Here is a 56,892-nt window from a genome sequence, read left to right as displayed (position 1 = left end):
GCAATACATTTTCGACAATTCCGATATGGTCGCGCTGATTCACGAACGTCGCTACAGCGACAAGGTGTCGGCCGTGCGGCCGAACACGCCGAAGTTGAAGACGGTCATCGCCGTGAACGACGGTACCGAAGCCGAGGTGCCGTTGCCCGCCGATTCGGTGGAATACGAAGCGGCACTGGCGGCTTCGCGCGGCGAGCGCGACTTCGGCGACCGCTCCAACGACGACATCTTCATGATCTACACCGGCGGCACCACCGGCATGCCCAAGGGCGTGATGTGGCGGCACGAGGACTGGTGGCGGGTGCTCGGCGGCGGCATCAACTTCGTCACCGGTGAGGCGATCGAGGACGAGTGGCAGCAGGCCAAGGCCGGCGCCGCCGGTGGGCAGATGGTCCGCTACCCGATCCCGCCGATGATCCACGGCGGTTCGCAGTCGGCGACCTTTCACGGCCTGTTCGACGGCGGCAAGACGATCATGTTGCCGGAGTTCAGCGCTCACACCGTGTGGCAGGCGATCGACCGCCACGGCGTGAATCTGATCTTCATCACCGGTGACGCCATGGCGCGGCCGATGCTCGACGCGCTCAAGGAAGGTCATCCGGAAACCGGTGAGCCGTACCAGCACGCGAATCTGTGGGCGATGGCCAGCAGTGCGGCGCTGTTCTCGCCGGCGCTGAAGGACGAGTTCATCGAGTTGCTGCCGAATACGGTCATCACCGATTCCATCGGCTCCTCGGAAACCGGTTTCGGCGGCCTGTCGGTGGCGGCCAAGGGTGCGACCCACACCGGTGGTCCCCGGGTCAAGATCGACGCCTCCACCGCCGTCATCGACGAGGAGGGCAACCCCGTCGCGCCCGGCTCCGGTCAGGTGGGCGTGCTGGCCCGCACCGGCAACATCCCGCTCGGTTACTACAACGACCCGGTGAAGACCGCCGCGACGTTCAAGGAGTTCAACGGCGTTCGCTACTCGATCCCCGGCGACTTCGCCCGGGTCGAGGAGGACGGCACCGTGACGATGCTGGGCCGGGGGTCGGTCAGCATCAACAGCGGCGGCGAGAAGATCTACCCGGAAGAGGTCGAGGGTGCGCTCAAATGCCATCCGGAGATCTTCGACGCGCTGGTGATCGGTGTGCCGGACGAGCGCTGGGGACAGCGGGTGGCCGCGGTCGTGCAGTGTCGCGGTGGTAACCGTCCGACGCTCGAGGAGCTGCGCCCGGTGCTGACCAAGGAGATCTCCTCCTACAAGCTGCCGCGCAGCCTGTGGTTCGTGGAAGAGATCAAGCGCTCGCCGGCCGGAAAGCCCGACTATCGGTGGGCCAACGACCATGCCCGCTCGCGTCCGGCCGACGAGGAATCCCAGGCGTCCTCGAAATAGCCGCCCCGAAATAGATAGCTCGCCGAAGTAAATAACTGGCAATCGATATCGCCGCGCCCGCCACCAGAGTGGAGGCGCGGCGATGTCGTATCGCCGGAAGGCGGCGACCGTCGTCCGCCGAAGATCCGTCGAGCGCCATTGCGGAGCCGCGGCCTGCTGAGCACGGCGTCCGTGTCGATGCCCCTACTTTCGGGGTGTTTTCTGTCGGTGCCCTGTGCCACAGTGATCCGCATGAGCGAACAAGCTTCCGCCGGCACCGTCGACGACGTGCTGCAGCAATTCGAGAGTTACCGGCGGGAGCTGTGTGCTTACGCCTATCGGATGTTGGGTTCCTCGTTCGAGGCAGAGGACGCGGTTCAGGAGACTTTCACTCGGGCCTGGAAGGCCTACGACTCGTTCGAGGGTCGGTCCAGCCTGCGATCGTGGTTGTACAAGATCACCACCAACATCTGCCTGGATATGCTCGACGGCCCCCAGCGCCGGGCGCGGCCGATGGACCTGTCCGGGCCGTCGAGTCCGGACAGCCCGCTGCCGCCGCCGCAGCCGGATTACGTGTGGGTGGAGCCGATTCCGAACGCACTGGCCTTCGGCGCCGACCCGGCCGAACATGCCAGCACCAAGGATTCGCTGCGGCTGGCGTTCGTGGCCGCCTGTCAGCATCTGCCGGCCACCCAGCGGGCGATCCTCATCATGCGGGAGGTGCTGCGGTTCTCGGCCAACGAGACGGCCGAGATGTTGACGATGTCGCCGGCATCGGTCAACAGCGCGCTGCAGCGGGCACGCGCGACCATGTCCAAGGTGCAGCCCTCGGAGTCGAGCGGCTACGACGAATCCGATGACACTCAGCGCAAACTCGTCGACGGTTTCGTGCGCGCCTTCGAGGCCTACGACATGGATGCGCTCACCTCGCTGCTGAAACAGGATGTGGCGCTGTCGATGCCGCCCATCGAGCTGTGGGTCTCCGGTCCGGAGAACGTCGCTCAGTTCATGCTGTCGCCGGGCCCCTCCGCCTGCCGGGGTTCGCGGTTGATCCCGCTGGCCGGCGCCAACGGACTGCCGGCCTTCGGCCAGTACAAACCCACCGACGAGCCCGGGGTCTTCTCGCCCTGGTCGATCACGGTGCTGGAATTCGACGGTCCCGCGATCAGCGGATTGAACTTCTTCCTCGACACCGACCGGCTGTTCCCGCTGTTCGGATTGCCGCCGGAGTTGCGCGACTGACCCATCCCGGATCGTGAAGGGCCCGCCGGTCGAATGACCGACGGGCCTTCTTCTTTCGCGGTCGCAGAGATTTCCGTCTTCGAGACGTCATACCCCCTATGGGTATGGCGTGAATCACAGCGCTGGTCTCTGTCGCCCTAATACCCCTGGGGGGTATACAGAACCAGTCGGAAATTCAACGGGCGCAGCGGATGCGTCCGCAACCGAGGAGTGAGGATTTCTATGTCCACTCGGGTATCCGCGCCGCCGTCGCGGCGCTGGTTCGCATTGGCATTGATCGCGCTGGCGCAGTTCATGGTCATCATGGACACCTCGATCATCGGGGTGGCGCTGCCGAAAATGCAGGAGTCCCTGGGCTTTTCGCAGGAGGGGCTGTCCTGGGTCTTCAACGCCTACGTCATCGTCTTCGGCGGCCTGCTGCTGCTCGGCGGACGCCTGTCCGACATCTGGGGTGCTCGCCGCATCTTCCAGACGGGCTGGGTGGTGCTCGGCGCCGGGTCACTGGTCGCCGGGCTCGCCGGATCGCCCGCGGTCGAGCTGATCGGCCGGGGTGTGCAGGGTGCGGGCGCCGCACTGATCGCCCCCTCGGCGCTGACACTGCTGATGATGGTGTTCGGGTCGAATCCCAAGGAACTGACCACCGCATTCGCCTTCTACGGCGCCGCCGCCCCGGCGGGCGGTACCGCCGGCGTATTCCTCGGCGGGCTCGTCACCGAGTACGCCTCGTGGCCGTGGGTCTTCTACATCAACATCCCGATCGCCGCACTGGCCGTCGTCGCGGCCGCCGTGCTGGTTCCCGGCGGGGCGGCCGCATCCGGCGGTTCGGTCGACGTGCTCGGTTCCCTGACCGCGACGCTGGGCCTGGGCACGGCCGTCTTCGCGGTCGTCCGTGCCCCCGAGGCCGGGTGGGGTTCCGGATCGACGTGGGGCATCCTGGCGCTCGCGGTCGTCCTGTTGGCGGCCTTCCTGGTTATGCAGGCCCGTCGCCGGGAACCGCTGATGCCGCTGTCGATCTTCCGTGCGCCGAATCTCGGTGCGGCCAACCTGGCTCAGGTCATGCTGGGCGCGGCCTGGGTGCCGATGTGGTTCTTCCTGAACCTGTATCTGCAGCAGGTGCTCGGCTACTCGGCGTTCCCGTCGGGTGCGGCGCTGCTGCCGATGACCGCCCTGATCATGGTCGGCATGATCGCGGTGTCACCGAAGTTGTTCGCGCGCTTCGGCGCTCGCATCATGATCGTCACCGGACTGCTGGTCCTGGGAGCCGGGCTGGTCTGGCTGACCTTCCTCCGGGCCGACGGCAACTTCTGGATCGACGTGCTGCCCGGATCGCTGCTGGCCGCGTTCGGGATGTCGCTCGCCTTCGTCCCGTCGCTGCAGACCGCCATCTCCGCGGCGCGGCCGGAGCAGGGCGGCCTGGCGTCCGGACTGGTGAACACCGGCTATCAGATCGGATCGGCGCTGGGGCTGGCGGTGGTCACCGCGATCGCCTCGGCCGCCGGAGCCGATCGCGTCGACGACGCCGAGGCGCTCACCGACGGGTTCTCGGCTGCCTTCGGTGCCGCGGCGGGAATCGCGGTGCTGGCGGCGGCGCTCGCCTGGGCGGCATTCCGGTCGCCGGCTCGGCGCGAGCGAGTACGCGCCGAGGTATGACCGCGCTTCGGTCGCTGTGGCCCCCGGCCCAGGGTCGGGGCCCTCCGCGGGCGCGAAACACGAAAACGTCTGCGCGCCTTCGGGGCTAGTCGATCGCCTTGGCGGTCAGCCAGATCGTGATGACAACTCCGGCCGCCACCGCCATGCCGATGTGGCCGGGGGAGCGTGCGTAGTCGTAGCTCGAGAGCGCCGCGACGGCCGCCATGACGAACATCAGCGAACGTTTCACCCTGTCCCCCCGCCTCTCGGGAGTCAAGCATACGAGAGACGGAAGTGGTTGCGCCACAGCAGAATACCCGCACTGCGCGACGTGGCCATTGCGAGGTGTTCGCCGGTCGCCGAGGCGAACGCGTGGCGCGCGGATAGCTCGGTTGCCCCACGCCGCTCGGGCCCGGCGCAGCGGCGGGTCGTGCGATGGTGATCCGAAAGCTGCTGGGGCGGAGGCAATTCGGGTGGTACGGTGCGACGATCAGGTGATCAATCGGTGACGGTGTGGCAGGCCTCGATGAGTGCCCGCAACTCGGCACGCGGCGGATCGGGCCGCACCGCGAGATAGCTCGGCATCCTCGGCTCCGGGTTGCGCAGCGGACGCCAGACCACGCCCGGGAACGACAGATTCGCCGCCTGGGCCGCGTAGTACACAGTCCAGCTCGGCGCGCCGAAGCCGATGGCGGCCAGCGTGTCCTGTTCGGTGGTGAACTCCGGTCCGAAGACCGGTGCGAAGCCGGCCGCCCGGCACGAGTCGACGACCAGGTCGTACAGGGTGGGATTGCGCGTGTGGCGGACCAGCCGCAGCGGCACCTGCGCGAGGCGCGCGAGATCGATCTCGCGCAACACCGCGAGGTCGTGCCGAGCGGGGATCGCGGCCACCAGCCGGTCCGACCACAACGGCAGCAGTTCGAGGCCGGGTTCCTCACGCGGACCACGCACGATCGCCGCGTCCAGTTCCCCCGAGCGCACCCGCTTCATCCGAATCTCGGTGTCCGCGTCGACCAGTTCGAGGTGGGCGTGTGGGGCGCGGCGTGCGAAGGCCACGAGAATGTGCTCCAGGCGGGTGCCGAGGCCGGTGCTGGTGCCCAGCCGGATCGTGCCGGTACGTTCGACGCGCAGGTCGTCGATGGCGGCACGGGCCTGCGCCACGGCGGCGAGTACCTGTTCGGCGTGCGGAAGCAGTCGCCGCCCGCCTTCGGTGAGGCGCACCGTGCGGGTGGTCCGCTCGAACAGTGCGACACCCAATTCCCGCTCCAGCCGGGTGATCTGCTGACTGACGGCCGACTGCACGATGTGCAGCCGCTCGGCCGCGCGTCCGAAGTGCAGTTCCTCGGCCACGGTCAGGAAGTACTGCAATTGGCGGAGCTCCACGGCGCGAGATTAATCAGTTTCGGTGAACAGTGCCAGCGCGGTTCCCTCATTTTTCGGCGTGACCGAACGCGGTTCGCTGATCCCAGCACATCGGAACCGCACCGGGAAGTGATGACCATGCCGTATCTCACCGTCGACGACGTCCAGCTGTACTACGAGGATCAGGGCACCGGGCAGTCGCTGCTGTTCCTGCACGGCTGGGGCACCAGCGGGCGGGTCTGGGGCGCTCAGCAGGCGGCGCTGGTCACCGAGTTCCGGGTGGTCACCGTCGATTGGCGCGGCTGCGGGCGTTCGGACCGGCCGGCCGCCGGCAACAACCTCGCCGGTGTGCTCGCCGACCTGGTGGAGCTCATCCGGCAGCTCGGATTGCATCGCCCCATCGTGATCGGATCTTCCGTGGGCGCGACCTTCGCGACCGAACTGGCGCTGGCCCGCCCGGATCTGCTCGGCGGCGTGGTCGCGGTCGACGGCCCGGCCTACTGGCCCGGGCAGGGGATGCCGCTGGCCGAGATCATCGGCGAAATGCGGGATCACCGGGCCGAATTCGTCGCGCGGTGGGTGCCGAACTGGTATGCCCCGGGAACCTCGCCGGCGCTGGTGGACTGGACCGTGCGGCAGATCCTCGACTCGGGTGTGTACATCGACGAACTGTTCCACCTCTTCGCGACCTACGACCCTCGGCCGCGGTTGCCGCAGCTGCGCACGCCGATCCACTACCTGCACGGCGAGCTGGACGCCGAAATCCCGGTGGCGGTGGCGCGGGCCTGCGCGGCGCTCACACCGGGCGCGGGGCTCGGCGTGATCGCCGGCGCGGGCCATATGCCGCAGCAGGAGCGGGCCGCCGAGTTCACGGCCGCACTGCGCGCGGCGATCGCGAACCTCACCGTCCGAATCGCCGCCTGAACACCGAACCGACTGTGAGACAAGGATATTCGATGACATTCGCAACCGCCCGAATCCGCGGGGGAACCGCCGAGGTCGCCTACGAGATGACCGGAACAGGTCCGGCGGTCATGCTGGTCCACGGCACGGCCGCGGCCCGCGACCAGTGGGTACCGCTGACCGCGGAAATCGCCGATCGCTATACCGTTGTGGCACTGGACTGTTCCGGCTCCGGCGACACCGTCGACCACGGCGGCCCGCTCACCGTCGCCGATCTGGCCGCCGAGGTGCGCGCCGTCGCCGACCACGCCGGACTGGGCCGGTTCCACCTCGTCGGGCATTCGCTGGGCGCGGTGGTGGCCGCGCACGTCGCGGCGACCGCACCCGACCGCGTTCGCTCGCTGCTGATGCATGCGGGCTGGGTGCGCACCGACGCGCGGATGGACGCCGAATTCCGCTATTGGATCGAGGTGCTGCGCGCCGATGCCGCTTACGGCACCAGCCTGTTCGCGCACATGCTGCCGCTGATGGCATTCGGTCCGCGCTATTGGGAGCGGACGAGCGCGCAGGAGAACGCGGCCCTGATCGAACAGTTGGCGAAGGTGATCGCGCGCGGCGCCGCCCGGCAGACCGAGGTGGACCGCACGGTGGATCTCACCGATCTGCTCGGCAGCATCGCCGCGCCGACGCTGATCCTCGCGAGTGCGCACGACCGTGTCGTTCCGATGGCGCAGCAACAGCAACTGCTCGCCGCGATACCCGACGCCCGCTACGCCGAGATCGATGCCGGCCACGGGGCTCCGGGCGAGGATCCGGCCGGTTTCCACGCCAAGATCATCAGCTTCCTGGACGCGCAGACAGCATGAACGCCCGGGTGAGCGGCCGGCCGGCCGCTCACCCGGCGCGGGTCAGTTGCCGCCGGGATAATCCATCCAGAAGGCCTCCCAGTGGTGACCGTCGGGATCGACGAAGGCGCGGCTGAACATGCCCACCGCCTCCTCCTGGGCGCGTTTGTCCTCGCTGATCTCCTCCGTGGCGCCCGCGCCCACCGCGGCGGCGATCAGCGACTCGACCTCCGCCCTGCTGCCCAGTGACAGCGCGTAGATCGAACCGGTGGCCGCCCGGGTGTCGGCGATCGGGCGATGGGTGAAGGTGTCGAAGTACTGCCGGACCAGCAGCATCAGACAGATGTTGTCGTCGACCACCACGCAGGCGGCGTTCTCGTCGGTGAAGTCCGGATTCACCTTCCAGCCCAGCGTCTCGTAGAACGATGTGGACCGCTCCAGATCCTCGACTGGGAGATTGATGAAGATCATCTTGCTGGGCATGCTCGGTCCTCTCGCGGCATCGGTACGTGTCGTCAATTGGGACGCCGTGGGCGCGCCAAACTCATCGGGCGAGTCGCCGGACCGATCCTGACCTGCTCCGATGCTGCACCGAGTGCGAAAATCCCTCGCGGTCGAGTGCTCCGCGCGATACCGTCCGGCCATGTCGAGTGCCGTCTATCTCATCACCGGTATCCAAGCGGCCGGAAAATCGACGGTCGCGCAGGCTCTCGCCGAACGTCTGCCCCGTTCCGCCCATGTCCACGGTGACGTGTTCCGTCGTTTCGTGGTCGGTGGCCGCGCCGAGATGTCCGGCGAACCGAGCGAAGAAGCCCTGCGGCAGTTGCGGTTACGGCACCGTCTGGCGGCCGCGACGGCCGACGAGTACGCCGACGCGGGATTCACGGCGGTCGTCCAGGACGTCGTCCTGGGCGAATCGCTGCCGTGGATGGTCGAGCAGATCCGCACCGACCCGGTGTACGTGGTCGTGCTGGCGCCGCGTCCGGCCGCGGTGGCTCGGCGTGAGGCCGGTCGAGACAAGAAGGCCTACGGGGTCTTCACCGTCGACCAGCTCGACACCGTCCTGCACGCGGAAACGCCCCGCATCGGATTATGGCTCGACACAACGGATCTCACCGTCGAGGAGACGGTCGGAGAAATACTCGCCCGGGCCGAACCGGTGGAGCGGCGGTTCGGCCCGGGCGAGCGCCTGCGTCAGTGGGCCTCGGCCAGGAGGGTGCCCAGAGCGCGCAGGTGATCGGTGGCGCCGCCGAGCGCGAACTCGTTGTGCTTGGCGGCGGTGAAATAGCACTGGACGATATGGTCGCGGTCGATGCCGACGCCACCGTGCACGTGCACGGCGGTGTGGGCGATGCGGTGACCGGCCTCGGCGGCCCAGAATTTGGCGGTGTGGATCTCCGCCTCCGCCGGCAGACCCTCGTCGACCCGCCACGCGGCCTGGGTGACCGCCAGCCGCAGCCCCTGCAGGTCGATGTAGCCGTCGGCCAGCCGCTGCGCGACCGCCTGGAAGCTGCCGATCTTGCGATTGAACTGCTCACGCTCGCGGCCGTACTCGGCGACGAGTTCGACCGCGCGCTCCAGGGTTCCGAGTTGCTGTGCCGCCAGGCCGAGCCAGCCGTGGTTCAGCAGCCACGCGAGGATTTCGGCGCCGTCGTCCACCGTGCCGACCAATTCGGCGGGGGTGGAGTCGAATTCGACCTCGGCCTGCGGGCTGCGGTCGACCACCTGCTGCGGCGTGACGCGCGCGTCCGCCGGATCGACCAGGAATACCGCGGCCTTGCCGGAAACCGTGGCGGGCACCAGGATGCGCGCCGCCTGCGCCGCGAAGGGGACGACCGTCTTGGCGCCGACCAGCTTCCAGCCGCCGTCCTCGGTCGCGGTCGTGGTCGGCTTCGCCGGCTCCCAGTTGCGTTCCTCCGACAGTGCCACGGTCAGAATCGTCTCGCCCGCACCGGCTTTCGCCGCCAGCTCACGCTGCGCCCGGTCACCCCAGCGGGCCAGCGCGCCGGCGCCGAGGACGACCGACCATAGATAGGGCACGGGGGCGGCGGATTTGCCGATCTCCCGCAGAATCGCGGTCTGTTCCAGCGCGCCGAGTCCGCTGCCGCCCACCGATTCCGGTAGCGCGGCCGCCAGCACGCCGGTCTCGGCCAGCGACCGCCAGAGTTGGTCGTCGAAGCGGACCTCGGCCTTGTCCAGTTCCCGCAGCCGGTCGGCGGTGACGAGTTTGGCGCAGACGTCGCCGGTCAGCCGCGCGAGATCCTGCTGGCCCTCGGTAAGTGTGAAATCCATCGTTGTTCCTAGTTTTCGACGTTTCCGACCGGTCCGCGGCTCAGCGGGCGGCAGCGGGCTGTTTGAGGGCGGTCATCGCGATGATGTCGCGCTGCACCTCGTTGGTGCCGCCGCCGAAGGTCAGGATCAGGCAGGCGCGATGCATCCGCTCGAGCCGTCCGCGCAGCTGCGCGCCGGGGGAGTCCTGCCGCAGGTATGCCTGCGGTCCGAGGATCTCCATCAGCAGTCGGTAGGCCTCGGTGGCCAATTCGGTGCCGAGCACCTTGCAGGTGGAGGCATCCCACGGCCGGGGCGCGGCGTCGCCGCCCGCATCGGCGCCCGAGGCGATCTCCCAGTTCAGCAGTTTGAGGAATTCCACCTGGGCGTGGACCCGCGCCAGATTCAGCCGCACCCACTCGCTGTCGATCACGCGCGCGCCGCTGGAATCCTTGGTGTCGCGCGCCCATTCGGTGGTCTGCGCGACCGCCAGCGCCAGCGGCGCCGCCGAGGTCAGCGCCACCCGCTCGTGGTTGAGCTGATTGGTGACCAGCGCCCAGCCGCCGTTCTCGGGGCCGACCATCGCCGAATGCGGCACCCGCACGTCCTGGTAGTAGGTGGCGCTGGTGTCGGGCCCGGCCATCGTGTGCACGGGCGTCCAGGAGAAGCCCTCGGCCGAGGTCGGCACGATGAACATGCTGATGCCCTTGTGCTTCTTGGCGGTCGGGTCGGTGCGGGCGGCCAGCCAGATGTAGTCGGCGTACTGGATGAGGCTGGTCCACATCTTCTGGCCGTTGATCACCCAGTCGTCACCGTCGCGGACGGCGGTGGTGCGCAGCGACGCCAGGTCGGTGCCCGCGCCCGGCTCGGAATAACCGATGGAGAAGTGCAATTCGCCCGCCGAGATCTTGGGCAGGAAGAACCTCTTCTGCTCCTCGGTGCCGTAGTGCATGATCGTGGGCGCCACCGAGTTGATGGTCAGGAACGGCACCGGCGCACCCGCGACGGCCGCCTCGTCGGTGAAGATCAGCTGATCCATCGTCGAGCGATCCTGGCCGCCGTACTCCTTGGGCCAGCCGAGGGTGAGCCAGCCGTCGTGGCCCATCTGCTGAACGACCTCGCGGTAGACGTTGCCGTGCCCGTACTCACCGGTCTGCGACGACAAGGCCTCGCGGCGCTCCGGCGTGATCAGCTTGGCGAAATATTCGCGGAGCTCGGCGCGCAGCTGCTCCTGTTGCTCGGTATAAGCAATCCGCATGGCGGTTACCTCGTACTCGGTGATGTGATGGCGGATGTGACGACATCGCCCCTGTGACGATCGGTCCGGCGGCGGTCCGCGCTGGGCCGATCCGCCCTGACGTCGATCATTGCATATCTACTGAAACATGTTCCAGTATGGAAACCGAATCCGGCCGCTTCGGCCGCAGCGGCCCGGCCGGGCTTGTAGGCTCGGCACTACCTGGTGGTGAAGGAGTTATCAATGAAGGTCAGTGTGGATTTCGACCAGTGCGAGGCCAACGGAATCTGCGTCGGAATCGCCCCCGACGTCTTCGAACTCGACGATGAGGACCAGCTGCACATCCGCACCGCCGACGTGCCCGAGGATCGGCTCTCCGACGTCGAGACCGCCGTCGCGCAATGCCCGAAGGCCGCCCTGCGGTTGCAGTGAAATGGATGCTTGCCGATAACTGGAACACGTTCTAGAGTCACGGCGTGAGTGAATCGTCGAATCAGTCGGGGACGGATCTGTCCGGCAAGGTAGCGATCGTGACCGGAGCCGGCGCGGGCCTCGGGCGGGCCGAAGCGCTGGCGCTGGCCGGGGCCGGTGCCTCGGTGGTGGTCAACGATCTGGCCGAAAGCGATGCGGTGGCCGCCACCCTCGCCGATATTCGCGCGCTGGGCGCGAAAGCGGAATTCGTGGGTGGCAGTGTGGCCGAGCGCGCCACCGCCGACGCCCTGATTCGTACCGCGGACGAGACCTTCGGCGGTGTGGACATCGTCGTCAACAATGCGGGGATCGTCCGCGACCGCATGCTTTTCAATCTCTCCGACGAGGACTGGGACGCGGTCCTCGCGGTCCATCTGCGCGGCCATTTCCTGTTGTCGCGGAATGCCGCGGCCTACTGGCGCGGTAAATCGAAGGAATCCGGTGCTCCAATTTACGGGCGCCTGATCAACACTTCCTCGGAAGCCGGTTTGCTGGGTCCGGAAGGGCAGCCGAATTACGCGGCCGCGAAAGCCGGAATCACCGCACTGACGCTGTCCGCCTCGCGTGGTTTGTCGCGATACGGCGTGCGCGCCAACGCCATCTGCCCGCGGGCCCGGACCGCCATGACGGAATCGGTCTTCTCCGCCGCTCCCGAAGGCGATGTGGACCCGCTGTCGCCGGACCACGTCGCACGGCTCGTCGCCTACCTGGCCTCTCCGGGCGCCGACGCGATCAACGGTCAGGTGTTCGTCGTGTACGGCCCGATGGTCGCGCTGATGGCCGCGCCCGAAGTCGAGGCGCGCTTCGACGCCGCCGGCGCGGAATGGAGTGCCGACGCGCTGGCCGACACACTCGGCACCTACTTCGCCGAGCGCCCCGCCGGGCGTACGTTTTCTGCGAGTTCGCTGCACGATCTCGGCTGATTATCAGGTGCAGGTCGTCCGTCCAACTCCGGTTGATCGGCGGTCTCGCACTTGGTAGACATGGGGGTCGATGGTTGTGTGGTGCCTCACAAAGGCGTTCTGTACACCGTATGAACCTGTTCTAGCTTCGGAGCTGAAGCTCGGATGAAAAGAGCAGGTCAAAAATGTCAAATTCTCTTCCGATTCGATGTGAACGTGTTCTAATCTTCGGAGCGGAAGAGGTGTGGAGGCTCGCTGGCGCAGCGTTGCGCGTACGGGTCGGCAAGGAGGAATCGCGGAATGAACGAGGTTCTTGCCGTGCCGTTGCGTGCGGTCGGCGGGTTCTTCGAACTCGTGGCCGCTGTGGCGCGGGCCTTGATACGTCCGCCATTTCAGCGACGGGAATTCGTCGACCAGTCGTGGTTCGTCGCACGGGTGTCGATCATCCCGACCATCCTGGTCGCGATCCCGTTCACAGTTCTGGTGAGCTTTACGCTGAATATTCTGTTGCGCGAAATCGGCGCGGCCGATCTCTCCGGCGCGGGCGCCGCATTCGGAACCGTCACCCAGGTCGGTCCGATCGTGACGGTACTGATCGTCGCCGGCGCCGGCGCCACCGCGATCTGCGCGGACCTGGGTGCCCGCACGATCCGGGAAGAAATCGACGCCATGAAGGTGCTCGGCATCGACCCGATCCATCGCCTGGTGGTCCCTCGCGTACTCGCCTCGATGTTCGTCGCGGCGCTGCTCAACGGCCTGGTCTCGACGATCGGTATCGCCGGCGGCTTCCTGTTCTCGGTTCTTCTGCAGGGAGTCAACCCCGGCGCCTTCGTCAACGGGCTCACCCTGCTCACCCATACGCCGGAGTTGGTGATCTCCGAGGTCAAGGCCGCGCTGTTCGGTCTGATCGCCGGACTGATGGCCTGCTATCTCGGCCTCAACGTCAAGGGCGGTCCCAAGAGTGTGGGTGACGCGGTCAACCAGACGGTGGTTTTCTCCTTCATGGCTCTGTTCGTGGTGAACGTCGTGGTCACCGCCGTCGGTATCAAGTTCACGGTGCGGTGATCCGATGGCGTTCGTAATCCAGTCCCGCTTCCCCCGTACTGTTCGACGTGTGCGGCGGGTGTCGAGTTCGATGGACGGAATCGGGCATCACGCCCAGTTCTACGCGAAGTCGCTGGCTTCGGTACCGAAGGCGTTCTCGCACTACCGCACCGAAACCATTCGCCTGATCGCCGAAATCAGCATGGGCACAGGCGCTTTGGCGGTGATCGGCGGCACGGTGGTGATCGTCGGCTTCCTCACCCTGTTCACCGGCGGCACCATCGCGGTGCAGGGCTACAGCTCGCTGGGCAATATCGGTGTCGAGGCGCTGACCGGATTCTTCGCCGCATTCCTCAACGTGCGGATCGCGGCACCGGTGATCTCGGGCATCGGGTTGGCGGCGACCATCGGCGCCGGCGCGACGGCCCAGCTGGGCGCCATGCGGGTGGCCGAGGAGATCGACGCCCTGGAATCCATGGCGATCCGGCCGATGCCCTTCCTGGTCGGCACCCGCGTGCTGGCGGGCATGATCGCGATCGTTCCGCTCTACGCGCTGGCGGTCATCGCGTCGTTCGTCGCGAGCCGCTTCGCCACGGTCGTCATCTACGGCCAGTCGGCCGGTGTGTACGACCATTACTTCTCCACATTCCTGATTCCCAGTGACATCCTGTGGTCGTTCGTGCAGGCGATCCTCATGGCCTTGGCGGTCATGATGATTCACACCTACTACGGCTACAACGCGACCGGTGGACCGGTCGGTGTCGGAATCGCGGTCGGAAACGCGGTGCGCGCCTCGCTGGTGGCAGTGGTGTCGGTGACCCTGCTGATGTCGCTGGCGATCTACGGCACCTCCGGCAACTTCCATCTCTCCGGGTAGGCGGTATGGCGGCAAATAAACTCGTCGAAAAGGAAGGCGCCGGCAAGTTTTTCGGCGCCGGATGGGGTGTCAAGCTTTCGGGGGTGGCGCTGATTCTGTTTCTGGCCGCGATCGTCGCCGTCGCTCTGACGATGTTCGTGGGCGGATTCACCACCTCGAAACCGGTCTATCTCGACGCCCCGCGCGCGGGCCTGGTGATGGACAAGGACGCGAAGGTCAAGATCCGCGGTGTGCAGATCGGCCACGTCTCCGATATCGCGTACACCGGCGACCAGGCTCGGCTGACCCTCGCGATGGACCCCGATCAACTGAAAATGGTGCCGGCGAACTCGACCGTCGATATTCGGTCGACCACGGTCTTCGGCGCCAAATACGTGAACTTCGTCGAACCGGAGGTCCCCTCCGCGCAGCATCTGCAGGCCGGCGCCACGTTGACCGCGCAGTCGGTGACCGTGGAATTCAACACGCTGTTCCAGCATTTGACCGAGGTACTCGGCAAGATCGCGCCGGAGAAACTGAACGCGACGCTGACCGCGCTCGGCACCGCATTGCAGGGCCGCGGCGACAAACTCGGTCAACTGCTGGTCGACAGTGACGAATATCTGCGCGATATCAATCCGAGTCTGCCGGATCTGCAACGCGATCTGCAGACATCGGTGGGAGTCACCAACCTGTACGCCGACACCGCGCCGAACCTGTTGCGCACGACCGACAACGCGGCCGTGACGAGTAAGACCCTCGTCGGCCACAAGGACAGCCTCGACGCGGTGCTGGTGAATCTGATCGGCCTGGCCGACACCACGGGCGCGGTGCTGAAGGAGAACGAGAACGGCCTGTCGACGGCACTGGATCTGCTGCGGCCGACGGCCGAACTGCTCAACGAATACAACCCCGCGCTGTTCTGCCTGGTCGAAGGTGTCGCGGGCGCGATTCCGCGCGCCAACGAGATCTTCGGCGGAACCGGACCGTGGGTGACGTTGAACGCCAGCTTCATGCCGGGCGGCACGCCCTACTCCTATCCGAAGGATCTGCCGAAGGTGAATGCGACCGGTGGCCCGCACTGCGAGGGCATCCTCGACCGCAAACCCGGTAGCCACTCGAACTTCCTGGTCACCGACACCAGCGAGGGACGGGTGTACACACCGGAACTGTCCACCCATCTGAACGGGCCCCGGGTCTTCCAGTTGCTGTTCGCGGGTCTGCCGGGGGTGGATAATCCGTGAGCCTCAAACCACACGCCACCAGCGTCAAACTCGGGATCTTCACGCTCGTGATGGTGCTGGTGCTGGCCCTGCTGGTCGTCATCTTCTCGCAGATGCGCTTCGCCCGGGAGAACGGCTACCACGCGGTGTTCAGCAGTTCCTCGGGCATGCTGCCCGGGTCCAAGGTGCGCATCGCGGGTGTGCCGGTCGGCTCGGTGAAGAGTGTCAAGGTCGGCAAGGACCATCTGGCCCATGTCGATTTCGACGTCGACCGGCAGTACAAGCTCTATGCCAGCACCCACGCCGCCGTGCGCTACGAGAATCTGGTGGGTGACCGGTATCTGGAGCTGATGGACGCCCCGGGCACCGCGCAGGTGCTGCACTCCGGCGGCACCATCGGCCTGGACAAGACCAAGCCGGCGCTGGACCTGGACATGCTGCTGGGTGGTTTCAAACCGCTGCTGCGCGGACTGGACCCGCAGCAGGTCAACTCCCTGACCGAGGCGCTGCTGCAGGTCTTCCAGGGACAGGGCGGCACCCTGGTCGCCCTGCTGAACAGTTCCGGCTCGTTCGCCAAGACCCTGGCCGACCGCGATGCCCTCATCGGCAGCGTGATCGAGAACCTGAAGACGGTGCTGGCGACCATCGACGATCACAACAAGGATTTCGACACCACGCTGACCGAATTGCAGCGGCTGGTGAGTGGCCTGGCCGCGGACCGGGATCCGATCGGCGCGGCGCTGCCGCGACTGGCCGGCGCCACCGGCGATCTCACCGATCTGCTGAAGCAGGCACGCCCGGACCTCAAGGCGACCTTCGATCAGCTGGGCCGGGTCTCGGACAATCTCGACCAGAAGTCCGACGATGTCGAGTGGGTGCTGCAGAACCTGCCCACGACCTACAAGGAGCTGGTGCGCCTCGGTGCGTACGGCTCGTTCCTGAACATGTACGTGTGCGGAACGAATTTCCTCGTGGACGGCCCGGACGGTAAGCCGATGCATGTGAATCTGCCCGGTCTGCAGACGACCGGAAGGTGTTCGACGAAGTGAACCAGACCTCCCCGCTCATCAAACACGGCGTCGTCGGCGTCGTGCTGGCGGTCGCGATCGCGTTGTCCGCCTTGCAGTTCGACCGGCTTCCGTTCATTCGCAGCGGCGCCGAATTCACCGCGTACTTCGCCGATGCCGGCGGTCTGGTGACCGGTGACCAGGTGCAGGTCGCCGGTGTCCGTTCCGGGCAGGTCGAGGACGTCAGCCTCGACGGTCCCAAGGTGAAGGTGCGGTTCAGCCTCGACGAATCCATCGTCCTGGGGAAGAAGACGACCGCCGCGATCAAGACCAACACCGTGCTCGGGCGCAAATCCCTGGAGGTCGATCCGCAGGGGTCCGGCGCGCTGCGCAGCGATCAGCCGATTCCGTTGGACCGCACCACTTCTCCGTATTCGCTCAACGACGCCCTGGGCGATCTGAGCAATACCGTGAAGGGGCTGGACACCGATCAGGTCAACAAGACTCTCGACGCCCTGTCGGACGCCTTCGCCGACACACCGGCGCCGCTGCGCTCGGCACTGGACGGCATCACACAACTCTCGCGCAGCCTGAACACGCGCGACAAGGCCCTGACCGAACTGCTCTCGCACGCGCAGAACGTCACCAAGGTGCTCTCGGATCGGTCGAACCAGATCAACGCCCTGCTGCTGGACGGCAACAACCTGCTCGGTGAGCTGGACGCCCGGCGTACCGCCCTGAGCCAGTTGATCGTCTACGTCAACGGACTGGCACAGCAGCTGACCGGCTTCGTCAACGACAACGAGCAGAGCCTGAAACCCACACTGGACAAGCTCAATTCGGTGCTGCAACTGCTCGAGCGGAACAAGGACAACCTGAACGCGGCCTTGGACGCGCTCGGACCGTTCGAGGCGGCCCTCGGTGAACAGGTCGGCAGCGGCCCGTACTTCCAGGCCTACGTCTCCAACGCCACGAGTATGACGTTGCAGCCGCTGGTGGACGCGCTGGTCTGGCCGCAGCATGTGCCCGAATCGTTCTGGAAGTACCTGACCACCCCGCCGCCCTCGATCGGGCCCGCGATCCAGGAGCCGCCGCGATGAACACGATTCGCACGATCACGAAGGTGCCGAAATGGGTCCGCGTCGTGGCCGCCGTCCTGGTGGTCGCGCTGGCGGGCTGGATCGTCTACGGCGCGGTGACCAATATCGGCAAGACCCACATCACCGCCTATTTCCCGTCCACCACCGGGCTGTACGCCGGTGACGACGTGCGGGTGCTGGGCGTCAAGGTCGGCCGGATCGATGCGATCGAGCCGGGCCGGGACAAGACCAAGGTGACGATGACGGTCGACCGCGGCGTCGACATCCCGGCCGATGCCAAGGCCGTCACGGTCTCACCGAATCTGGTCTCGGCCCGCTTCGTGCAATTGGCGCCGGTGTACACCGGTGGCCCGAAGATGCACGACGACGGCGTGATCCCGATCGAGCACACCGCCGTGCCGGTGGAATGGGACGACATCAAGGCCGAGCTGACCAAACTGTCCAAGGCCTTGGGGCCGATCGGTGAGGATCAGCAGGGCTCGTTCGGTCGGTTCGTCAATACCGCCTCGGACAACCTCGCGGGCGGTAACGCCCAGGCGCTGCGCGACACGCTCCACGAGTTGTCGAGCACGCTGAATACGTTGTCCGACGGTCGCACCGATCTGTTCGGCACTGTCCGCAACCTGCAGCAGTTCGTCGACGTGCTGTCCAAGAGCAACGAACAGATCGTGCAGTTCGGCGGCCGGCTGGCCTCGGTGTCCTCGGTGCTGTCGGGTGTGTCCGACGACCTCGGCGCCGGACTGGACAACCTCGATTCGGCGGTGGCCGACGTCAAGCGTTTCCTGGACGAACGCGGCGGCCAGCTCACCGAGAGTGTGCAGAATCTGGCGCAGGTGACCCAGATCCTGGCCGACAAGCGTCCGCAGCTCGAGCAGGTCCTGCATTCGGGCCCGGTCGCGCTGTCGAACTTCTACCAGATCTACAAGCCCGCGCAGGGCACGCTGACCGGCGCCGTGGTGCTGCCGAACTTCCGCAATCCGTTCGCGTTCCTGTGTGGCGCCGTCGAGGCGCTCGAGGACAACGGTTCGCAGCGGACCGCGGATCTGTGCAAGCAGCAGGTCGCACCGGTGATCAGCTCGCTGATGATGAATTACCCACCGCTGCTGGTGAATCCGGCGTCCGGGCAGCAGGCCTTCCCGAACCAGCTGACCTTCTCGCCCCCGAGTCTGGCCGACCGCGTCGAATATCCGGCGCCCGGCGAGGCTCCGGCCGAGGTGCCGAGCGGCCTTGCCGGCCTCGCGATTCCGGGAGGAGGACGATGATGCGACGCGGACGCATGCGACTCGCCGGCGCCGCCGTCGGTCTGGTGATCCTGTTGGGCGCCACCGGATGTGAGTGGGACGGCCTGAACACCCTGCCGATGCCCGGCGCGGCCGGGACGGGTGAGGGCGCCTGGCAGATCAAGATCCAGATGCCGAATGTCACCACCCTGACCCGCAATTCGCCGGTGCAGGTGGACGACGTCACGGTCGGCACGGTGAAGAACATCCAGGTCGAGGATTGGCACGCGCTGGTCACGGTGAGCCTCGAGAAGGGGGTGCACCTGCCGGCCAACACGGTGGCCGCGATCGGGCAGACCAGCCTGCTCGGCAGTAACCACGTCGAACTGTCGGCGCCGAAAGATGTTGCGCCGGAAGGTCAGTTGAAGCCGGGCGATGTGATTCCGTTGTCGCGCGCGAGCGTCTATCCCACCACCGAACAGACGTTGTCGTCGTTGTCGGTGGTACTCAACGGTGGCGGTATCTCCCAGCTCGAGACCATCACCCACGAGCTGAACAAGACCTTCTCCGGACGGTCCGATGCCATCCGCGACCTGCTGCCGCAGCTGGCGCAGCTGACCAGCACCCTGGACGGCCAGACCAAGGACATCATCGACGCGATGGGTGGGCTGGACCGCTTCGCCGGACAGCTGAACAACCAGAAGGAACAGGTGACCCGGGCCGTCACGCAGCTGCATCCGGCCCTCACCGTGCTGGCCGACCGCCGCGAGAACATCACCAAAACCATTACCGCACTGGGTGATCTGAGTGATGTGGTGAGCCGGGTGATCGCCGAGAGCGGTGACAACCTGAAGGCGGATCTGGCCAATCTCCATCCGGCCCTGGAATCGCTGGCCGACACCGGAACGAAACTGGCCGACGCCCTGCAGATTCTGCTCACCTTCCCGTTCCCCATGCGGAACCTGAACAAGGCGCTCAAGGGCGACTACCTCAACCTGCTGATGACCGTCGATCTCACCGGCGCGCGACTGGATTCGAACTTCCTCACCGGTACGCCGCTGGGTGGACGTTTCGGCGGGGTCGAGGGCGCGCTCGGCACGATCGCGCCCGATACCGCGATGGGCAAGGGTGACCCGGTCACCGGGCCGATGCAGCCGCCGCCCCCGCCCGCGCCGGGCACGGCCGCGCCGACGCCGAGCATTCCCGGCCTGCCGCCGATTCCGAACCTGCCCGCCATACCCGGGCTGACGGTGCCCGCGCCGCAACAAGGGGGTGCGGGTCGATGAAACTCAGCAAATTCGTCCGGATCCAGCTGGTGATCTTCTCGATCCTGACCGTGATCGGCCTGGTCGTGATGGCGGGCGTCTACGTCCACCTGCCGGCCATGTTCGGCATCGGCCGCTACGGCGTGACCGTGAAGCTCGAGGCCACCGGCGGGCTGTACCCGACCGCGAACGTCGCCTATCGCGGCACCAACGTCGGCAAGGTCGAGGACGTGAAGCTCACCCCGGACGGGGTCGACGCCAAGCTGTCGATCAGCAGCGACTTCAAGATTCCGAGCGATGTCGATGCCTACGTCAAGAGCGTGTCGGCGATCGGCGAACAGTACGTGGATCTGGTTCCGGCCGAGAATCCGCACGGCGGGAATCTGCACGACGGTTCGGTGATCCCGGTGCAGCGCACCAAACTTCCGCAGGATGTCGGCGATATGCTCGACCAGGCCGACCGGCTGCTCAGCAGTGTCGCCGACACCAAACTGCGCCAGGTCATCGACGATGCCTTCACCGCGTTCAACGGCGCCGGTCCGGATCTGCAGAAGTTCATCGACTCCGCCTCGCTACTGGTGCAGGAGGCGAAGAAGAACACCAACGAGACGAAGGACCTGCTCGACAAGATCGGTCCGCTGCTCGACACCCAGAATCAGTCCGACGCCGCGATTCGTTCGTGGACAAAGGATTTGGCGACCGTTACCGATCAACTGCGGCAGCACGACCCCTCGCTGGGCCAGTTGCTCGACCGCACTCCGGCGGCCGCGCAGAAGGTGTCGCAGACCTTCCAGGATCTGAAACCGACGCTGCCGCTGCTGCTGTCGAATCTGACCAGCGTCGGTCAGGTCGGGGTGACCTACCACGCCGGTGTGGAACAGATTCTGGTGATCTACCCGCAGCTGGTGGCGGCGCTGCTGACCTCCATCCGCGGGCCCACGCAGTACGGCGCCATGGTCGACTTCATGCTCGGGCTCAACGACCCGCCGGGCTGCACCACCGGCTTCCTGCCGCAGGATCAGCGCCGCTCACCGGCCCTGCAGGACACTCCGGACACGCCGCCGAACCTCTACTGCAAGGTGGCGCAGAATGCGAAGGAAGCGGTCCGCGGTATCCGCAACACGCCGTGCGCGGATGTGCCCGGTAAGCGGGCCCCGAGTCCGGAACTCTGCCACGACCCGCAGGGTTATGTGCCCGAGGGCGACAACCCGCCGTTCGGCGATCCGCATCCGGTCACCCCGTCCGGTGAGCCGGCGGCCAACCCGGGCGACGCTCCCGCCGCGCAGAGCCGGCCGGCGGCGGCGCTGCGCACCTACGACCTGAAGAACCACACCTTCACCGGACCCGACGGCCGGACCTACCGACAGGGGGATGTGGGCCCCGACGGATCGGGCACTGTACCGTCCAGTTGGCAGGCGATGCTCGAGGAGCAACAGAAATGAGCGAATCGAATTCCACACCCACCGGTCGCGTCCGGCGGCGCGCCAGCAGGCAGGCAGGGGCGCCGACCGATGCGGTCGCGGTCGAGCGGACCGAGGGCGCGCGGGCCGACGACGAGACGGTGAAACTGTCGACCGCATCGCCGGCGACCGGGGCGACATCGTCCTCCGAGACGGCAGCCGACGCGGTATCCGAGACCGGCACGGTGTCCGAGCCCACCGTCGAACGCTCGACGGGACCCGATGACCACAAGACCGTGCGGCTCACCGGCACCCCCACCCCGGAGGAGACGGCAGCCGACGCGCCGGCCGAAACCTCCGAGCCGGCGAAGCGCTCCCTCGGCCCGCTGGGCTGGGCCGCCGCGGTGGTGGCCGTGCTGTCGTTGATCCTGCTGGTCGGCTCGGGCGGCTTCTTCGCCTACCACCAGCATCAGGTCAGCAGCCAGGCCGACCAGCGCACGGAATATATCCAGACCGCCAAGCAGGCCATCCTCAATCTGACCAATATCAAGGACGACACCGCGAAGCAGGACATCGACCGGGTGCTCTCGGTCGCCTCGGGGCAGCTCAAACAGGAGTACTCCGAGCGCAAGGACGCCTACGCGCAGGTCGTGCAGCAGGCCAAGGTGAAGGCCAGCGGCGAGATCATCGAGACCGCGGTCGAGAGCCAGGACGACCACACCGCGAAGGTGCTGGTCGCGGCCAAGCAGACCCTGACCAACGCCGGTGCCAAGGATCCGCAGGAGCGCTACTACCGCTTCCGGGTCACGGTCGACCGCGACGACAACGGTGGTATCACCGCCTCGCAAGTGGAGTTCGTGGCATGAGTGAACGTGGCGTGAGTAAACAAGGATCCGGCAAGCTACGCCCCGTCCTGTTCATCAGCGCGGCGGTGCTGTTCGTGGCCGCGGTCGCGATGGCCTCGGTCACCGGCTACAAGTACTGGTCCGACAAACAGATCGAGCAGGCCCGCACGGACTCCGTCCCCGCGGCCCGGCATGCGGTGGAGTCGGTGTTCACCTACGACTTCAAGACCGTCGACGCCGAGTTGCCGAAATCGGCCGACAACCTCACCCCGTCGTTCCGCAAGGACTACCTGAAGCTGATTCAGCAGGCGATCGCACCCGGCGCCAAGGAGAAGCAGCTCACCGTGCAGGCGACCGCCACGGCGGGCGGGGTGGTGTCGGCGGAGCGCTCACACGCGGTCGTGCTGCTGTACCTGAATCAGGTGACCACCAGCAAGGATTCCCCGCAGGGGACGGTGACGCCGAGCCGGGTCCGCGTCGCGCTGGACAAGGACGGCGGCCACTGGCTGGTCGACGCCATCACCCCGATCTGATCCCGCTTTAAGCGAATCCCGTTATCCCCGTTAAGAGTTCGTCCCTACCGTCGACGGCACAGCGATTCCGAGGCGGGATCGGTGGTCGATACCGGATCCGGTCGCGGCGCAGATCTCCCGCCGGTGAAGCGCGCCTGTGCCGCACGGTCACGGCCGTGTGGCGAGCCGGCGGGTGCGGCGGAATCCGGGGTGGCGGTGTGCGGCGACCGCCGGCTCCGGCGGAGGCCAGGACCGAGATTCGGTGTGGGCGGCGCGCTCCGGCTGCCGGACTGCCGGTTCGAAGGGTGGAACCCGCCTCGGATCGCTGTGTAGTCGTCGATAATCGCCCGCCCGGCCCCGCCGGGGAGCGTTCGCGTGGCGTCTAGCGCTCCGCGCCCCCGGGATCCACATCCGCATCGGTGAGCAGGGCACTGCCCGCCACCCGATCCTGGGCCAGCGCGTCGAGGAAGGAGCGGGCCCAGCGGTCCACGTCGTGGGCGAGCACCTGACGGCGCAGCGAACGCATCCGGCGGCGTTTGGTCTCCGGATCGTCCTCGATCGCGGACATGATCGCGTTCTCGACGCTGTCCAGATCGTGCGGGTTGCACAGATAGGCCTGCCGCAATTCGGCTGCGGCGCCGGTGAATTCGCTGAGTACGAGGGCGCCGTTGAGGCCACTGTGCGAGGCCACGTACTCCTTGGCGACCAGGTTCATGCCGTCGCGCAGCGGGGTCACCAGCATCACGTCGGCGGCGACGAAGAAGGCGACCAGCTCGTCGCGGGGGATCGGGCGGTGCAGATAGTGCACGAAAGGGTAACCGACGCGGGAGAATTCGCCGTTGATCCGGCCGACCTGACGTTCGATGTCGCCGCGCATCTGGATGTAGCTCTCGACGCGTTCGCGACTCGGTGTGGCCAACTGCACCATCACCGTCTCGGCCGGGTCGAGCCGGCCCTCGTGCAGGAGCTCCTGCAGCGCCGCCAGGCGGATATCGATGCCCTTCGTGTAGTCCAGACGGTCCACACCGAGCAGGATGTGCTTGGGATTACCGAGTTCTCTGCGGATCTGGGCGGCGCGCTCACGCACCGAACGTCTTCGCGACAGCTCGTCGAGTTCGGCGGAGGCGATCGAGATGGGGAAGGCGCCTACCCGCACGGTGCGGAAACCGACCTGCACCACACCGAGTTTCGACCGCACACCGACCGTGCCGCGCGAGGTGGGTTGCCCGGCAAGCCTTCTCGCCAGATACAGGAAGTTCTGCGCGCCGCCGGGCAGGTGGAAGCCGATCAGGTCGGCGCCGAGCAGACCCTCCACGATCTCGGTACGCCAGGGCAGCTGCATGAACAACTCCACCGGCGGGAACGGGATGTGCAGGAAGAAACCGATGGTCAGATCGGGCCGCAGCATGCGCAGCATCTTCGGCACCAGCTGCAGCTGGTAGTCCTGCACCCACACCGTCGCGCCCTCGGCGGCGACCTTCGCGGTGTATTCGGCGAAGCGCCGGTTCACGTCCACATAGGCCGTCCACCAGTCGCGGTGGTACTCCGGCCGCACGATCACGTCGTGATAGAGCGGCCACAGCGTCCCGTTGGAGAACCCCTCGTAGTAGGCGGCGACCTCCTCGGCGGTGAGCGGCACCGGATACAACTCCAAGCCGTCCTCGGTGATCGGGTCGACATCCACGTCGGGGACGCCGGCCCAGCCCACCCAGGCGCCGTTGTTGTTGCGCAGCACCGGCTCCAGGGCCGTGACGAGGCCGCCCGGACTGCGCTTCCACCGCTTGGTCCCGTCGGGGAGACGTTCCAGGTCCACCGGGAGCCGATTGGCGACCACGACGAAACCGGAGCCGGCGCCCCCGGGACGGTCCGCTGGTGCGGATTCGGTTTCCGGCGAAGCGTCTCGAGATCGATCGCTGCGTATGTCGCGCATCTGGTCCACTGCTGGATCCTCCGGTCGCCGAAATGGCGGAACTAGGCGTGGGTTTTAGTTGTCATGAGCGCTGCGGCGCGCTCGTTCTATTCGCTGCGCGCGCTGGGACCGATTCCGAGCATCGACAGCAGCATGCGGCACTCGTCGGCATCGGTGGCGTAGGCGGCCACGACGCGCTGTGCCTGCCGTGCGGTCTCGTCGGCGAGCGGTTCCAGGTCGTCGTCCGCGATGTCGTTGGCGCTCTTCGCGGCCATCATCGTGTCCTCTCGGCTCGGGTTCGTGGCACGGCGGTAGGGTTCGACCGTCGTGGTGTCGGCGCCGTGCGGTGTCAATGGTATCGGTCGCCGCACAGGGGCCCGTCGGCTTGGTGCCGACCGCTGCCGAACCGCAACAGCGGTGGCGAGTCCCGTCACACCGGCGAAACGCCGGAGCCCCGCGAACCTATAACGTTGGTAGGAAGGCGAATTTCGCCCGGCTCCTGTACCGAGCACCGCACGAATCGAGTGGAAAGGGTCGCAGCACATGCCGTTGGCCACGGTGAATGGAATCTCGCTGAACTACCAGGTGAAGGGAGACAAGGCCAAAGGCACCGACACCAAGGGGACCGCCCCGCTGGTCGTGCTGATCATGGGCACCGGCAGTCCCGGCCGGGTGTGGGAGCTGCACCAGGTTCCGGCGCTGGTGGCGGCCGGTTACCGGGTGTGCACGTTCGACAATCGCGGCATCGCCCCGTCGTATGAGGCGCCCGACGGGATGACCATCGACGAATTGGCGGCCGACACCGCGGCGCTGATCGAATACCTCGACGAGGGTCCGGCCCTGGTCGCCGGCACCTCGATGGGGGCACGGGTGGCCCAGGAATTGGCCTTGGCGCGCCCGGACCTCGTGCGTAAGGCCGTCTTCATGGCCGGACACGCGCGGCTCGACCAATTCCAGAAGACCCTCTCGCTGGGCGAGCACGAACTCGACGCCTCCGGGGTGCGACTGCCCGCCAAATACGACGCCGCCGTCACCGCGGTGATGAATCTTTCGCCCGCCACGATGGCCGACCCGAATTCCGCGCGCGACTGGCTGGATCTGTTCGAATTCACCGGCGGACCGGCATCGCCGGGAATCCGGGCCCAGCGCCGGATGGATCACGATTTCGATCGGTTGCAGGCCTATCGGGCGATCAAGGTGCCATGCCTGTCCATAGGATTCGCCGACGACCGGATGATCCCCGCATATCTGACCCGTGAGCTGGCCGAAGTCATTCCCGACGCCCGATACCAGGAGATCCCCGACGCCGGTCATTACGGGTATCTGGAACGTCCGGAAGCGGTCAATAAGATCCTGCTCGATTTCTTCGCGGCCTCGAGGTAACCGCCAACGCGTAACGTCGGTCTTGCTAGTGTCGACACATCGCTCGGGGGCTACGGCTCTGGTCGGTCGGTTTCGGCTCGTGCCCGCGCCCCGCGAGTTTCCGTACACAGCGCGTTCCCGTACACAGCGCCAGCATCCAGTGAGGTGAAATGAGCACCAACCCCTTCGACGACGAGGACGGCCGCTTCTTCGTTCTGGTCAACGACGAGGAGCAGCATTCCCTGTGGCCTGCTTTCGCCGAGGTCCCGGCCGGGTGGCGAGTGGTGTTCGGCGAGGACAGCCGCGCTGCCTGCGTCGAATACGTGGAGAAGAACTGGACGGATATGCGGCCCAAGAGCCTGCGTGACGCGATGGCCGCCGACGACGCGGCTCGCCAGGGCGCCCAGTCCTGATTCCGCGCCGGACGGCGCGGCGCGGCGCGACGGTGATCGGCGGCTGTGTGATGCCCTGAGCGGGCACACGCAGCCGCCGAGGTCGTGCCGTTCCCTCCTGCGGTGGTGCATGATTTTTCCGGACGGCCCGCGCCCCGGTTATGATTGCACCGCTTCACCCGCCTCCTTAGCTCAGTGGTAGAGCACCGCTCTTGTAAAGCGAAGGTCGTCAGTTCAATCCTGACAGGGGGCTCTCCCGGCTTCGGCCTGCGACAGCAGGTCGGAGCCTTTTCTGTCGTCAGGGAAGATGCATCAGCTGGCGAGCCAGGCCGAACAGGCGGCTGCCGAGCTTGAAGACGGGGATTCCCAGCGGAATCAACAAGATGGTCACGCACAACACCGCGCCGAGAATCCACACCACGACCGCGAGCAGTGCGACCACCGTGCCCAGCACGGCCGTCAGGATGCCCAACACCACGTCGAGCAGGCCCCGTATCGCTCCCATGACGACCTTTCCGATGTCCATTCTGCTCTTTTCGCGCGTGGTTCGCCCGTTCGTCGACTTCACCAAGATTCAGGACACGCCGACAGCCTGAAGGCGACCAAGGGTGACGCGAAGACGCTCGGCGCGCAGGCGGCTCGCAGGAAACTCCCAGACTACGTTCAGCGCATTCCGGGTTGCGGGAGAGACGATATCCAGCATGAGTGGAGTGGCTGGCGATCGAACCCCGGAGGCGCGGGTGCTGGTGGTCGACGACGAGCCGATGATCGTCGAACTGCTGTCGGTGAGTCTGCGCTATCAGGGTTTCGAGGTGGCCACGGCCGCCAACGGCGCCGAAGGGCTGGACCGGGCCAAGCAGTTCCGGCCCGACGCCCTCATCGTCGACGTCATGATGCCCGGTATGGACGGCTTCGGCCTGCTGCGCCGGCTGCGCGCCGACGGCATCGACGCTCCGGTTCTGTTCCTCACCGCGCGGGACGAGGTCGAGGACAAGATCACCGGCCTCACCCTCGGCGCCGACGACTACGTCACCAAACCCTTCTCGCTCGAGGAGGTGGTGGCGCGGCTGCGGGTGATTCTGCGCCGCTCCGGTCACGTGGTGAAGGAGACCAAGTCCTCGCGCATCCGCTTCGAGGACATCGAACTCGACGACGACACCCACGAGGTGTGGAAGGCCGGGGAACCGGTCGCCCTGTCGCCGACGGAATTCACGCTGCTGCGGTACTTCATGGTCAATGCCGGAACCGTCCTGAGCAAGCCGCGCATCCTCGACCACGTCTGGCGCTACGACTTCGGCGGCGAGGTGGGCGTGGTGGAGACCTATGTCTCCTACCTGCGCAAGAAGGTCGACACCGGCCCCGACCGGCTGATCCACACCCTGCGCGGTGTCGGCTACGTGATGCGCGCGCCGAGCCGCAGCCGATCGTCGGCGAAATGAGCGATCCGCGCTCGGTGCGGGAACGCGCCCCCCACGATGCGGCCGATATCGAACCGGTGCGCCCCGCCGGTGAATCCGAGCCGGGAACCGATCCAGGATCCGGCGGCGTCGGCGAGTCCGGCGCAGGTGCCGAGCGCGTCGCCCCGCCTCGGCGCGGAATTCGGCGCCGGATCTCGCGGCGCCTGGCCGCGGTGCCGCTGCGGGTCACCCTGGTGGTCGCGCTGGTGTGCCTGACGGGTGTCGGACTGCTGGTCTCGGGTGTCGCGGTGACCTCCGCGATGCGAAATGTGCTGATCGACAAGGTCGATCGGCAACTGTTCGACGCCGCCCACACCTGGGCCAGCCCCGATGCGCCACCGCCCCAGCACCTTCCGCAACCTCCGGGGCGAGAACGCCCGCCCGCGCTGTTCCACGTGCAGGTGACGGGACCCACCGGAAATCAGCGTCTGCTGCTGAGTTCCGGCCCCACCGTTCCGGACACTCCGTCGGATCTGTCGAAGCATCCCGAGACCGTGGGATCGGTCGGTGATCCCGACGAACACTGGCGCGAGATCAAGGTGGTGACTCCGCAGGGATCCAGTGTGGTCGCGCTGCGCCTCACCGAAACCGAGAACATCATCGACCGTTTGATCGGTTTGCAGGTCGCGGTGGGCCTCATCGTGCTCGCCGTACTCGCGGTGGTGGCGCAGTTCGTGATTCGCCGGAGCCTGCGCCCGCTCGGTGAGGTGGAGAAGACCGCCGCGGCCATCGCGAACGGGGATCTGCATCGCCGAGTTCCGGTGCAGGGCAACAACACCGAGGTCGACCGGCTGTCGCGGTCGCTCAACGGCATGCTGTCCCAGATTCAGAGCGCCTTCGCCGCCACCGAGGCATCCGAGGAATCCGCGCGGCGTTCGGAGGCCCGGATGCGGCGATTCGTCGCCGATGCCAGCCACGAACTGCGAACCCCGCTGACCACGATCAAGGGTTTCGCGGAGTTGTATCGGCAAGGGGCGCTGGCGGATCCGGCCCTGTTCATGGATCGGATCGAACGCGAATCCAAGCGGATGAGCCTGCTGGTGGAGGATCTGCTGATGCTGGCGCGCCTCGACGCGCAGCGGCCGGTGGAACGGAGGCCGGTGGATCTGCTGGCACTGGCCAGCGATGCGGTGCACAACGCCCGGGCGGTCGACGCGGCGCAGCGACCCGAGGAGACACGCCGGCCCATCGACCTCGAAATACGCCCGGGGACGGGAACTTTGGAGGTACGCGGTGACGAAGCGCGGCTGCGTCAGGTGCTGGGCAATCTGGTCAACAACGCGCTGATCCACACCCCGCCGGAGGCCGCGGTCACCGTCGCGCTGACACCCGCGCCGGACGAGGTCGTCATCGAGGTCAGCGATACCGGGCCGGGCCTGCCGACCGAGGACGCCGAGCGCATCTTCGAACGCTTCTACCGCACCGACACCTCACGCAGCCGCGACAGCGGTGGCACCGGACTGGGCCTGGCGATCGTGCAGGCGCTGGTCGCCGCGCACGGCGGCACGGTCTCGGTGCGCAGCGCGGTGGGACAGGGCACCACGTTCGCGGTGCGCCTGCCCCGTTCGCAGGAGTGATTCAGGCGGGGACGTTCGCGCCGTAGCCGAGATCGCGCAGCGCCTGCTTGATCTTGTCCTGCGCCTCGTCCAGCGATTCCGGGCTCGGATCGGTGTCCGCGCCGGAGATGTTGAAATCGCCCAGCTCGAACGCCGGGAAGACGTGCACGTGCAGATGCGGCACCTCCAGCCCGGCGATCAGCAGGCCCGCCCGCGGCGCGTCCCACGCCTTGCGCACCGCCTGCCCGATCTTCTGGGCGACCTCGTTGATCCGCGCGAACGTGGCGGGATCCAGATCCTGCCACTGGTCGATCTCCTTGCGAGGAACCACGAGCGTATGACCCTGGGTGACCGGGGCGATGGTCAGGAAGGCGACGAATTCCTCGTCCTCCCACACGAACCGCCCCGGCAGCTGTCCGGCGATGATCGCGCTGAATACAGATGGCATGGGTTTCATATTGCCCCGCCCGGGCGGGCGACGGCGCCCGGGGCGGCCGGCTGTCCTCCCGGTACCCGCATCTGCTGTTCACCCGCGTCCCCTAAGCTGTCACGCGTGCGCGTACTCGTCATCGGATCCGGAGCCCGTGAACACGCCCTGGTGGAAGCCCTGCGTCGGGATCCCGGGGTCACCGCGATCGCGGCCGCGCCCGGGAATCCGGGGATCGGCCAGGTCGCCGAGGTGCGGGCGGTCGATCCGGCCAGTGCGGAGGCCGTCGTGGGCCTGGCCCGGGATTTCGCCGCCGACCTGGTGGTGATCGGTCCCGAGGTGCCGCTGGTACTCGGTATCGCCGATGCGGTCCGGGCGGCGGGGATCGCCTGCTTCGGCCCGTCTGCCGCCGCCGCGCGGATCGAGGGATCGAAGGCCTTCGCCAAGGATGTGATGGCCGCCGCCGGAGTGCGGACCGCGCACAGTGAGGTTGTCGATCATCCGGGCGAACTCGACGCCGCGCTGGATCGCTTCGGGCCGACCTGGGTCGTCAAGGACGACGGGCTGGCCGCGGGGAAGGGCGTGGTGGTGACCGCCGATCGGTCCGCGGCCCGCGACCACGGTGCCGAACTGCTCGAGCAGGGCCATCCGGTGTTGCTGGAATCGTTCCTCGACGGCCCCGAGGTCTCCCTGTTCTGCCTGGTCGACGGCGAGACCGTGGTCCCGCTGCTGCCCGCGCAGGACCACAAGCGCGTGGGTGACGGCGACACCGGTCCCAACACCGGCGGCATGGGCGCCTACACCCCGCTGCCCTGGCTGCCGCCGGAGACCGTCACCGAAATCGTCGACGACGTGGTGAAACCCGTTGCCGCCGAAATGGTTCGGCGTGGCGTCCCGTTCTCCGGACTGCTGTACGCGGGTCTCGCGATCGGCCAGGCCGGTCCCGCCGTCGTCGAATTCAACTGCCGCTTCGGCGATCCCGAGACCCAGGCGGTGCTCGCCCTGCTCGACAGTCCGCTCGGCGCGCTGCTGCACGCCACCGCGACCGGAACCCTGGCGCAGGCGCAGTCGCCGGTCTGGAAGGACGGCGCGGCGATCACGGTGGTACTGGCCGCGGAGAACTACCCGGGCCGTCCCCGCACCGGCGACGTCATCTCCGGCACCGAGAGCACGCAGGCGTCGGCCCCGGGCACGAATGCCGAAGTGCTGCATGCCGGTACGTCGCTGCGCGCGGACGGCGCGCTGCTGTCGGCCGGCGGTCGTGTGCTGAATGTCGTTGCGACGGGCGCCGATCTGACCGAGGCCAGGGTGAACGCCTACGAGCGGATCGCGGGAATCAAGCTTCCCGGTAGTCACTTCCGGACCGATATCGGTCTCGCCGCCGTGGAGGACCGGATCTCGCTTCCGACGCGGGTCTAGTCGAAACGGTCGGGTCCGGGGCGCGGACCCCCGCCGGGTCAGCCGACCTGGATGCCGTGCACGGCCAGCCACGGCTGCGGATCCACGTGCTGTCCGCCGACGAGGATTTCGAAGTGCAGATGCGGGCCGGTGGAATCGCCGCGGTTGCCGATGCGGGCGATCTGCTGTCCGGCGCGCACCCGCTCGCCGACCGATACCGAGAAGTCGTACATGTGGCCGTACACCGAGATGGTGCCGTCGTCGTGGCGGATGCGTACCCACAGTCCGAAGCCCTGCGCCGGTCCGGCGTCGATGACGGTGCCGTCGGCGACGGCGTAGATCGGCGAGCCGATGGGCGCGGCGATGTCGATCCCGTAGTGGAAGGTGCCCCACCGGCCGCCGTAACCGGAGGTGAACACCCCGCGCGCGGGTAGCGCGAAACCACCGATGCCCGGGGCGATTCCGCCGGGAGCGATACCGCCGGGAATCGTGGTTGCCGGCCCGGACAGCCACGGTTGCGGCGTCCCGGCGACCGCGGCGGCGGCCTCGGCCTTCGCGCGGTCGAGGGTGGCTCGCGAGGCCGCGGCCACCACCTGCGCCTCGCGCATGCGCTCCCCGTTGTCGATGGCGGCCAGATAGCGCTTGCTGGTTTCGGGTTCGGCCTGCACCTGTAGCGGGTATGCGACCGCGATCCGTTGTGCCGCACCGGGTCTCGGCGTCGATTCGATCGGCTGCGGCGCCACGGTGTCGGCGGCGGCGAACAGTCCGACCACGACCATTCCGATCACCAGCAGCCGATGGTCGCCGACCCAGCCGCGCAGCCGGGGCCACAGGGTCTCGAATTCCTCGCGCCAGTTGCGGTCCCGCACCATCTGCCACCATCGCCCCACCCGCGCGCGCCATTCGACCGCCGCGACCTGCCCGAATTCACGCGATCGGCGGGCCGAGGAACGGAGGCGTCGCGCGATCGAGGGACGGTCGCGGCGCAGCGTCGTTCGCCAGTCGGGGCGGATCACGGTCCAGCCCCCCTGGTACGACTTCGCGCGGCGTGCCTGGTCAGGCATTCTGCCGACGATAACAGGGGCCCGCCCGGACATGCGGGCAGGCGCGGCGGCGCACAGCAACGTCTCAGGCGACCGATGCCCGGGAACGGACTGCGCGCCGGCCTGCCGGGGCGGTGTTCTACCGTCGTCTGGTGCGCAGTGAATCCCGGCGGTCCACCGTTCCGACCTTCTACGTCATGGATGTCTGGAAGGCCGCGGCCGAACGCGCCCGCACCCACGGCGACGTGCTGGTCCTGGCGGCGGGCCAGCCCTCCACACCCGCGCCGGTGCCGGTGCGCCGCGCCACCCGGGTGGCCCTCGACGCCGAATTACTCGGCTACACCGAGACTTTCGGCATCCCCGAATTGCGCACCGCCATCGCGGCTCATCACCGCGACACCTACGGCGTCGAGGTCGAGTCCGACGACGTGGTGATCACGACCGGCTCCTCGGGCGCCTTCACGCTGATCTTCCTGGCCGCATTCGATATCGGCGACACCGTCGTGGTCGCTCGCCCGGGTTACCCGGCCTACCGCAACACCCTCACCGCACTGGGCTGCCGGGTGATCGAACTCGACTGCGGCCCCCAGACCCGGTTCCAGCCGACGGTGGCGATGCTGGAGGAGCTGCCCGAACCGCCTGCCGGCCTGATCGTGGCCAGCCCGGCGAACCCGACCGGCACCATGATCGCCCCGGACGAGCTGGCGGCCCTGGCCCGCTGGTGCGACGAGCACGGCACGCTGCTGATCTCCGACGAGATCTATCACGGCATCGCTTATTCGGGAGTCGACGGCGATACCGAACCGGTGAGCTCGGCCTGGGAGACCTCGCGCGAATCGGTGGTGATCGGTTCGGTGTCGAAGTATTTCTCGATGACCGGCTGGCGGCTGGGCTGGATGCTGGCACCCGCGCGGTTGCGCCCGGCGCTGCAGCGGCTGGCGTCCAATATGACCGTCTGCCCGCCGGCCATCTCGCAATTCGCGGCGGTGCACGCGTTCGGCCCGGAGGCGAAATCCGAACTCGACGGACACGTCCGCCGCTATGCCCGCAACCGGTCGTTACTGCTCGAGGGGCTGCCCGCTCTCGGCATCACCGAACTGGCGCCGGCTGACGGCGCCTTCTACGCGTACGCCGATATCGGTCATCTGAGCCAGGATTCGACGCGCTGGTGCGCGGATCTGTTGGCGCACACGGGTGTCGCCCTCGCGCCCGGAATCGATTTCGACACCCGTAACGGACACCGCACGGTCCGCTTCTCCTTCGCCGGCGCCACCGCGGATATCGAGGAGGCGCTCGTGCGACTGGGCCGATATCTGAGCTGACGCACAGACTTTCCGTACCGGCCCACCGGAGCGCGTGGATGCGGTACAAATGATTCGGGTTGTGATTTCAACCCTTGCTATTTCGAACCGGTCCCCGCTGTCCGCTCGGACCGGATCCCGGAAATTTGCGCGGTCCCATGGTCGATTGCACAGCAACGGTTCGGCCGGGATTGCACAGACGCACAGATTTGCACAGATCGCACCGATTTGGCACGGATGAACCGATGATGACTGGCACGATGACACGGTGATCACCGCGACGACCCCGAAAGGCGAAAGGCGTCGCCAAGCGTTGGTTGCGGCTGCCGCGGAGTTGCTACTCGAAGGCGGCTTCGATGCCGTGCGCCACCGTTCGGTGGCGACGCGCGCGGATCTGCCCCTGGCATCCACGACCTACTATTTCGAATCGCTCGAAGATCTGATCGCGCGCGCGGTCGAGTTCAGCGGCAATGCCGAACTGGAGTCGATGCGCCGCCGGATCGGCGAGGTCACCCACCGCAAACGCGGCGCCGAGGCGACCGTCGATCTGGTCGTGGATCTGATGGTCGGCACCGACGGACCCGACGAATTCGCGCGCGGGCGGCTGATCGCCCGTTACGAGCGCTCGGTGGCCTCGGCCCGGCATCCGGAACTGCGCGAGGTGCAGCTGCGGTTACGCGCCCAGCTCGAGGACCTGCTGGCCGATGTGCTGCGCCGATCCGACCGCATGGTGCGCACCGATCAGCTGCGCCGGCTGGTGGCGGTGGTCGACGGCGCGGTGGTCGCCGCGCTGGCCGAATCCGATCCGCAACCGCGCCGCACGGCTCGCGGCGCGCTGCTGGAACTGATCGATGTGATCGCGCCGCCGGTGCCGCAACCGCTGATGGCACCGCAGACCGTGCCGTCGCCCGCGACGCAGCATCTGCCCGCGGCCATGCCCCAGCAACCGAGCAGGCATCGAACACTAGACTGACTGTTCGTGAGTCTTGTCCCGAACGTCCTCGCCACCCGGTACGCGAGCCCGCAGCTGGTGCAGTTGTGGTCGCCCGAGAACAAGATCGTGTTGGAGCGCCGGCTGTGGCTCGAGGTACTGCGGGCCCAGACCGAACTCGGCGCCGCCGGTACCGAGGCGGTCACCGCCGACGTCCTCGAGGATTACGAGCGGGTGCTGGGCGAGGTCGACCTGGCCTCGATCGCCGAACGCGAGCGGATCACCCGCCACGATGTGAAGGCGCGCATCGAGGAGTTCAACGCCCTCGCCGGGCACGAGCAGATCCACAAGGGCATGACCAGCCGGGATCTGACCGAGAACGTGGAACAGTTGCAGATCCGGCTCTCGCTGGAACACGTCTACGAACACGGTGTGGCGGTCGCCGCCCGGCTGGCCGAGCGGGCCGCCGAGTATCAGGCGCTGGTGATGGCCGGTCGCTCGCACAATGTGGCGGCGCAGGCCACCACCCTGGGCAAGCGGTTCGCGAGTGCGGCCGACGAGGTGCTGATCGCACTGCGCCGGGTCCGCGAGCTGATCGACCGGTATCCGCTGCGCGGTATCAAGGGGCCGATGGGCACCGCCCAGGACATGCTCGATCTGTTCGACGGTGACGCCGCCAAACTCGCCGAGCTGGAGCAGAAGGTTTCCCGGCATCTGGGCTTCGCGACCGTGCTGACCAGCGTCGGCCAGGTCTACCCCCGCTCACTGGACCACGACGTGATCTCCGCGCTGGTCCACTTGGGCGCGGGCCCTTCGTCGTTCGCGCACACCGTGCGGCTGATGGCCGGGCACGAACTGGTCACCGAGGGTTTCCAGCCCGGGCAGGTCGGCAGTTCGGCGATGCCGCACAAGATGAACACCCGCTCGTGCGAACGCGTCAACGGTCTGCAGGTGGTGCTGCGCGGCTACGGCTCGATGGCGGCCGAACTGGCGGGCGCGCAGTGGAACGAGGGCGATGTGTTCTGTTCCGTGGTGCGCCGGGTCGCGCTGCCGGACGCGTTCTTCGCCATCGACGGCATGATGGAGACCTTCCTGACCGTCCTCGCCGAATTCGGCGCCTATCCGGCCGTGATCGAGCGCGAACTCAACCGCTACCTGCCCTTCCTGGCCACCACCCGCATCCTGATGGCGGCCGTACGGGCCGGGGTCGGGCGCGAGAGTGCGCACGAGGTCATCAAGGAGCATGCGGTCGCGGTCGCGCTGGCCATGCGAGAGCAGGGTCGCGAACCGGATCTGCTGGACCGCCTCGCCGGCGACGACCGGATGCCGCTGGACCGTGCCGGGCTGGAGGTCGCCCTGGCGGACCGGACGGCGTTCATCGGCGCCGCCGAGGCGCAGGTGAGCGATGTGGTAGCGCAGGTGCAGAAGCTGATCGACGCGCATCCCGAGGCCGCCCGCTACACCCCCTCGCCGATTCTGTAACCGCCGCCGGACCGATGGTCGCGGCATCGAATCCGGCCGGCGCCGCCGTGCGCGCGGTGGTGTCGCGCGTGCTCGGCGCCGTGCGAATGGTGCGGCGGCGCAGGCGAAATCGCCGACTAGGGTTGCCGGATATGGACCCCTATACGATTTTCGCCGATATCGTCGCCGGGCGGGCGCCCTCGTCCAAGGTCTACGAGGACGAGGACGTTCTCGCCTTCATGGACATCCGTCCCATGACGCCCGGCCATCTGCTGGTGATTCCGAAGGTGCCGGCGCGCAGCCTGGCCGAACTCGATCCGGTGATCGGCGGCAAGCTCTTTCAGGTCGCGCAGCGCCTGGCGGCCGCCCTGCGGGAGTCCGAGGTGCGCTGCGACGGGGTGAATCTCTTTCTCGCAGACGGCGTTACGGCCGGGCAGGAGGTCTTCCATGTCCACCTGCACGTCATTCCGCGCACGCCCGGCGACGGCTTCGGGCTGCGCAATCGCGCGACCACCCCGCCGCGTGCGGACCTGGACTACCTGGCCGCGTCGATCCGGGGTGCGGCCGGGCGGGCGCAACCGAATGCCGCGAGCTGAGAGGACGGAAAGTGGTGGCTCACCTGAGTCGCGGTGCGGCCCGGGTGGTTTGCTGAGGAAACGCCAGGAGGTCGAAAGCTCCGCACGGCACCGCAGTGTGCGTTACTTTAAGTAGCAGTTGTGGTGGGCAGACGGAGGTGGGGACATGCGACGTTCACTCGTTGCTGCGGTTGTGCTGACAGTCGGATTGGGCGTCTTCGGTCCCTGGATGGGCCCACAGCCACGCGCATCGGCGGCGCGGGTGGTCGGAGACAACGATATGAGCCCGACCCGGACGGCGCTGTTCATCGACTCTCCAGCCATGGGACGCACCGTTCAGGTCCAGGTCCTGCATCCGGCCGGCGGAGGTCCGCGGCCCTCGTACTACCTGCTCGACGGTCTCGATCCCGGTGTCCAGCAGAGCACCTGGACCAACGCCACCGATGCCGAACCCTTCTTCCACGGTAAGAACGTCAACGTCGTCCTGCCGATCGGCGGGCAGGCGAGCTATTACACCGACTGGCAGCGCGACGATCCGCATTTCGGCCGCTACCGGTGGGAGACCTTCCTGACGCGCGAACTTCCGCCGATCATCGACGCCACTTTCTCCGGCAACGGCGTGAACGCGATCGGTGGTCTGTCGATGGGCGGAATCGCGGCGTTCGTTCTGGCCGTTCGCCATCCGGAGCTGTACGAGGCGGTGGCCGGCTACAGTGCGTGCCCGGATCTGGGTATCGCGCAGGGCGCGATCATGTTCTCGATCGCCAACCGCGGCGGCAATCCGTTCGATATGTGGGGTGCGCCGGGCAGTCCGGAGTGGGGTGCCCACGATCCGGCTCTACTGGCGGATCGGCTGCGCGGCAAGACCGTCTACCTGTCCACGGGCACCGGCATTCCCGGTCCGCACGAGGGCGAGATCAAACCCCAACTGCCGGAGAACATCGTCCTGGGCGGGCCGATCGAGGCCGGCGTGGATGTCTGCGTCACCGCCTTCGAACAGCGACTGCGCGGTATGCGCATTCCGGCCCGGGTCGATCACAGCCCGGTGGGGACACATTCCTGGTCGTACTGGCAGGACTATCTGCACGCGTCCTGGCCGACCGTCGGCGCGGCGATCGGAGCCTGATCGCCGGACGTCCGATCGGCGCGGGCCCGCGACGGCTCGCGCGACCGGAGACCTTCGGGCTCGGTTCAGTGCGGTTGGGCGCCCGGGCGGTTGAATTCGCCGTCCTTGGCGCCGGCGACGAACGCCCGCCACTCGCCGGGAGTGAAGATCAGCGCCGGCCCGTCCGGATTCTTGGCATCGCGCAGCCCGATATTGCCGCTGGCCAGGAAAGCCACCTCGACACCGCCCGCCCCGTCGCCGCTGCGCTGCCAGATCGCCCCGGGTTCGATCTCGCGATTCTTCGCTTCCAACCTGTGCTCCTGCATCGATGTGATCGCCCGCCGGATCCGCGCGGGCGCTGCCGTCCCCGAGCGTAAGCGGTCGGGAGCCGCCGCACCGGCGTCGTTTCCGAATCCGCGCGTCCGGGCATGGCCGGAATCACACCGATATGGCGACCTGCGGAATGTGGCATTCGTCCGCCCCTCCCGGCAACACCGCTGGTTTACGCCGCAACCTGATCGGAAACCCCATTCATTGTGGCAGTGGGAAGGCGTCGACTGGTCAAGAGACCGAGAGGGCGTGCCCTGCCGCACTGAAGGGACGACAAGGATGGAGCACCGCATGGCACCCGTCTTCGACAGTTGCGCGGTGGTGCCCCGGCACCTCACCGTCGAGCAGGCACACAACATCCTGCACAGTCACAGCAGCTGTCCCACCGACCAATGCCCGCGCCGCAAAGCCGCACTGTTCTTCCTGATGGAATCTCGTCGTTCGGCCCGCGGCACCGGGCGTGACCTGCGTCGGCCCGCACCGCGGACCACCGGCCTGGGGTAGCGCGGACCGAGTTCGCGCCCCCGCACTCGCCGATCTGCTCGGGCCGGCGGGCGTGGGGGTGCGCGCCCGGTCCCGGCCACCGCGATTACGGTGGTCACCATGGCTCTCGACAGTGGTACCGGAACCATCCAGAACGCCGGCGACGAGGCGGCGGCGGTGACTCCGCCGGTGGCCAAGAAGGTCCCGGCCGAACGCACCCATCACGGTGACACCTTCGTCGATTTCTACGAATGGCTGCGGGACAAGGACGACCCCGAGGTCATCGCCCATCTCGAGGCCGAGAACGCCTACACCGACGCTCAGACCGCCCACTTGGCCCCGCTGCGCGCGCGGATCTTCGACGAGATCAAATCGCGCACTCAGGAGACCGATATGTCGGTTCCGGCGCGGTTGGGCGACTACTGGTACTACTCGCGCAGTTTCGAAGGCAAGCAGTACGGCGTGCACTGCCGCTGCCCGATCGCCGACCGCGACGACTGGACCCCGCCGCAACTCGAGGTCGATATCGAGATCCCCGGCGAGGAGATTCTGCTCGACAGCAACGTGCTGGCCGAGGGGCACGACTTCTTCGCCCTCGGCGCCTATTCGATCAGCCATGACGGCACCCTGCTGGCCTACTCCACCGACACCGTCGGTGACGAGCGATATGTGCTGCGGTTCAAGGATCTACGCAGCGGCGAACTGCTCGGCGACGAGATCCCCGGCACCGCGCCGGGGGCGACCTGGTCGCTGGACGGAACCCACGTCTTCTATCAGACCGTCGACGAATCCTGGCGGCCCGACACCGTGTGGCGCCACCGCCTCGGTACCGCGAAGACCGACGACGTCACGGTGTTCCACGAGCCCGACGAGCGCTACTGGGTCAGCATCGGCGCCTCGCGCTCCGAGAAGTACCTGATGATCTGGGTCGGGTCGAAGATCACCACCGAGGGCTGGATTCTCGAATCCGACGATCCGGAGGGCGAGTTCCGGGTGCTGCTGCCGCGCCGCGAGGGTGTGGAGTATTCGGCCGAACACGCGGTGATCGGCGGGCAGGACCGGCTGCTCATCCTGCACAACGATGTGGTCGACGGCGTGAAGGCCGAGAATTTCGTCCTCGCCGAGGCGCCGGTGGACGATCCGGCGGCGATGACCATGCTGATCGGCCATCGCGACGAGGTGCGACTCGAGGACGTCGACTGCTTCCGCGATCATCTCGTGCTCTCCTATCGGCGCGAGGCGCTGCCGCGAGTCGCGGTGTGGCCGTTGACTTCCGAGGGCTACGGCGAGCTGCGTGAACTGGAATTCGGCCTGGAACTGTTCTCCGCCGGCGTGGGCTCCAACCCGGAATGGGCGCAGCCGACGCTGCGGCTGGGCGTGACCTCGTTCATCACCCCGATGCAGGTCTTCGACTACGTACCCGCCACCGGTGAGCTGACGCTGCGCAAACAGCAGCAGGTCCTCGGCGGCTACGACCCGGACGACTATGTGCAGCACCGGGATTGGGCGACCGCGGCGGACGGCACGCGGATTCCGATCTCGGTGGTGCGCCGCCGCGACAGTGAGGGTTCCGGTCCGAAACCGTTGCTGCTCTACGGATACGGCTCCTACGAGGCCAGTATCGACCCCGGGTTCTCGGTGTCGCGGCTGTCGCTGCTCGACCGCGGCATGGTGTTCGCCGTCGCGCATGTGCGCGGTGGTGGTGAGATGGGCCGGCTGTGGTACGAGAACGGCAAGACGCTCACCAAGAAGAACACATTCACCGATTTCGTCTCCTGCGCACGGCATCTCGTCGACACCGCCGTCACCACGCCGCAGGTGCTGGTGGCCGACGGTGGCAGTGCGGGTGGGCTGCTGATGGGTGCGGTGGCCAATCTGGCGCCCGAACTGTTCGCGGGCATCCTCGCCAATGTGCCGTTCGTGGATCCGCTCACCTCGATCCTGGACCCGTCGCTGCCGCTGACGGTCATCGAATGGGACGAGTGGGGCAATCCGCTGGAGGATCCGCAGGTCTACGCCTATATGAAGTCCTATTCGCCGTACGAGAACGTGGCGGCCGTGGACTATCCGGCGATTCTGGCGATCACCAGCATCAACGACACCCGCGTGCTCTACGTCGAACCCGCGAAATGGGTCGCCGCGCTGCGGGCCACGAAAACCGGCGATGCGCAGCTCCTGCTGAAGACCGAGATGAGCGCCGGGCACGGTGGCGTCAGCGGGCGCTATGAGAAGTGGAAGGAAGTCGCCTTCGAATACGCCTGGGTGCTCGACCGGGTCGGTCTCGGCGAGGTCGGCTGAGGACGGCTTCCGGCCGACCGTGCGGTCGGGTGCCCGCTCCGGGAATTCGTCGGGGCGTCACTTCGGCTGCACGGGGCCGACACCTGCCGCGCGCACAGTGGAGTCATGAGCGGCAACGACCGGGGGTTCGGGCAGCTGATCGTCTCGGTGTCGGGTATTCGCGACACCACACTGGACCAGGCGCGCGCCTTCGCGGCCGAGATGGACGGCCGCGGGGTACGGCTGTCGTTGCTGGTGGCGCCGCGGTTGAAGGGGAAGTACCGGCTCACCGAGGATGCGCGCACCCAGCAGTGGCTGCGGGATCGGCGTGCCGCGGGTGACGCGATCGTGCTGCACGGTTACGACCAGGCCGCGACCAAACGTCGCCGCGCCGAATTCGCCGCGCTTCCCACTCACGAAGCGCGCCTGCGCCTCACCGCCGCCGACCGGGTGATGGAACAGATCGGCCTGCGCACCCGGCTGTTCGCGGCACCGCGCTGGACGGCCTCCGAAGGCGCCGTCGCAGCCCTGCCCGAGGTCGGCTTCCGGCTGGCGCTGGGATTGACCGCCATCCACGATCTGGAGCGGGATACGGCGCGTCGCTGCTGGGTGCACGGCGTCGGTGAGGGCTTCCGGGCCGAACCGTGGTGGTGCCACGCGCTGATCATGAGCGCGGCCCGCATCGCGCGGCGCGGCGGAACGCTGCGGCTGGCCGTCTCGGCCGCGCAGCTCTCCCGGCCCGGACCGCACCAGGCCATGCTGGACGCGGTCGATCTGGCCCTGTTCCACGAAGCGGTTCCGGACGTCTACCGGTGGGAGCCGTATGCCATGCCGCACGCGGCGTGAGCAGGCTGGCTCTCAGCGAACGTCGGCCGGGTTCTCGCCGGCCGCACGTCGCATGTCACGCACCGCGGTGACGATCGCCTCGTCCGATACGACGGCGGTGGCGTCGTGGGTGAAGCCGCCGGCCTCCTTGCGGGTGAGTGAGGTGGACAGCGGATGCTTCTTCAGCTGGTCGACGCAACGGTCGATATCGGTCAGCAGCAGATCGGCCATATCGTGGGTGAAGCCGTGCCGGACGACCGCGCGCATGATCGTCTCGTCCTGCCGGCCGGCGGGAAGCGGATAGGCGGCGATCAGCCAGCCGCGCGAGCGCAGCCGTTCCGACAGGTCGTACAGATTGAAGCCGGGATCGTCGCGCAGCCGCCACGACACCGCGCTGATGCCCCGGGCGGGGTTGCCGTCGTGGATCATCTCGAACAGCCCGGTCTCGGTGAGTCCGTGGGCCAGATGCTCGGCGACGCGATAGATCGCCGACTGCAGCGTGGTGTATCCCGTCCGGCCGAGCCGGATGAAGTCGTAGTACTGGGTGATCGCCTGGCCGCCGGGGCGGGAGAAGTTCAGATTGAACGTAGCCATACTGCCGCCGAGGTAGTCGACGTTGAACACGAGTTCGTCCGGAAGGTCGGCGGCCGTGCGCCAGAGGGCCCAACCAGCGCCCAGCGGGGCCAGGCCGGTCTTGTGCCCGGAGGCATTGATCGACTTCACCCGCGCCAGCCGGAAGTCCCACACCAGGTCCGGCGCCGTGAACGGGGCGAGGAATCCACCACTGGCGGCGTCGACGTGCAGCGGGATGTCCAGGCCGGTGCGGGCCTCCAGATCGTCGAGGGCCGCGCTCATCGCGGCGACGTCCTCGAACAGTCCGGTGAAGGTCTGTCCCATCGTCGCGACGACCATGATGGTATTCGAATCACAGTGTGCGGCAATGTCGTCCGGCTCCAGCATGTACCGGTTCCCGCGCAGCGGCACCTGCCGGATCTCGACGTCGAAATAACGCGCGAACTTCTCCCAGCACACCTGCACCGGGCCGCAGACGAAATTGGGGATGCCCCGGCCGCCGTTCTTGCGCCAGCGCGTCTTCGCGGCCAGCCCGCCGAGCATCGCCGCCTCACTGGACCCGATGGTGGAGGTGCCGCGCGTCGAACCGGGATCGGGGCAGTGCCACAGGTCGGCCACCATGCGCACGCACCGCCGCTCGAGTTCGGCGGTCTGCGGATATTCGTCCTTGTCGACGATGTTCTTGGCCAGGCTCTGCGCCATCAGCCGTCGGGCGTTGTCGTCGATCCAGGTGGTGCAGAAGGTGGCCAGATTCATCCGCGACACGCCGTCGAGCATCAGTTCGTCGTGCACGATCTGATAGGCCTCCGGGCCCGGCATCTCGCGGTGCGGAAAGTGGTGTTTGGGTGCGCCGCGATCCAGATCGGGCATCGCGAACAGGTCGTCGGATTCCGATGATGCAGACATCTCGTCCTCTCCGGTGGTCGGATCGCGGTCGAGCTCTCCCTCATCATGCCCCGCTGCGGTTGCGCGACGGTCGCGAACGCGAGGGACAAATCGGGCGAATTCCGGCCCGCGCCGCACCCGGTGCCGATGCGACCGAACCCGGAGGGGAGTTAGGTTGGGTACATGACCGACGAATCTCGGACGGCGGCCCTGCGCGAACAGGTGCGCGCCTTGATGCCGCAGGCGAAAGCCGATCTGGCCCAGTTGGTTTCGTATCGTTCCGTGGCCGATGCGCGGCAGTTTCCGCCGGAAGAATGTCATCGGGCGGCGCGATGGGTCGCCGACGCCTTCGCCGATCTCGGTCTCACCGACGTCGGCCTGCACGAGACGCCCGACGGTAGCGAGGCGGTCGTGGCCCGGTATCCGGCTCCACCCGGGGCGCCCACGGTGCTGCTGTACAGCCACTACGACGTGCAGCCGCCGGTGGACGAGGCGGCCTGGCAGACGCCGGTGTGGGAGCTCACCGAGCGCGCCGGCCGCTGGTACGGGCGCGGCGCGGCCGACTGCAAGGGCAATATCGTCGTCCATCTGACCGCCCTGCGGGCCCTGCGGAACACGCTGGGAGACAAGGGTTATCCGGTCGGCATCACGCTGGTGTGCGAGGGCTCCGAGGAGCAGGGCACCGGCGGTCTGGAGGAATTCGTTCCGCAGCACGCGGACCTGCTGCGCGCCGACGCCCTGCTGATCGGTGACTGCGGTAATTTCGCGGCGGGCGTGCCGACCTTCACCCAGACCCTGCGCGGAAACGTGAACGTGCTCGTCACCGTCGAAACCCTGTCCGGCCCTTTGCATTCCGGCATGTTCGGCGGGGCCGCTCCGGACGCCGTCGCCGCGTTGATCCAGGTACTCGCGACGCTGCGGGACGAACACGGGAACACCACGGTCGACGGGTTGCCGGCCGATCAGGTCTGGGACGGCGCGCAGTATCCGGTCGAGCAGTTCCGGGTCGATGCCGGCATCCTCGACGGTGTGCGGGTGCTGGGCAGCGGCAGTATCTCGGACATGCTCTGGGCGCGCCCGGCCCTGACCGTGCTGGGCATCGATGTGCCGCCGGTAGTCGGATCTGCGGCGGCCGTGCAGCCGAGCGCGCGGGCCCGATTGAATCTGCGGATCCCGCCCGGGGTCGACCCGGCTCCCGCCTTGAAAGCCCTTACCGCACATCTGGAATCGCATACGCCGTGGGGTGCGCGCATTCGAGTCGAGACCGAGGGGACGGGTGCGCCGTTCCGGTCCGGTACCGGCGGCCCGGCGCGGCTGGCGATGGAGGACGCGTTCGCCGCCGCGTACGGCCGCGCCGCCACCACGCAGGGGCAGGGCGGTTCGATTCCGCTGTGCAACGTCTTCGCCGAGACCTATCCCGACGCAGAGATCATGCTGCTCGGCGTCGAGGAGCCGAAATGCCTCATCCACGCCCCGAACGAGAGTGTCGATCCCAGCGAGATCGAGCACGTGGCGCTGGCGGAGGCGTTGTTCCTGTCCTCGTATACGCATTGACGGGTATCCGAGGTCGACGGGTATCCGAGGACCGGAGGCGCTCGCTAGAAGGTCTTGTTGTCCTCCGGCTCGATGAGTGCGAATTCGGTGTCGGCCGGGCGCATTTCGGACAGGCGGCCGAAGTAGATGCCCTGTGCCTCCGGCGCGATGATGCCGTAGTGGATGGGGACGGCGGTGCGCGGGGCCACGGCGCGCAGATAGTCCACCGCCTCGCTGATCTTCATCCACGGCGCGACCGCCGGCACCGCCAGCACTCCGACCGATACCGGCGGCACCCACAGCGAATCGCCCGGGTGGACGAACTGTGCCGGATCCTCGGCGCTGCCGAGCTGGAAGACGGTGTTGTCGACGACCGGCAGCTCCGGATGGATCACCGCGTGCTTGCCGCCGCCCCCGGTGATCTGCAGATCGCCGATGGTGACGATATTGCCCGCGTGCACGGCCTGCCACGGTTCACCGCGCTGCTGTGCGGTCTGCGGATCGCTGAGCAGGCGGGCGCTCGGATTCGCGTCGACCAGGGCCTCGATCCGGTTGGGATCGATGTGGTCGGGATGCTGATGGGTGATCGCGATCGCGTCGAGTCCCGTGATGCCTTCGAAGCCGTGCGAGAAAGTGCCCGGATCGAACAGGATCTTCGTGCCGTTCAATTCGACGAGGACGCAGGAATGACCGAAGTGGGCGATGCGCATGGATTCACGCTATATCCCCCGGCCGCAGCGCGGGCCCGGAGGCGGCAGCCCGCGTAACCACGGAGGGCCGCGCGGAGGCCGGCCGACAGGCGCTGTGACGTCCCTCGCAGGGGTCGCGGCCCGGCGCGGCGCCCGGGAGTAGCCCCGATTAAGCTGTTGTGGTAATCCCCCCACCAGCTTGAGGAGCAACGCGTGGCACGAGTTGTGGTCGAGGTGATGCCGAAGGCCGAGATCCTGGATCCCCAGGGTCAGGCCATCGCCGGCGCGCTCGGACGCCTGGGTTTCCCGGGTGTGTCGGATGTGCGGCAGGGCAAGCGGTTCGAGCTCGACATCGACGACAGCGTCAGCGATGCCGAGCTCGAGAAGATCGCCGAGGCCCTGCTCGCCAACACGGTGATCGAGGACTGGAAAGTGGTGCGGCTGCCGTGACCAGCTCTGCGCGAATCGGTGTCATCACCTTCCCCGGCACGCTCGACGACGTCGACGCGGCGCGCGCGGTCCGGCTGGCCGGCGCCGAAGCGGTGAACCTGTGGCATGCCGACGCCGACCTCAAGGGTGTCGACGCGGTGGTGGTGCCGGGTGGGTTCTCCTACGGCGACTATCTGCGCGCCGGTGCCATCGCACGGTTCGCGCCCGTGATGGGCAAGGTCGTCGAGGCCGCCGGTAAGGGTATGCCGGTGCTGGGAATCTGCAACGGTTTCCAGGTGCTGTGCGAGGCCGGGCTGCTGCCGGGCGCGCTCACCCGCAACGAGGGGCTGCACTTCGTCTGCCGGGACCAGTGGCTGCGGGTGGAGTCCACCGCGACCGCCTGGTCCTCGCGCTACGACGCGGGTGCGCAGATTCTGGTCCCGGTGAAGAACGCCGAGGGCCGCTACCAGGCTTCGCAGGCCGTGCTCGACGAACTCGAGGGTGAGGGCCGGGTGGTCTTCCGCTACGTGGGCGGCAACCCCAACGGTTCGCAGCGCGATATCGCCGGCATCGCCTCGCCGAACGGTCGCGTCGTCGGCCTCATGCCGCACCCGGAACATGCCACCGAACCGCTGACCGGGCCGAGTGACGACGGACTGGGGATCTTCCTCTCGGTGCTCGACAGCCTCGTCACCACGGCCTGATCGGCCTGTCGCTCAGGGGATCACGACCGTCGCGGTGATCGGTGCCGGGTCGTCCGCCCAGCGTCGGCCGGTGTCACGCGGTGTGATGCCGTGATCGGTCCAGGCGGACAGCAACCGCGCGACCTTGGTGTGCATGGTGGTGCGCAGGCGATCGAAGGACGTGTCCGGAATGTCGTCGACCTCACCGAGCAGCAGCCACCATGCCCACGCGACCGCACCGGCATTCGCGACGAAGTCCGGCAGCACCGCGACGCCGCGGGCGGCGAGCATGGCCTCCGCCTCCGGGGTGGTGGCGGCGTTGGCGGCCTCGACGACGACACGCGCGCGCACGTCGAACGAGTTGTCCGGCGTGATCGCGTACGAGATCGCCGCGGGGACCAGGATGTCGACGTCGGCGGACAGGACCGCGGCGCGTGGCAGTTGCTCGACATCCGCGGGCAGCCGGGAACGGTCGATCTCGCCGTACTCGTCGCGCAATTCCAGTAGCGCCGGGATATCCAGCCCGCCGTTGCGGTAGAGGGCCCCGGCGGCATCGGCCACGGTGGTCACGCGCATTCCCGCCTCGTGCAGGTAGTAGGCCGCGGCGCCGCCCATGGTGCCGACTCCCTGGATCGCGACGGTCGTCTCGGCGGGCATCCGGCCCCAGGACACAGCGGTGGCGAGGCAGGCGTGCGCGACACCGTACCCGCCGATCACATCGCCCAGCAGGAAACCGCCCTCGACCGCCGCGCTCAGCCCGTCGCGGACCCGTTCCAGGGTGGCGGCCGGATCGGCGGCGCGGCGGATCGCGGCGTGGTAGCTCTGGCCCAGGCCCAGCTTCTCGAAGACCTCGTCGATCAGATGCTGGGGCACGCCCAGATCCTCCGCGGTCACCCAGTGCGCGTCGATCCACGGGCGCATGGCCTCGCAGAATCGCTCCAGCACTCCGACGGCGCGCGGATCCTTCGGGTCGAAGTCGATGCCGCCCTTCGCACCGCCGATCGGCAGGTCGAAGGTCGCGGTCTTGGCGGCCATTCCGCGCGCCAGATCCTCCACCTCGCTCAGCGTGCAGCCTGCCCGCATGCGGGTACCGCCCGTGGCGAGGCCGCCGCGCAAGGTGTGGACGACCAGGTAGCCGACGGCGCCGGTGTCCGAATCGGTCCACTGCAGCCGCATATACGGCTCGGCCCGGCGGGCCGCGGCAATGACCGGGACGGTCGTGGGCACCGGGACGGTTGCGGGGACGGTCGATGCGGTGTCCTCGGCCGGGTTATGGATCGTCGTCACGGCGAACTCCTCCTTGTCGTTCGGGTGGCCGACCACCACCCGCGGGGAACGTCGAGTCGCGCGATGTCGGCGTCCGGACCTCGTCGTCCCGGCTGGTGGTTCGCTGTCACCAGCCTGCGTGCTGCCCGGTCACACGTCTATTTACGGTTCGTTCACGGCCGTGTTCAGTGTTTCTGCACAGTGTTACGGTGCCGCCGCACCGCGTGTTCCGGTGCTGCCGCACAGTGTCGTTCCAGTGCTGCCGCACAGTGTCGTTCCGGTGCTGCCGCAGGCGTTCCCAGCCATCCGTACGGTTTCCACGCACCGCTTACGCTCGAAGACATGGACCTGTCGCTGCCCCGACTACGCATGCTGCGCGAGCTGCATCGGCGCGGCACGATCACCGCGGCCGCGAGTGCGTTGCACTACACCGCGTCGGCGGTGTCGCAACAGCTGGCGCAGTTGGAGCGGGACGTGGGGCTGCGCCTGTTCGAGAGGCGTGGGCGCCGGCTGCAGCTCACCGATCGCGGGGTGCTGCTCGCCGAGCACGCCGAGGAGATCCTCGCCTCGGTGGAGCGAGCGACACAGGCGCTCGAGGAGTCCGGGGAGTCGGTGTCGGCGACACTCACCGCCGGGGTGTGGGCCTCGGTCGCCTCGGGGCTGCTGCCCGACGCGCTCACCGCGCTCGCCCGCGCCCATCCGGGAATTCTGGTGCGGACCAGGGAACTCGCGCCGGAGGCGACGGCTGCCGCGGTGCGCGACGGCACTCTGGACCTGTCGTTCGTGCTCGACTATTCGAATTATCAGATGACCTGGGACCGCGGTCTGGAACGTGCCGTCATCGCGGTCGAGCGGCTCTACGCGGCGGTTCCGGCCGGCGCGGTGCCGGCGCGGACGGCGACCTTGGCGGACCTGGCCGAACACCCGTGGATCCTCGCGCCCGCTCGCTCCCATTTCGGTCATGCGGTTCGGCTGGCCTTCCAATCCGGCGGGGTCGAACCGCGCATCGATCACGAAGTGGAGGAGCAGTCGACCGCGATGGCGCTGGTCGCGGCCGGACTGGGCGTCACGCTGGTCTCCGATCTGGGGCTGGCGCTGCGACCGGCGGGCGTGGATATCGTCGGACTCGGCGAGGGGCTCACCAGGACCGTCTCGCTGGCCTACCGCACCAATACGGCACGCCGGGCGGCGCTGCTGTTCGTGGTCAACGCGGTCCGGGCCGCCGCCGTCGACAAGGGACTCGGTCCGGACCGGCCACTGCTCGCCACGCCGGGCCCGGAAACCGTTGCGCCACCGAATGATTCGGTTGAGGTCACCCACAAGGCGCTCGGGCTCGAGTGAGCCGGGCGCCGGTGCGTGGCGTCAGTACAGGGTGTCCAGAACCCGCAGGTCCACGCCCTCTGCGCGGGCGATCAGGCTGGGCGGGCGGACCACGTGGTTGTCGCGGTACATCCGCGCGCCCGACGGCGTCTCCAGCACCACGCCGTCCTCGAGCGCGGCCCGCATCCGCGGCACCTCGAGGGAGCCGACCGCATGGGCCATCGCCCGCAGCGTGTGCAGCGCCTCGTAGGCGGTGTTGCCGAAGTAGGTGAGTTTCGGCGCGAAGCGGCCGTGCATGTGGTGATAGCGCGCCAGCCGATCGGGATCGGCGTTCACATCCGGGAACAGACTGGACGCGACATAGAGATCGGTATTGGCGCCGGGGCCGGCGGCGAGCAGGAGTTGTTCGTCGACGACCGGGCTGACCCGCAGTTGCGTCGCGGCCCGGCCCATCGCGGTGAACTGCTGATTGAACCGGACCGCGTCCATCCCGACCAGCAGCATCACGATGCCGTCGACCCGGTCCAGCAGCGGGTCGGTGAGGATCGATCCGAAGTCCCGGGTGCCCAGCGGCACGTAGCGCTCGTAGTGGACGGCCTCGCGGTACGCGGCACGGACGTCGCGACCGGTGGCCACCGGCCAGATGTAGTCGTTGCCGATGATCGCCCAGCGCCGGGTGCCGAATTCCCGCGACAGCCACCGCATGGCCGGCAGGATGTGGCCGCTGGGTGCCTCGCCGATCATCACCACCTCGGCCGGTTCGTTCGGCAACTCCTCGTAGACGTTGGCGAACAGGTAGGGGACCCGCCCGCCGGTGACCCGGGCAACCGCCTGGCGTACCGCCGAGATGTGCCAGCCGGTGATGGCATCGACCATCCCGGTGGCCAGCAGCGCCGAGACCTCGTCGGCCACCTCGGCCGGACTGCGGCCGCCGTCGATGGTCGTCACCCGCACCTGCCGGCCCAGAATTCCTGTGCCACTGTTGATTTCTTTTGCGGCCAAGGAAATCGCGGCTTCACAGGACGGCGCGACAATTCCTACGGGGCCCTGCAGCGGGACGATATTCAGTACCTCGACCACTTCGTCCGGGCTCTCGCCGAAGGAGAACATTCGGTACCCTTCTTCGTATCCGAGCGAAATGATGGGGCGGAGAATATGTCGACCATTGTAAGTGGCGTCGCCACGCTGCACGGGGCGCTGCGCGCTGCGGAACGCGGTTGGCTCCGGCACCTCGACGCGGCACTGTGTGCCAGGCAACTGACCGCCGACCAGTGGGCCATGCTGTCGAATCTGTCCGACCGCTCCGGCATCACCATGAGCGAGCTCGCGGTTCGCGCCCAGCTACCGCCCTCGTCGGCCACCCGTCACGCCGACGCCCTGGCCGAACGCGGCCTGATCTTTCGAATTGCGGCCGAGGACGATCGCCGCCGCATTCTCATCGGTTTGACCCACCGCGGCAAGGATCTGGTGGATTCGGTTCGTGAGCAGGAGTCACTGGCCGAAGAGGAATTGCGGAAACGAATCGGCGCGCGAAATCACGCGGAATTGCTCCGGCTACTCGAGTTGATGGTCGAGACGCAGGCGGATTGATCCGGTTCGGTAGGAGACGGCCGACTCGGCAAAAATACGGCAATTCCGGCAGCCGTTAGGATCGCCGGTATGCCGGTCTCCACCACCGCGACGGCCTCCGGGCTGTGCGCCTTCATCGATGCCTCGCCATCTCCGTTCCACGTATGCCGCACCGTGGCAGCCGAATTGGCGGCGCACGGATTCACCGAACTGCCCGAGGCCCGGCCGTGGTCCGAGGCGGCGGAGACGAACGGGGGAGGGGGCCGCTACTTCGTGATCCGCGGCGGTTCGCTGGTGGCATGGGTCGCGACGAACACCGATCCGGCGGGGGCGTTCCGGGTGGTCGGCGCGCACACCGACAGTCCGAATCTGCGCGTCAAACAGCATCCCGACCTGGCCGTCGCGGGCTGGCAGATGATCGGCCTGGAGCCCTATGGCGGCGCCTGGCTCAATTCCTGGCTGGATCGCGATCTCGGCATCTCGGGCCGGCTCACCGTGCGCGAGGGCGACGGGCTGGGTCAGCGGCTGGTCCGCATCGACGATCCGCTGGTCCGTGTGCCGCAACTGGCCATCCACCTGTCCGAGGATCGGCGCGGTGTGACGCTGGATCCGCAACGCCACGTCAACGGTATCTGGGGGTTGGGGGAGCGGCCGCGCTCGTTCATCGCCTACGTCGCCGAGCAGGCCGGCGTCCCCGCCAGTGACGTGCTCGGATGGGAACTGATGACCCACGACCTGGAACCGAGCCGGGTGGTCGGCCGCGACCGGGATCTGGTGAGCGCGCCGCGGCTGGACAATCAGGCCACCTGCTATGCCGGACTGCAGGCGTTCCTGGCCGCCGCCGGCCGGGACGGCGATGTCACCCCGGTGCTGGCGATGTTCGATCACGAGGAGGTCGGCAGCCAATCCGACCGCGGCGCGCAATCGGATCTGCTGCCCGCGATCCTGGAGCGGATCGTGCTCGCCCGCGGCGGTGGCCGCGCGGATTACCTTGCGGCACTGGCGGGTTCGATCTGCGCCTCCGGCGACATGGCTCACGCCACCCACCCCAATTATCCGGACCGGCACGAGCCCTCGCATCGCATCGAGGTCGGCGGTGGCCCGGTGCTGAAGGTGAACCAGAATTTGCGCTACGCCACCGACGCGGTCGGCGCCGGAGCCTTCGCTCTGGCCTGTGCGCAGGCCGGCGTGCCGCTGCAGCGGTACGTGCATCGCGCGGATCTGCCGTGTGGTTCGACGATCGGCCCGATGACCGCGGCGCGCACCGGCATGCCGACCGTCGATGTGGGTGCACCGCAGCTGGCGATGCATTCGGCCCGCGAACTGATGGGAGCCGCGGACGTGCCCTCCTATTCGGCGGCGCTGGCGGCCTTCCTCACCCCGGCGGGAGCGGCGCGGCCCGGAGGCGGCAGCGCAGCGTAACCACGGAGGGCCGCGTCGCTCACGCCGAATCGGACACCGCGGGCCGATAGACGATCGCCGCGATCACCAGGGCGGCGAAGGTCACCAGCACATAGCTGCTGCCGATGATCTGCTGCCACCACGCCCAGCGCAGTTCGCGGTCGGCGTTGTGCGGCAGCACCCACTGCGGGCCGACCATGAACAGCACGGTGATCGCGGCGGTGACCGCGATCCACATCCGCCGCCGCGCCGCGCGCCCCGGTGTGTCCGGTGCGTCCGCGGCCGGCATCCGGGCGATCAGGTCGCCCGCGACCACGAGCGCGGGGGCGACCCACACCCAGTGGTGCGACCACGAGACCGGCGAGACGAGCAGGACCGCGGCCGAATTGACCAGCAGCGCGGACACCTGGTGGCCGGCGTCGAGCAGCCGCTTCATCCAGAGCGCGGCCAGTCCGATCGCGATGAGCGACAACCCGATCCAGATCCCCGTCGCGGCCGCGTCGGAGACGCCCAGGCGGAATGCGAAACCCTTGAGCGACTGATTGCCCGCGTACTGTGGCGGCCCGATGCGACCGGTATCGATCAGTGTGTGGAACCAGTATTCGGTGGAATCGTGCGGGAACAGCAGGAATGCCAGCGCGATCGCGCCGATCGCCGAGGCGATGAGGGTCAGGCACGCTCGCCAGTCCCGGCGCAGCAGGAAGTACAGCAGATAGCCGGCCGGAATCAGCTTCACCGACACCGTGATTCCGATCAGCATGCCGCGCGGCCAGAACGGTTTGCGCACCAGCGCGTCGAGCGCCACGGCTGCCATCAAGATCAGATTGATCTGGCCGAAGTTGTAGGTCTGGCGCACCGGTTCGGACAGGCCGAGCACGGCGAGTGCCCCGATCAGCAGGATCACCCGGGTGGAGCGATCCATCCGCGGCCGCACCCGGGACAGGACCAGCCACAGCGTGACCGCCAGGCTCGCCATCGAGGTGAGCAGCACCAGCCATTCGGCGACGGCGAGCGGCATCAGCGCGAGCGGGGCGAAGAACAGCGCGGCCAGCGGCGGATAGGTGAACGGCAGCCCGATGCCGTAGACCTTGGGCATCGGCCCGTACAGGTCGCCGCCGTCGAGCCACGTGTGCGCGCCGTTGCGGTAGACCTGGAGATCGATGTAGCCGGTCCAGATGTGGGCGGCCCAGGAGACGATCGCCGAGACGACGAACAAGGCGATCGCGATCATGAGCAGCCTTCGCTGCCGGGTCGTCAGCCCCCCGGTCGACCGCGCGGACGACGTGGTCGCGGGCAGTTCGTCCGGATCCGCGACCCTGGATCGATCGTTCACCGGCTCAGCGTACCGGTGAACAGGTGCTGCCTGGTCGGGCTGGGTTTGCCACCCATTAGACTGGCCTGGATTCCCCATCCGCGTGCATTCCGTCTCTCACTCCAGCGTCGGAGCTCGTAGCTGCACGTTTGCCCGGCCGAAAGGACCTAGGTAGCCCACCGTGACTGTCCACGTCGACACCGTCAGCGCCGCCGCAGCCACCCCGGATACCCCGCAGCCGTACAAGGAGCTGGGTCTCAAGGACGACGAATACGCGCGCATCCGCGACATTCTGGGCCGCCGCCCCACCGATGCCGAGCTGGCGATGTACTCGGTGATGTGGAGCGAACACTGCTCCTACAAATCCTCGAAGGTGCATCTGCGCTACTTCGGCCAGACCACCACCGACGAGATGCGCGCCTCCATGCTGGCCGGTATCGGCGAGAACGCGGGCGTCGTGGACATCGGTGACGGCTGGGCGGTCACCTTCAAGGTGGAAAGCCACAACCACCCGTCCTACGTCGAGCCGTATCAGGGTGCGGCCACCGGCGTCGGCGGCATCGTGCGCGACATCATGGCGATGGGCGCACGGCCGATCGCGGTGATGGACCAGCTGCGCTTCGGCGCCGCCGACCACCCCGACACCCGCCGCGTGGTCGACGGTGTCGTGCGCGGTGTCGGCGGCTACGGCAACTCCCTCGGCCTGCCCAATGTCGGCGGCGAGACCGTGTTCGACGCCTCCTACCAGGGCAATCCGCTGGTGAACGCGCTGTGCGCGGGCGTGATGCGGGTGGAGGATCTGCACCTGGCCTTCGCCTCCGGCGCCGGCAACAAGATCGTGCTGTTCGGCGCGCGGACCGGCCTGGACGGCATCGGCGGTGTGTCGGTGCTGGCCTCGGACACCTTCTCGGGTGACGAATCCGGTTCCGGCCGTAAGAAACTGCCCAGCGTGCAGGTGGGTGACCCGTTCGCCGAGAAGGTGCTCATCGAGTGCTGTCTCGAGCTGTACCACGCCGGCCTGGTGGTCGGTATCCAGGATCTCGGCGGCGCCGGATTGTCCTGTGCGACGTCGGAATTGGCGGCGGCCGGCGACGGCGGCATGCGCATCGATCTGGACCGGGTGCCACTGCGCGCGGCGAATATGACTCCGGCGGAAGTGCTCTCCAGCGAATCGCAGGAACGTATGTGCGCGGTGGTGACGCCGGACAACGTCGAGGCGTTCATGGCCGTGTGCCACAAGTGGGATGTGCTGGCCACCGTGATCGGCGAGGTCACCGACGGCGACCGCCTGGTGGTGAACTGGCACGGCGAGACCGTGGTGGACGTGCCGCCGCGCACCGTCGCGCACGAGGGACCCGTCTACGAGCGGCCCGTGCAGCGCCCCGAGGAGCAGGACGCACTGGTCGCCGACACCACCGCCGGGCTGGACCGGCCGAAGTCCGGCGACGACCTGCGGGCCACGCTGCTGAAGCTGATCTCCAGCCCGCAGCTGTGCAGCCGCAAGTGGATCGTCGAGCAGTACGACCGGTACGTGCGCGGCAACACGGTGCTGGCCGAACATGCCGACGCCGGTGTGATCCGCATCGACGAGGAGTCCGGCCGGGGCATCGCCCTGGCCACCGACGCCTCGGGCCGCTACACCAAACTCGACCCGTACACCGGCGCGCAGCTGGCGCTGGCCGAGGCCTACCGCAATGTCGCCAGCACCGGCGCCACCCCGAAGGCCGTCACCAACTGCCTCAACTTCGGTTCCCCCGAGGATCCGGGCGTGATGTGGCAGTTCCAGCAGGCCGTGCGCGGCCTCGCGGACGGCTGTGTGGCCCTGGGCATTCCGGTCACCGGCGGTAACGTCAGCTTCTACAACCAGACCGGCCGGACCGCGATCCTGCCGACCCCGGTGGTCGGCGTGCTCGGCGTCATCGACGATGTGCACCGGCGCATTCCGACCGGATTCGGCACCGAACCCGGTGAGACGCTGATCCTGCTCGGCGAGACCCGCGACGAATTCGACGGATCGATCTGGTCGCAGGTCGAGCACGATCATCTGGGCGGTGTGCCGCCGCGGGTGGACTTCGCCCGCGAACAGTTGCTTGCCGAGGTGCTGACCGCCGGTTCGCGCGACGGAATGATCAGCGCCGCGCACGATCTCAGCGAGGGCGGACTGGCCCAGGCGGTCGTGGAGGGGGCGCTGGCCGGCGAAACGGGTGTGCGCATCCTGCTTCCCGAGGGCGACGACCCGTTCGTCACGCTGTTCTCGGAATCGGCCGGACGCGTCCTGGTCGCCGTGCCGCGGTCGGAGGAGACGCGCTTCACCAAGATGTGCACCGCGCGCGAACTGCCATGGGTGCGTATCGGTGTCGTGGATCAGGGCTCGGACTCGGTCGAGGTGCAGGGCCAGTTCTCGATCACGATGGACGAGCTGCGCACCGCCCACGAGGGCACGCTGCCCGCGCTGTTCGGCGCCACCGCGAAGTGACCCGCGGCGCCCCGAGCCCGCGATGACCGGGACCGCGGCCGCACCCGGAGTGACGCGACCGGAGGCGGCAGTGCGCGTAACCACGGAGGGAGCCGCGCAGGGTGCCATCGGACGCTGCCGGCGCCGCGGTCCGCTCACATCCGGAACGGATCATGCTCGGCCATCAGCTTTTCCACGCGGGCCTCGTCGATGCGCTGGTGCGCGCGGACGGATTCTGGTCGCGGATCACCTTGGCGAGGGTGAACGCGCTCGACACTATGAACAGCGTGGTCATCAACAGGAAACCGCGCGGGGCTGCTCCTCTGCTGGGTGGGAGTGCTCATACCCTCGAGTCTGCGGTCCCGGGCCGCGGGGATCGTGCGTAGAACTACTCGAGTACCCCGGGTAATTCCCGTTGTAGCAGTTGTTTGCCTCACGTGGCCAGGTCCCCGATTTCGGCACACCGACCGCCATACTTGACGGGTGCTCGATACCGCCGAGACTCTCACAACGCTGCGTACGCGCGGCGTTGTGGTCTATCGGCGAGGCCTGCTGCTGCTGCGGCGGCTCGAGGACGACATCATCGCGCTCAATTACGTCGGACTTGTTACCGCGACAGTGTTTTTCGCCTGGTCGGTGACGCCGTCACTGCTGCCGCGCGACTGGTTGTTCCAAGGTCTGATCAGCGGTTTGAATGCCGCCATCGGTTACGGCGTGGGCTGCCTGCTGGAGTGGGGTTTTCGCAGACTGATCCGGCCGCGCTTGCGTTTTCGCGCACCGTCGCTGCGGATTCGCTACGCGGTGAAGGTGACGATCCTGACGATCTGCCTGCTCACCGCGATCTACATGCTCGTCCTCTCCGCCGACTGGCAACGGCAGATCTACGGCCTGATGGATATGGAAGGCACCACGCGCGCCGCCTACCTGCGCACCGGTGGACTCAGCGTCGCGGTGGCCGCGCTGGTGGTGGCGATCTACCGGACGGTGCGGTGGATCGTGCGGTTCTTCGCCCGTCTGCTCAGCCGCTGGGTGCGGGTGCCGCCGCAGCTGGCGCCCAGCGCCGGCGCGATCGTGCTGGCCGTGGTGGCGGTGCTGCTGTTCAACGGTGTGCTGTCGGAGGCGTTCTTCACCGTCGCCAACTCGGCGTTCAGCGTGCGCAACGACAAGATGACGCCGTACGCGGTGCAGCCGACCGCACCCGAGCGCTCCGGCAGCCCCGCCTCCCTGGCCGGATGGGACACGCTCGGTTCGGAGGGGCGA

The 56,892-nt window shown here is 67.8% G+C and carries 55 protein-coding genes, 1 tRNA gene and 1 pseudogene (2 of these 57 running past the window's edge); 40 read left to right on the top strand and 17 right to left on the bottom strand.

All coding sequences use genetic code 11. The annotated features are described in order from the left end of the window. From NMI01S_RS03095 to NMI01S_RS03085, 3 genes are all read left to right on the top strand, one after another. Positions 1–1,375 carry the 3' portion of an acyl-CoA synthetase gene (locus NMI01S_RS03095; RefSeq protein ID WP_062994463.1) on the top strand. Its footprint begins 275 nt before the window's first position, so 1,375 of the gene's 1,650 nt are visible here — the last part of the coding sequence; the start codon falls outside the window, past its left edge; it ends in the stop codon at positions 1,373–1,375. Between the two features lie 231 nt (positions 1,376–1,606). Beyond that, a complete protein-coding gene (locus NMI01S_RS03090; RefSeq protein WP_062994756.1) occupies positions 1,607–2,596 on the top strand; it encodes a sigma-70 family RNA polymerase sigma factor in 990 nt (329 codons plus the stop codon). Between the two features lie 222 nt (positions 2,597–2,818). Beyond that, the gene (locus tag NMI01S_RS03085; protein WP_062994462.1) at positions 2,819–4,246 is read left to right on the top strand and encodes an MFS transporter; all 1,428 of its coding nucleotides are present in this window, start codon (positions 2,819–2,821) and stop codon (positions 4,244–4,246) included. A gap of 85 nt (positions 4,247–4,331) precedes the next feature. On the opposite strand, the gene NMI01S_RS34675 is transcribed toward NMI01S_RS03085, so the two are convergent. Continuing rightward, entirely contained in the window at positions 4,332–4,475 is a 144-nt protein-coding gene (locus NMI01S_RS34675; RefSeq protein WP_156055884.1) for a hypothetical protein, read from the bottom strand. Between the two features lie 248 nt (positions 4,476–4,723). Further along, positions 4,724–5,608 (bottom strand): LysR family transcriptional regulator, encoded by an 885-nt coding sequence (locus tag NMI01S_RS03080; protein WP_062994461.1) that lies wholly within the window; start codon positions 5,606–5,608, stop codon positions 4,724–4,726. Between the two features lie 111 nt (positions 5,609–5,719). Here NMI01S_RS03080 and NMI01S_RS03075 point away from each other — a divergent pair, with 111 nt between their 5' ends. Both NMI01S_RS03075 and NMI01S_RS03070 read left to right on the top strand, forming a co-directional pair. Beyond that, entirely contained in the window at positions 5,720–6,511 is a 792-nt protein-coding gene (locus tag NMI01S_RS03075; protein ID WP_218020902.1) for an alpha/beta fold hydrolase, read from the top strand. 32 nt (positions 6,512–6,543) lie between these two features. Then, complete coding sequence (locus tag NMI01S_RS03070; protein ID WP_062994460.1) at positions 6,544–7,356, top strand: alpha/beta fold hydrolase; 813 nt, start codon at positions 6,544–6,546, stop codon at positions 7,354–7,356. Positions 7,357–7,398: 42 nt separating this feature from the next. Here the strand turns inward: NMI01S_RS03070 and NMI01S_RS03065 are convergent, their stop codons facing one another. Next, positions 7,399–7,818, bottom strand: a complete 420-nt coding sequence (locus tag NMI01S_RS03065) for a VOC family protein (protein WP_062994459.1) — start codon at positions 7,816–7,818, stop codon at positions 7,399–7,401. A gap of 160 nt (positions 7,819–7,978) precedes the next feature. Between NMI01S_RS03065 and NMI01S_RS03060 the strand changes: the two genes are divergently transcribed. After that, positions 7,979–8,572, top strand: coding sequence for an AAA family ATPase (locus tag NMI01S_RS03060; RefSeq protein ID WP_084512356.1), 594 nt, complete (start codon positions 7,979–7,981; stop codon positions 8,570–8,572). Here the strand turns inward: NMI01S_RS03060 and NMI01S_RS03055 are convergent. Both NMI01S_RS03055 and NMI01S_RS03050 read right to left on the bottom strand, forming a co-directional pair. Next, entirely contained in the window at positions 8,530–9,627 is a 1,098-nt protein-coding gene (locus tag NMI01S_RS03055; RefSeq protein WP_062994458.1) for an acyl-CoA dehydrogenase family protein, read from the bottom strand. The genes NMI01S_RS03060 and NMI01S_RS03055 overlap by 43 nt on opposite strands. Positions 9,628–9,667: 40 nt before the next feature. After that, positions 9,668–10,861, bottom strand: a complete 1,194-nt coding sequence (locus NMI01S_RS03050; protein ID WP_062994457.1) for an acyl-CoA dehydrogenase family protein — start codon at positions 10,859–10,861, stop codon at positions 9,668–9,670. 222 nt (positions 10,862–11,083) lie between these two features. On the opposite strand from NMI01S_RS03050, the gene NMI01S_RS03045 reads away from it, so the two are divergent. From NMI01S_RS03045 to NMI01S_RS02990, 12 genes are all read left to right on the top strand, one after another. Then, complete coding sequence (locus NMI01S_RS03045) at positions 11,084–11,272, top strand: ferredoxin (protein WP_062994456.1); 189 nt, start codon at positions 11,084–11,086, stop codon at positions 11,270–11,272. Between the two features lie 44 nt (positions 11,273–11,316). After that, a complete protein-coding gene (locus tag NMI01S_RS03040) occupies positions 11,317–12,234 on the top strand; it encodes a 3-oxoacyl-ACP reductase (protein ID WP_062994455.1) in 918 nt (305 codons plus the stop codon). A 279-nt stretch (positions 12,235–12,513) separates the two neighbouring features. After that, the gene (locus NMI01S_RS03035; protein ID WP_030518640.1) at positions 12,514–13,278 is read left to right on the top strand and encodes an MlaE family ABC transporter permease; all 765 of its coding nucleotides are present in this window, start codon (positions 12,514–12,516) and stop codon (positions 13,276–13,278) included. A 4-nt stretch (positions 13,279–13,282) separates the two neighbouring features. After that, positions 13,283–14,134 carry an ABC transporter permease gene (locus NMI01S_RS03030; RefSeq protein WP_030518639.1) on the top strand — a complete coding sequence of 284 codons (852 nt, stop codon included), beginning with the start codon at positions 13,283–13,285 and terminating at the stop codon, positions 14,132–14,134. Positions 14,135–14,139: 5 nt separating this feature from the next. After that, on the top strand, positions 14,140–15,357 hold the full coding sequence (locus NMI01S_RS03025; protein WP_062994454.1) for an MCE family protein: 1,218 nt from the start codon (positions 14,140–14,142) through the stop codon (positions 15,355–15,357). Continuing rightward, a complete protein-coding gene (locus NMI01S_RS03020; protein WP_084512214.1) occupies positions 15,354–16,385 on the top strand; it encodes an MCE family protein in 1,032 nt (343 codons plus the stop codon). The genes NMI01S_RS03025 and NMI01S_RS03020 overlap by 4 nt, the downstream gene beginning before the upstream one ends. Continuing rightward, positions 16,382–17,443 (top strand): MCE family protein, encoded by a 1,062-nt coding sequence (locus NMI01S_RS03015; protein ID WP_062994754.1) that lies wholly within the window; start codon positions 16,382–16,384, stop codon positions 17,441–17,443. Before NMI01S_RS03020 ends, NMI01S_RS03015 begins: the two co-directional genes overlap by 4 nt. Next, entirely contained in the window at positions 17,440–18,705 is a 1,266-nt protein-coding gene (locus NMI01S_RS03010) for an MCE family protein (RefSeq protein WP_062994453.1), read from the top strand. The genes NMI01S_RS03015 and NMI01S_RS03010 overlap by 4 nt, the downstream gene beginning before the upstream one ends. Continuing rightward, a complete protein-coding gene (locus tag NMI01S_RS03005) occupies positions 18,702–19,949 on the top strand; it encodes an MCE family protein (protein ID WP_062994452.1) in 1,248 nt (415 codons plus the stop codon). Before NMI01S_RS03010 ends, NMI01S_RS03005 begins: the two co-directional genes overlap by 4 nt. Next, positions 19,946–21,370: an MCE family protein gene (locus NMI01S_RS03000; RefSeq protein WP_062994451.1), complete on the top strand. Its 1,425-nt coding sequence runs from the start codon at positions 19,946–19,948 to the stop codon at positions 21,368–21,370. Before NMI01S_RS03005 ends, NMI01S_RS03000 begins: the two co-directional genes overlap by 4 nt. Next, entirely contained in the window at positions 21,367–22,194 is an 828-nt protein-coding gene (locus NMI01S_RS02995) for an Rv1363c family protein (protein ID WP_062994450.1), read from the top strand. The genes NMI01S_RS03000 and NMI01S_RS02995 overlap by 4 nt, the downstream gene beginning before the upstream one ends. Continuing rightward, positions 22,191–22,706 carry an Rv1363c family protein gene (locus tag NMI01S_RS02990; RefSeq protein WP_062994449.1) on the top strand — a complete coding sequence of 172 codons (516 nt, stop codon included), beginning with the start codon at positions 22,191–22,193 and terminating at the stop codon, positions 22,704–22,706. Before NMI01S_RS02995 ends, NMI01S_RS02990 begins: the two co-directional genes overlap by 4 nt. A 361-nt stretch (positions 22,707–23,067) precedes the next feature. On the opposite strand, the gene NMI01S_RS02985 is transcribed toward NMI01S_RS02990, so the two are convergent. Further along, entirely contained in the window at positions 23,068–24,615 is a 1,548-nt protein-coding gene (locus NMI01S_RS02985; RefSeq protein WP_062994752.1) for an alpha,alpha-trehalose-phosphate synthase (UDP-forming), read from the bottom strand. 86 nt (positions 24,616–24,701) lie between these two features. Next, complete coding sequence (locus NMI01S_RS02980; protein ID WP_157104400.1) at positions 24,702–24,872, bottom strand: hypothetical protein; 171 nt, start codon at positions 24,870–24,872, stop codon at positions 24,702–24,704. Positions 24,873–25,137: 265 nt separating this feature from the next. Here NMI01S_RS02980 and NMI01S_RS02975 point away from each other — a divergent pair, with 265 nt between their 5' ends. The 3 genes from NMI01S_RS02975 (at position 25,138) to NMI01S_RS02965 (ending at position 26,601) form a co-directional block, all read left to right on the top strand. After that, positions 25,138–25,977, top strand: coding sequence for an alpha/beta fold hydrolase (locus NMI01S_RS02975; protein WP_062994447.1), 840 nt, complete (start codon positions 25,138–25,140; stop codon positions 25,975–25,977). A gap of 149 nt (positions 25,978–26,126) precedes the next feature. After that, on the top strand, positions 26,127–26,369 hold the full coding sequence (locus NMI01S_RS02970; RefSeq protein ID WP_011207082.1) for an MbtH family protein: 243 nt from the start codon (positions 26,127–26,129) through the stop codon (positions 26,367–26,369). 160 nt (positions 26,370–26,529) lie between these two features. Continuing rightward, positions 26,530–26,601 (top strand) — tRNA-Thr (locus tag NMI01S_RS02965). A 45-nt stretch (positions 26,602–26,646) separates the two neighbouring features. On the opposite strand, the gene NMI01S_RS02960 is transcribed toward NMI01S_RS02965, so the two are convergent. After that, positions 26,647–26,853 (bottom strand): hypothetical protein, encoded by a 207-nt coding sequence (locus NMI01S_RS02960; protein WP_039776063.1) that lies wholly within the window; start codon positions 26,851–26,853, stop codon positions 26,647–26,649. 196 nt (positions 26,854–27,049) lie between these two features. Between NMI01S_RS02960 and NMI01S_RS02955 the strand changes: the two genes are divergently transcribed. Continuing rightward, positions 27,050–27,787 carry a response regulator transcription factor gene (locus NMI01S_RS02955; protein ID WP_084512211.1) on the top strand — a complete coding sequence of 246 codons (738 nt, stop codon included), beginning with the start codon at positions 27,050–27,052 and terminating at the stop codon, positions 27,785–27,787. Then, a complete protein-coding gene (locus NMI01S_RS02950; RefSeq protein WP_084512207.1) occupies positions 27,784–29,382 on the top strand; it encodes a sensor histidine kinase in 1,599 nt (532 codons plus the stop codon). Before NMI01S_RS02955 ends, NMI01S_RS02950 begins: the two co-directional genes overlap by 4 nt. A 1-nt stretch (position 29,383) precedes the next feature. On the opposite strand, the gene NMI01S_RS02945 is transcribed toward NMI01S_RS02950, so the two are convergent. Then, the gene (locus tag NMI01S_RS02945) at positions 29,384–29,809 is read right to left on the bottom strand and encodes an HIT family protein (protein ID WP_039776066.1); all 426 of its coding nucleotides are present in this window, start codon (positions 29,807–29,809) and stop codon (positions 29,384–29,386) included. A gap of 105 nt (positions 29,810–29,914) precedes the next feature. Here NMI01S_RS02945 and purD point away from each other — a divergent pair, with 105 nt between their 5' ends. Next, complete coding sequence (gene purD, locus NMI01S_RS02940; RefSeq protein WP_062994445.1) at positions 29,915–31,207, top strand: phosphoribosylamine--glycine ligase; 1,293 nt, start codon at positions 29,915–29,917, stop codon at positions 31,205–31,207. A gap of 38 nt (positions 31,208–31,245) precedes the next feature. Here purD and NMI01S_RS02935 read toward each other — a convergent pair whose 3' ends face one another. Beyond that, the gene (locus NMI01S_RS02935) at positions 31,246–32,250 is read right to left on the bottom strand and encodes a M23 family metallopeptidase (RefSeq protein WP_062994444.1); all 1,005 of its coding nucleotides are present in this window, start codon (positions 32,248–32,250) and stop codon (positions 31,246–31,248) included. Positions 32,251–32,381: 131 nt separating this feature from the next. Between NMI01S_RS02935 and NMI01S_RS02930 the strand changes: the two genes are divergently transcribed. From NMI01S_RS02930 to NMI01S_RS02910, 5 genes are all read left to right on the top strand, one after another. Continuing rightward, complete coding sequence (locus NMI01S_RS02930; protein ID WP_084512351.1) at positions 32,382–33,551, top strand: pyridoxal phosphate-dependent aminotransferase; 1,170 nt, start codon at positions 32,382–32,384, stop codon at positions 33,549–33,551. 247 nt (positions 33,552–33,798) lie between these two features. Next, entirely contained in the window at positions 33,799–34,503 is a 705-nt protein-coding gene (locus tag NMI01S_RS02925; RefSeq protein ID WP_084512204.1) for a TetR/AcrR family transcriptional regulator, read from the top strand. Positions 34,504–34,509: 6 nt separating this feature from the next. Then, positions 34,510–35,943 carry an adenylosuccinate lyase gene (gene purB / locus NMI01S_RS02920; RefSeq protein WP_062994443.1) on the top strand — a complete coding sequence of 478 codons (1,434 nt, stop codon included), beginning with the start codon at positions 34,510–34,512 and terminating at the stop codon, positions 35,941–35,943. A gap of 131 nt (positions 35,944–36,074) precedes the next feature. Then, positions 36,075–36,518, top strand: a complete 444-nt coding sequence (locus NMI01S_RS02915) for an HIT family protein (RefSeq protein ID WP_062994748.1) — start codon at positions 36,075–36,077, stop codon at positions 36,516–36,518. A gap of 145 nt (positions 36,519–36,663) precedes the next feature. Further along, a complete protein-coding gene (locus NMI01S_RS02910) occupies positions 36,664–37,623 on the top strand; it encodes an alpha/beta hydrolase (RefSeq protein WP_062994442.1) in 960 nt (319 codons plus the stop codon). A 65-nt stretch (positions 37,624–37,688) separates the two neighbouring features. Here the strand turns inward: NMI01S_RS02910 and NMI01S_RS02905 are convergent, their stop codons facing one another. Further along, positions 37,689–37,913, bottom strand: coding sequence for a DUF397 domain-containing protein (locus NMI01S_RS02905; RefSeq protein ID WP_245716680.1), 225 nt, complete (start codon positions 37,911–37,913; stop codon positions 37,689–37,691). A gap of 310 nt (positions 37,914–38,223) precedes the next feature. Between NMI01S_RS02905 and NMI01S_RS02900 the strand changes: the two genes are divergently transcribed. The 3 genes from NMI01S_RS02900 (at position 38,224) to NMI01S_RS02890 (ending at position 41,538) form a co-directional block, all read left to right on the top strand. Beyond that, positions 38,224–38,436 (top strand): hypothetical protein, encoded by a 213-nt coding sequence (locus tag NMI01S_RS02900; protein WP_157126017.1) that lies wholly within the window; start codon positions 38,224–38,226, stop codon positions 38,434–38,436. Between the two features lie 99 nt (positions 38,437–38,535). Then, on the top strand, positions 38,536–40,713 hold the full coding sequence (locus tag NMI01S_RS02895) for a S9 family peptidase (protein WP_062994747.1): 2,178 nt from the start codon (positions 38,536–38,538) through the stop codon (positions 40,711–40,713). 105 nt (positions 40,714–40,818) lie between these two features. After that, entirely contained in the window at positions 40,819–41,538 is a 720-nt protein-coding gene (locus NMI01S_RS02890) for a DUF2334 domain-containing protein (protein WP_062994439.1), read from the top strand. Positions 41,539–41,550: 12 nt separating this feature from the next. Here the strand turns inward: NMI01S_RS02890 and gad are convergent, their stop codons facing one another. Continuing rightward, entirely contained in the window at positions 41,551–42,996 is a 1,446-nt protein-coding gene (gene gad, locus NMI01S_RS02885; protein ID WP_062994438.1) for a glutamate decarboxylase, read from the bottom strand. Positions 42,997–43,158: 162 nt separating this feature from the next. Here gad and NMI01S_RS02880 point away from each other — a divergent pair, with 162 nt between their 5' ends. Then, positions 43,159–44,529 (top strand): dipeptidase, encoded by a 1,371-nt coding sequence (locus NMI01S_RS02880; protein ID WP_062994437.1) that lies wholly within the window; start codon positions 43,159–43,161, stop codon positions 44,527–44,529. Between the two features lie 44 nt (positions 44,530–44,573). Here NMI01S_RS02880 and NMI01S_RS02875 read toward each other — a convergent pair whose 3' ends face one another. Beyond that, positions 44,574–45,218 carry an MBL fold metallo-hydrolase gene (locus NMI01S_RS02875; protein ID WP_062994436.1) on the bottom strand — a complete coding sequence of 215 codons (645 nt, stop codon included), beginning with the start codon at positions 45,216–45,218 and terminating at the stop codon, positions 44,574–44,576. Between the two features lie 192 nt (positions 45,219–45,410). Between NMI01S_RS02875 and purS the strand changes: the two genes are divergently transcribed. Beyond that, complete coding sequence (purS, locus tag NMI01S_RS02870; protein WP_030517414.1) at positions 45,411–45,647, top strand: phosphoribosylformylglycinamidine synthase subunit PurS; 237 nt, start codon at positions 45,411–45,413, stop codon at positions 45,645–45,647. Continuing rightward, positions 45,644–46,330, top strand: a complete 687-nt coding sequence (gene purQ / locus NMI01S_RS02865) for a phosphoribosylformylglycinamidine synthase subunit PurQ (RefSeq protein WP_062994435.1) — start codon at positions 45,644–45,646, stop codon at positions 46,328–46,330. The genes purS and purQ overlap by 4 nt, the downstream gene beginning before the upstream one ends. A 12-nt stretch (positions 46,331–46,342) precedes the next feature. On the opposite strand, the gene NMI01S_RS02860 is transcribed toward purQ, so the two are convergent. Further along, positions 46,343–47,485: a Glu/Leu/Phe/Val dehydrogenase dimerization domain-containing protein gene (locus NMI01S_RS02860; protein WP_062994746.1), complete on the bottom strand. Its 1,143-nt coding sequence runs from the start codon at positions 47,483–47,485 to the stop codon at positions 46,343–46,345. Positions 47,486–47,917: 432 nt separating this feature from the next. Here NMI01S_RS02860 and NMI01S_RS02855 point away from each other — a divergent pair, with 432 nt between their 5' ends. Further along, positions 47,918–48,916, top strand: a complete 999-nt coding sequence (locus tag NMI01S_RS02855; protein WP_062994434.1) for a LysR family transcriptional regulator — start codon at positions 47,918–47,920, stop codon at positions 48,914–48,916. Positions 48,917–48,937: 21 nt separating this feature from the next. On the opposite strand, the gene NMI01S_RS02850 is transcribed toward NMI01S_RS02855, so the two are convergent. Next, a complete protein-coding gene (locus tag NMI01S_RS02850) occupies positions 48,938–50,005 on the bottom strand; it encodes a substrate-binding domain-containing protein (protein ID WP_062994433.1) in 1,068 nt (355 codons plus the stop codon). A 45-nt stretch (positions 50,006–50,050) separates the two neighbouring features. Between NMI01S_RS02850 and NMI01S_RS02845 the strand changes: the two genes are divergently transcribed. Both NMI01S_RS02845 and NMI01S_RS02840 read left to right on the top strand, forming a co-directional pair. Then, on the top strand, positions 50,051–50,485 hold the full coding sequence (locus NMI01S_RS02845; RefSeq protein ID WP_062994432.1) for a MarR family winged helix-turn-helix transcriptional regulator: 435 nt from the start codon (positions 50,051–50,053) through the stop codon (positions 50,483–50,485). A 69-nt stretch (positions 50,486–50,554) separates the two neighbouring features. Next, the gene (locus tag NMI01S_RS02840) at positions 50,555–51,886 is read left to right on the top strand and encodes a M18 family aminopeptidase (RefSeq protein ID WP_062994431.1); all 1,332 of its coding nucleotides are present in this window, start codon (positions 50,555–50,557) and stop codon (positions 51,884–51,886) included. 19 nt (positions 51,887–51,905) lie between these two features. On the opposite strand, the gene NMI01S_RS02835 is transcribed toward NMI01S_RS02840, so the two are convergent. Continuing rightward, entirely contained in the window at positions 51,906–53,198 is a 1,293-nt protein-coding gene (locus tag NMI01S_RS02835) for a glycosyltransferase 87 family protein (RefSeq protein WP_245716679.1), read from the bottom strand. Between the two features lie 160 nt (positions 53,199–53,358). Here NMI01S_RS02835 and purL point away from each other — a divergent pair, with 160 nt between their 5' ends. Next, on the top strand, positions 53,359–55,653 hold the full coding sequence (purL, locus tag NMI01S_RS02830; protein ID WP_062994430.1) for a phosphoribosylformylglycinamidine synthase subunit PurL: 2,295 nt from the start codon (positions 53,359–53,361) through the stop codon (positions 55,651–55,653). A gap of 134 nt (positions 55,654–55,787) precedes the next feature. Here the strand turns inward: purL and NMI01S_RS33890 are convergent. Further along, positions 55,788–55,945, bottom strand: a pseudogene (locus tag NMI01S_RS33890) (YiaA/YiaB family inner membrane protein); the annotation flags it as partial. Positions 55,946–56,115: 170 nt separating this feature from the next. Here NMI01S_RS33890 and NMI01S_RS02820 point away from each other — a divergent pair. Further along, positions 56,116–56,892 carry the 5' portion of an alpha/beta hydrolase gene (locus tag NMI01S_RS02820; RefSeq protein WP_062994428.1) on the top strand. It continues 981 nt past the right edge of the window, so only the first 777 of its 1,758 coding nucleotides appear in the window; the start codon lies at positions 56,116–56,118; its stop codon lies beyond the right edge, outside the window.

This window comes from Nocardia mikamii NBRC 108933 (genome assembly GCF_001613505.1).
GTDB lineage: Bacteria > Actinomycetota > Actinomycetes > Mycobacteriales > Mycobacteriaceae > Nocardia > Nocardia mikamii.
Note: the sequence above shows the minus strand (reverse complement) of the source record. Positions and strands in the feature narration are given on the sequence as shown.

Coding starts and splice junctions, on each gene's coding strand:
- NMI01S_RS03090 (WP_062994756.1), top strand. CDS start 1,607: ATGAGCGAACAAGCTTCCGCCGGCACCGTCGACGACGTGCTGCAGCAA.
- NMI01S_RS03085 (WP_062994462.1), top strand. CDS start 2,819: ATGTCCACTCGGGTATCCGCGCCGCCGTCGCGGCGCTGGTTCGCATTG.
- NMI01S_RS03050 (WP_062994457.1), bottom strand. CDS start 10,861: ATGCGGATTGCTTATACCGAGCAACAGGAGCAGCTGCGCGCCGAGCTC.
- NMI01S_RS02875 (WP_062994436.1), bottom strand. CDS start 45,218: ATGCGCATCGCCCACTTCGGTCATTCCTGCGTCCTCGTCGAATTGAAC.
- NMI01S_RS02895 (WP_062994747.1), top strand. CDS start 38,536: ATGGCTCTCGACAGTGGTACCGGAACCATCCAGAACGCCGGCGACGAG.
- NMI01S_RS03030 (WP_030518639.1), top strand. CDS start 13,283: ATGGCGTTCGTAATCCAGTCCCGCTTCCCCCGTACTGTTCGACGTGTG.
- NMI01S_RS03005 (WP_062994452.1), top strand. CDS start 18,702: ATGATGCGACGCGGACGCATGCGACTCGCCGGCGCCGCCGTCGGTCTG.
- NMI01S_RS03025 (WP_062994454.1), top strand. CDS start 14,140: ATGGCGGCAAATAAACTCGTCGAAAAGGAAGGCGCCGGCAAGTTTTTC.
- NMI01S_RS02945 (WP_039776066.1), bottom strand. CDS start 29,809: ATGCCATCTGTATTCAGCGCGATCATCGCCGGACAGCTGCCGGGGCGG.
- NMI01S_RS02850 (WP_062994433.1), bottom strand. CDS start 50,005: ATGTTCTCCTTCGGCGAGAGCCCGGACGAAGTGGTCGAGGTACTGAAT.
- NMI01S_RS03065 (WP_062994459.1), bottom strand. CDS start 7,818: ATGCCCAGCAAGATGATCTTCATCAATCTCCCAGTCGAGGATCTGGAG.
- NMI01S_RS02855 (WP_062994434.1), top strand. CDS start 47,918: ATGGACCTGTCGCTGCCCCGACTACGCATGCTGCGCGAGCTGCATCGG.
- NMI01S_RS02975 (WP_062994447.1), top strand. CDS start 25,138: ATGCCGTTGGCCACGGTGAATGGAATCTCGCTGAACTACCAGGTGAAG.
- NMI01S_RS02985 (WP_062994752.1), bottom strand. CDS start 24,615: ATGCGCGACATACGCAGCGATCGATCTCGAGACGCTTCGCCGGAAACC.
- NMI01S_RS03000 (WP_062994451.1), top strand. CDS start 19,946: ATGAAACTCAGCAAATTCGTCCGGATCCAGCTGGTGATCTTCTCGATC.
- NMI01S_RS03060 (WP_084512356.1), top strand. CDS start 7,979: ATGTCGAGTGCCGTCTATCTCATCACCGGTATCCAAGCGGCCGGAAAA.
- NMI01S_RS03070 (WP_062994460.1), top strand. CDS start 6,544: ATGACATTCGCAACCGCCCGAATCCGCGGGGGAACCGCCGAGGTCGCC.
- NMI01S_RS02840 (WP_062994431.1), top strand. CDS start 50,555: ATGCCGGTCTCCACCACCGCGACGGCCTCCGGGCTGTGCGCCTTCATC.
- NMI01S_RS03075 (WP_218020902.1), top strand. CDS start 5,720: ATGACCATGCCGTATCTCACCGTCGACGACGTCCAGCTGTACTACGAG.
- NMI01S_RS03035 (WP_030518640.1), top strand. CDS start 12,514: ATGAACGAGGTTCTTGCCGTGCCGTTGCGTGCGGTCGGCGGGTTCTTC.
- NMI01S_RS02955 (WP_084512211.1), top strand. CDS start 27,050: ATGAGTGGAGTGGCTGGCGATCGAACCCCGGAGGCGCGGGTGCTGGTG.
- NMI01S_RS02860 (WP_062994746.1), bottom strand. CDS start 47,485: ATGCGGCTGCAGTGGACCGATTCGGACACCGGCGCCGTCGGCTACCTG.
- NMI01S_RS02845 (WP_062994432.1), top strand. CDS start 50,051: ATGTCGACCATTGTAAGTGGCGTCGCCACGCTGCACGGGGCGCTGCGC.
- NMI01S_RS02910 (WP_062994442.1), top strand. CDS start 36,664: ATGCGACGTTCACTCGTTGCTGCGGTTGTGCTGACAGTCGGATTGGGC.
- NMI01S_RS02970 (WP_011207082.1), top strand. CDS start 26,127: ATGAGCACCAACCCCTTCGACGACGAGGACGGCCGCTTCTTCGTTCTG.
- NMI01S_RS03055 (WP_062994458.1), bottom strand. CDS start 9,627: ATGGATTTCACACTTACCGAGGGCCAGCAGGATCTCGCGCGGCTGACC.
- NMI01S_RS02890 (WP_062994439.1), top strand. CDS start 40,819: ATGAGCGGCAACGACCGGGGGTTCGGGCAGCTGATCGTCTCGGTGTCG.
- gad (WP_062994438.1), bottom strand. CDS start 42,996: ATGTCTGCATCATCGGAATCCGACGACCTGTTCGCGATGCCCGATCTG.
- NMI01S_RS03010 (WP_062994453.1), top strand. CDS start 17,440: ATGAACACGATTCGCACGATCACGAAGGTGCCGAAATGGGTCCGCGTC.
- NMI01S_RS02980 (WP_157104400.1), bottom strand. CDS start 24,872: ATGATGGCCGCGAAGAGCGCCAACGACATCGCGGACGACGACCTGGAA.
- NMI01S_RS02900 (WP_157126017.1), top strand. CDS start 38,224: ATGGCACCCGTCTTCGACAGTTGCGCGGTGGTGCCCCGGCACCTCACC.
- NMI01S_RS02880 (WP_062994437.1), top strand. CDS start 43,159: ATGACCGACGAATCTCGGACGGCGGCCCTGCGCGAACAGGTGCGCGCC.
- NMI01S_RS02950 (WP_084512207.1), top strand. CDS start 27,784: ATGAGCGATCCGCGCTCGGTGCGGGAACGCGCCCCCCACGATGCGGCC.
- NMI01S_RS02995 (WP_062994450.1), top strand. CDS start 21,367: ATGAGCGAATCGAATTCCACACCCACCGGTCGCGTCCGGCGGCGCGCC.
- NMI01S_RS02915 (WP_062994748.1), top strand. CDS start 36,075: ATGGACCCCTATACGATTTTCGCCGATATCGTCGCCGGGCGGGCGCCC.
- NMI01S_RS02990 (WP_062994449.1), top strand. CDS start 22,191: ATGAGTGAACGTGGCGTGAGTAAACAAGGATCCGGCAAGCTACGCCCC.
- NMI01S_RS02935 (WP_062994444.1), bottom strand. CDS start 32,250: ATGCCTGACCAGGCACGCCGCGCGAAGTCGTACCAGGGGGGCTGGACC.
- NMI01S_RS03045 (WP_062994456.1), top strand. CDS start 11,084: ATGAAGGTCAGTGTGGATTTCGACCAGTGCGAGGCCAACGGAATCTGC.
- NMI01S_RS02960 (WP_039776063.1), bottom strand. CDS start 26,853: ATGGGAGCGATACGGGGCCTGCTCGACGTGGTGTTGGGCATCCTGACG.